The organism is Streptosporangium sp. NPDC000509 (assembly GCF_042898365.1).
Classification (GTDB): Bacteria; Actinomycetota; Actinomycetes; order Streptosporangiales; family Streptosporangiaceae; genus Streptosporangium.
On record NZ_JBIAYX010000003.1, the window covers coordinates 114973 to 172005 of the forward strand.

Sequence of the window (57033 nt, forward strand, 5' to 3'; positions counted from 1 at the left end):
TGGCCAGGCTCCGCGCGGAGGTGGGACGGCGCCAGCAGCTCCTCGCCGAGGCCGGGTACGCCTCGCTCGCCGAGCTGCGCGCCGCAGAGGACGGGCCGCGGCTGCCGTGGCTGGTCCTGATGCTCGACCGGTGGGAGGGGTTCGTCGCCGCGTTCGAGGCGTACGACTACGGGCGGCTGATCGAGTCGCTGATGCAGCTGTTGCGCGAAGGCCCCGCGGTGGGCCTGCGGGCCGTGGTGACCGGCGACAGGTCGGCGCTGATCGGGCAGATCTCCACGGTCTTCGACGACCGGCTGATCCTGCGGCTGGCCGACCCCACCGACTACGGCCTGGCCGGGCTGTCCATCAAGGACCTGCCGGCCACCCTCGCGCCGGGCCGCGCGCTGTCCACCGGCGAGCACGGCACGATCGAGAGCCAGATCGCGCTGCTGTGCGACGACCCCTCGGGACCGGCGCAGGTCGCCACGCTCCAGGCACTGGCCCGCTCGGCGCCGAAGATCACCGCGGAGCCGCCGATGCGGGTGGACGCGTTGCCGATGCGCGTCACCGCCGCGCAGGTCCTGGACCTCGTGCCCTCCTTCCGGCCCCCCTCACCGCTGTGGGCGCTGCTCGGCGCGGGAGGCGACTCGCTGGCACCGCTCGGCGTCGACCTGCTCGCGCACGGCCCGGCGGCGGTCGTCGCGGGTCCGCCCAGGTCGGGCAGGTCGACGGCCCTGCTGACCGCCACCCACTCGCTGCTCTCCCACGGCACCCCCGCCGTCCTCGTCACCCCTCGGCGCAGCCCCCTGTGCACGCTGGTGGACACCCCCGGCGTGCTGGCCGTGCTGGACTCGGGCGGCGACCTGCACGAGGCCGTCGCGGGGCAGGACCGCTACGTCGTGATCGTCGACGACGCCGAGCTGATCTCCCCCGACTCCCCCCTGGGGACCGCGCTGGAACAGGTGTTGCGCAGCGGCAGGGACGGCGAGCACGGCCTGCTCGTCGGCGGCACCACCGGCGATCTGACCACCGCCTACCGGGGGTTCGCGGCCGAGGCCCGCAAGGGCAGGACGGGCCTGCTGCTCGCGGTCCAGAGTCCCGCCGACGGCGACCTGTTCACCGTCCGCCTGCCCCGCGGCGCGGTCGGCGGCCCTCCCGGCCGCGGCCTGCTCGTGACCCTGGGCTCGGTCACCCCTATCCAGGCCGCCGTCACATGAGAGGCCGCCGTCGTACGACGGTTCGTCATCGCACGAGAGGCCCTCGTGTCGGCGCACTCTCCGCTGTCGATGCGTCTAGTACGGAAATGCCCCGTCCCTTGTGGGACGGGGCATTTCGGCGGACCGTTTTCTAGCGCGTGGCGGACTCGATATTGCCGCGGTAGGTGTTGATGACCCGAGAAGCCTCGGACAGCTCCTCGGACATGCGCTGGAAAGCGGCGCGGTAGTTCTGCCAGGCCTCGCTGAAACGCTGGGCACCGGGCCCCGTCCAGGCGGTGCCGACCTTCGCGGCCTCCCGGTCGAGGGCGGCCACGGTGGCCCTCACCTGGTCGGCCTGCTGGGTGAACTGGGTGGCCATCTGCTGCATTTCCGCGGGATTGCCGCCGAGCAAGTTCTGGCTCATGCCAGTCTCCTTAGGATCGGTGTCGGGGAGAGTCGGTCGCCAAACGAAAACACGATAGGCGCAAGGATCACAGAGGTGCCCGGGTTATGCCAAGCGGCTATGGACGTTCCCTCGGTGGCCGAGAGGCTAAACGTTCTCCATTGCTGTGATTTTTCGTAATTCAGAGGGGTTATAGGACTGTTATGCGAGATCGCGGTGAAGGGCGGGACCTCGGGATCGGCCGGGTGGGGCTCCTCCGCGCCCCGGCCGGGGCCGAGACCGGGACGAGGACCGCGACCGCGACCGAGGTCGAAACCGAGACCGGGGTCGGGGCCGGGGCCGGGGCCGGGGCCGGGGCTGAGAGCAGGGGCAGGGGCAATATCGGAAACGAGACCCGGGGCATGACAAGGACTGCGGGACCCACCCACCCCTTGCCGTCAGGCGACGCCTACACTCCGTTGAAGGCCCGCCAGTCCTCTCCTCCGCACGTACTGGCACGTACTGAAGGGAACGACGTCGGTGCACAAGGTCCTGATCGCCAACCGTGGTGAGATCGCCGTACGAATCGCCCGTGCCTGCAAGGACGCCGGGCTGGCCAGCGTCGCCGTCTACTCCGACCAGGATCTGGACGCGCTCCATGTCCGGGTCGCGGACGAGGCCCGCGCGCTCGGCGGCGAGACTCCCGCGGAGACCTACCTCGACGTCGGAAAGCTGCTGGGCGTCGCCGCCGAGGCCGGAGCCGACGCCGTGCACCCCGGCTACGGCTTCCTCGCCGAGAACGCCGCCTTCGCCCAGGCCGTGATCGACGCGGGGCTGACCTGGATCGGCCCGCCGCCGGCCGCGATCACCGCGCTCGGCGACAAGGTGCAGGCCCGGCACATCGCCCAGAAGGTCGGCGCGCCGCTCGTGGCGGGCACCACCGATCCGGTCTCGGGGAGCGAGGAGGTCGTCGCCTTCGCCGCCGAACACGGCCTGCCGATCGCGATCAAAGCCGCGTACGGCGGCGGCGGGCGCGGGCTGAAGGTCGCGCGCACCCTGGAGGAGATCCCCGACCTGTACGACAGCGCGGTCCGCGAGGCCGTCACCGCCTTCGGCAGGGGCGAGTGCTTCGTCGAGCGCTACCTGGACCGGCCCCGGCACGTGGAGACCCAGTGCCTCGCCGACGCCCACGGCACCGTGGTCGTGGTGTCCACCCGCGACTGCTCGCTGCAGCGCCGCCACCAGAAGCTGGTCGAGGAGGCACCGGCCCCGTTCCTGTCGCCCGAGCAGCTCGACCTGCTCTACACCAGCTCCAAGGCGATCCTGCGCGAGGCGGGTTACGTCGGCGCCGGCACGTGCGAGTTCCTGGTGGGCCAGGACGGCACGATCTCCTTCCTGGAGGTCAACACCCGTCTGCAGGTCGAGCACCCGGTGACCGAGGAGGTCGCGGGCATCGATCTCGTACGGGAGATGTTCCGCATCGCCGACGGTGAGGAGCTCGGCTACGGCGACCCTGTGGCGCGCGGCCACTCGATCGAGTTCCGCGTCAACGCCGAGGACGCCGGGCGCGGCTTCCTGCCCGCCCCCGGCACGATCACGAGCATGAGCGCCCCCTCGGGTCCCGGGGTGCGCCTGGACGCCGGCTACGAGGCGGGCATGACCGTTCCGCAGTCCTTCGACTCGCTGGTCGCCAAGCTGATCGTGACCGGTGCGACCCGGCGGCAGGCACTGGAGCGCTCGCGCAGGGCCCTCTCGGAGTTCGAGATCGGCGGCATGCCGACCGTGCTGCCCTTCCACCGGGCCGTGGTGGACGACCCCGCGTTCACGGGCGAGCCGTTCTCGGTGCACACCCGGTGGATCGAGACCGAGTTCGACACCGTGATCCCGCCGTACGAGGGAGAGCCGGGCACGGCCGGGGAGCCGGCCGAGCGGGAGCGGATCACCGTCGAGGTGGGCGGCAAGCGGCTTGAGGTGGTGCTGCCCTCGGGATTCGCCGTCGGCAACGCCGCGGGGGCGGGCCGCGCGGCCTCGAAGGCGCCGCGCCGGAGCGGCGGCGGGGTGGCGGGGAAGGCCGCGAGCGGCGACTCCCTGATCAGCCCGATGCAGGGCACGATCGTCAAGATCGTCGTCGCCGACGGCGACATCGTCGCGGCCGGTGACACGATCGTCGTGCTCGAGGCGATGAAGATGGAGCAGCCGCTCGCCGCCCACAAGGCGGGTACCGTCACGGGACTGGCGGCGTCGGTCGGCCAGACCATCTCCTCCGGCGCCACGATCTGCGAGATCAAGGACACCTGAGCGCGCCCGCGGGCCACGGCCCGGTGAAGCCACGGTTCGGTGGAGCCACGGTTCGGCAGGGCGGGAAAAGGGACCCCGCGAACCCGCGCCGGGCCGGGGACGCGTGCGCGTACCGGGTCGAACCGGGCGAGGACGGGCGCCAGGCCGGGAGGGGCAGGGTGACGATCCCCTACCGAGGTGGGCGGGGGACGCCTGACCCGGCCCTGAAGGGGATACGGTCGATGAGTAGGGAACTCTGTCGTCCACTCATTCGTCTTCAGGACGAAGGAGGCTTTCTGCCGTGACCATCACAAAAGCCGCGCCAGGTCGTTTCGGTGCCATGATCATGGCATTGTTCGTCGGGCTACTGGCCATGTCCATGATCGCCCCGGCGGCCCACGCCGCGGCGCCAGACCCCAGTGCGATCGTCTCTGAGCTGACGGACGGGGACAACTTCTACGCCGATCCCGCTGCGGGTCTGCCCACCAATGCCGTCGACGCCATGCGCAAGGCTGCCGACGAGACTTCCTCCGTCTACGTGGCGCTGCTGCCCAAGGGCTCGATCAGCAGCCAGTCCCAGGCGAGGACTCTGTTGAGTTCGATCCTCAAGGGCGTCGGTTCCAAGTCCGTCGTCCTGGTGATGAGCGGCACCACGCCGTTCGGCGTCACCAACATCAAGGGCGTCGACGTCGACGAGCTGCTCGGGCGGGCGAAGACCGCCTCCAGCCCGACCGACAACGTGATCAACTTCATCAAGCTGGCCGACGCGGCGGCCGTCGGTGGCGGTGCCCCGGCCGGCTCCTCGGACTCCTCCTCCGCTTCCTCCAGCCCTTCCGGCGGCTCCGGCACGGGCGTGCTGGTCGGCATCCTGGTGCTCGCCCTCGCCGGTGGCGCGGGCATCTTCTTCTACTCCCGCAAGAAGAAGAAGCAGCGCGAGGAGCGCGAGGCCGCCGAGCTGGCCGCGGTCAAGCAGACCGTGGACGAGGACGTCACCAAGTTCGGTGAGGAGATCACCGACCTCGACACCGACGTCAAGCTGCTCAACGACGGCGCCGACCACCAGCAGGACTGGCAGCGCGCCCTCGACTCCTACGAGCGGGCCAAGCTGGAGCTCGCGGCGGTCAACCGCCCCGACGAGCTCCGTGGCGTGACCACCGCGCTGGAGGAGGGCCGCTACGCCCTCGCCTGCGTGAAGGCGCGCGTCAACAACCAGCCGCTGCCCGAGCGACGCTCCCCGTGCTTCTTCAACCCGCAGCACGGCCCCTCCGTCCGCGACGTGCGCTGGGCCCCGCCCGGCGGCGCGCTGCGCGACGTGCCCGCCTGCGCGGCCGACGCGGAGGCCGTCGAGCGCGGCTTCGAGCCGCAGGCGCGTGAGGTCATGGTCAACGGTCAGCGCCGCCCGTACTACGACGCGGGCCCGGCCTACCAGCCCTACGCCCAGGGCTACTACGGCGGCTTCGGCGACGTCATGACCGGCATGCTGGTCGGCACGATGATCGGCAGCATGATGAGCGGCGGCTTCGGCGGCTACGGCTATGGCGGCTACGGCGGCGGCGACAGCAGCGGCGCCACCGACTTCGGCGGCGGAGGAGACTTCGGCGGTGGGGGCTGGGGTGACTTCGGCGGCGGAGGCGACTTCGGCGGCGGTGACTTCGGCGGCGGCGACTGGTAGTCGTTCCGCGCGGAACACCCGGCAGAAGCCGAACAGGTAGGACAGTACGCACGCAAGACCGGCGGGCGCGTTTCCCTTGGGGGAGCGCGCCCGTCGCCGTTGAGAGGAAACAGGGGGTTCGCCGGGAAAACCTTGGCGGGAAGCCGCCGGGTCGGGCGCCTCAAGAGCCGTCGAGGACGGTGAGAACCTCGGCGCAGGGCGCCTCGGATGCCGTCGCGGGCGGTGGGGCCTCGGAGTGCGGGGAAACCGTCGGAAGGCAGCGCCTCGGATGCCGTCGTGGATGGCGATGACCTCGGCGAAAGGCACCTCAGGAGCCGTCGGGAGCGACGAGGACCCCGGCGAAAGGCACCTCAGGTGCTGTCTCGGACGGTGAGCCTCGGCTGGAGCAGGGTGCCGTCGGGGACGGCGCGGCCTTCGAGCTTCTCCATGAGCAGCCGGACCGCCTGACGGCCCACCTCCTCGGCCGGGATCAGCACCGAGGTGAGCGGCGGACTGGAGCGTTCCGCGATGTCGTCGGGGCAGATCGCCACCACGGCGACGTCGTCGGGCACCCGCCTGCCGTACTGGCGCAGCGCCCCCAGCACGTGACCGACCGCGGCCTCGTTGTGCACGACCAGCCCGGACAGGCCCGGCCTGCTGTCGAGGAGCTCGGCGATCGTGGTGGAGACCTGGTCGAAGTTCTCCTCGCACGGCAGGGCCACCCCGGTCAGGCCGGTCTCGTCCACGGCCGCGACGAAGCCCTCCCGGGTACGGCGGGCGAAGCCGGTGCCCCGGTCGTAGACGACCGAGGGGGCGCCGAGCAGCGCGACCTCCCGGTGCCCGCGTTCGGCCAGGTGCTCCACGCAGAGCGCGCCCGCCCGCGCGAAGTCGAGGTCGACGCAGGTGAGGCCGGCCGAGTCGGCGGGGAAGCCGATCAGCACGCTGGGTTCGGCGAGATCCCTGAGCAGCGGTACCCGGCTGTCGTGGAGCTCCACGTCCATCACGACCAGCCCGTCGACCAGGGCGCTCGCCGCCGCCCTGCGCAGCCCGTCGGAGCCCTCGTCGGCGGTGAGCAGCAGCACGTCGTGGTCGTACCTGCGCGCGGCGGTGACCACCGAGGTGGCGAACTGCATCAGCACCGGGACGTGCACGCCCGCCCGAAGGGGCAGTACCAGCGCGATGACGTTGGCCCGCTTGCTGGCCAGGGCCCTCGCACCGGCGTTGGGGTGGTATCCGAGGACCCGCACGCTGTCGAGCACCCGGCGCCGGGTGTCGGCCGAGATCGCGCGCTTCCCGCTGAGCACGTACGACACCGTGCTCACGGCCACTCCGGCGTGCCTGGCGACCTCGCTGATCGTCACCGCCCGCCCGCTCACGTGACCGCGCCGAAGCTCAGGGAGGCGAGGGTGATCCCCGCGTTCTCGAACACCACATAAAGATCGTGGACTCCCCCGGCCTCCGCAAGCCCGGCGCGTATCTCGGCGAGGTCGTAACGGCCCGCGCGGGGAACGGGGAGGTCGCCGACGACGGGCCCGTAGAGGGGGTCGTCCAGGCGCAGGGTGAGCACGCCGCCCTCGGCGCTGGTCGCGGTGGCCGAGCAGGACGCGGCCCCCTCCCCCAGGTCGACCGAACGGAACACGATCCACGCGCCCTCGGCGGTGGACCGTACGGCGTCGCCGGAGACCCTGGCCGCGTCCACGAACGCCACCGAGTCGTACTCGTCGTGGTCCACGGCGGCGATCGGGCCCGCGAAGGCGTCGCGCGGCGGAATCCGCTCGCCGTCCACGTGGAAGGGGGCGCACAGCCGGATGTCCCGCGCGGAGCCACCGACCATGACCTTGTGGGGTGCGTCCTCGACGACGAACCGGCCCCTGGTGACGTCCCAGAAGGCCAGTTCCGCGATGTCGAGCCCCCAGTCGACCCGGGTGCTCTCGCCGGGGGCGAGACGCACCTTGACGAAGCCCCGCAGGTGGCGCAGCGCCTGCTTGACCCGGGAGCGCCGCTGGCGGGTGTAGATCTGGACGACCTCCACCCCTTCGCGGGAGCCGGTGTTGGTGACGGTGACCGAGGCGGTGAGCCTGCCGCCCTCCACCGAGACGGCCAGGTCGGCGTACTCGAAGGTGGTGTAGCCGAGACCGTGCCCGAAGGGGTAGAGCGGGGTCCCCCTGAAGTACTGGTAGGTCGCGTCGGTGGCGATGATGTCGTAGTCGAGCAGGTCGGGCAGCTCGCTCGCCGAGCGGTACCAGGTCTGGGTGAGTCTCCCCTCGGGGTCGGCGTCGCCGAACAGCACCTCGGCCAGCGCGTGGCCGTACTCCTGGCCCCCGTGCGAGGACCACAGCACCGCGGGCGGGTCGTCGCCGTCCCAGCTCACCGGGTAGCCGCTGCTGATCACCATCACGGTTCTCGGGTTCGCCTCGCGCACCGCCCGCACCACGGCCTGCTGCGCGGCGGGCAGCGCGAGGTCGAGGCGGTCCTCGGTCTCCCTGCCGTTGACCAGAGGGTGGTCGCCGACGACCACCACGGCCACGTCCGCGGTCGCGGCGAGCGCGGCGGCGGCCTCGGCGCCGCTCACCACCCGCTCCACGGTGAGCCAGGCCGCGGCGTCGGCGTCGTCGGCGAGACGGAAGACCTCACCGTCGAAGGCGAGGTAGCGGCCGGTGGAGATGTGCCGGAGCGCGAGCGCGCCTCGGGGGCGGTCCTCGGTGCGGAAGGTCTGGCGCACCTCCCAGCCGTTGGGACCCGGCTGGTCGTTGACCAGCACCCCCTCCTCGTCGACGGACAGGTGGCGGCCGGTCGTCACGGCCCGCAGGGCGTAGCAGCCGCCGCCCCAGTCGAACAGGTCGAACAGGTCGGGCTCGCCGCCGAGCCCGAGCGGCCCGCCGTCGGGGTCGGCGACGACGAAACGGCCGTTCGTTCCTTCCGCGCCACCGTCCACCGAGATGGTGATCCGGTCCACGGCCTCGCAGAAGACGGTCTCGCACCGCTCGGCGAGCCCTGCACGGGCGGTGACGGCGTACGGGAGGGTCCCCGAGTACCAGTCCTCCATGAGCGTGTCGCCGAGCTGGCCGATGACCGCGATCCTGCGCACCGAGGCGTCGAACGGCAGGAGGCCGTCGTTGCGCAGCAGCACGATCGAGCGCCGGGCGGCCTCGCGGGCGAGGCTCTGGTGCTCGGGGCAGTTGACGACCGCCTCGTCGATGTCGTCGTACGGGGTGGTGGGGTCGAACTCGCCCAGCCGGAAGCGGACGGACAGCGCGTGTCCCACGGCGGCGTCGACGTCCTCCTCGGTGAGCAGGCCGCGCTCCAGCGCGGCGCGGATGTGGCCGAGGGTGGCCTCGGAACGGTCGTCGTCCTGGGTGAAGCTGTCGAGCCCGGCCCTGATCGCGTGGGCGTACGCCTCGGGCAGGTCGTCGTGGTATCCCTGCGCGCCGGTGAGGTTGCCCGGCGCGTACGCGTCGCTGACGACGAGGATGTCGTCGGGCGCCCATGCCCGCAGCACCTCCTCGATCAGCGGGCTGAGGTGGGCGGGGCGGCCGTTGACCAGGTTGTAGGAGGGCATCACGGCGACCGCGGCGCCGCTCTCCAGCGCGGGCCGGTAGGCCGGGAGTTCGTACTCGCGCAGCACCCGGGGCGGCAGTTCGCTGGAGGTGACGCAGCGGTCGGTCTCGTTGTTGTAGCCGAGGAAGTGCTTGAGGGTGGGCGCGGTCTTCAGCACCGCGGGATCGCTCCCCCGAAGGCCGGACGCGTACGCCGTCGCCATGAGGCCGGTCAGCCACGGGTCCTCGGAGTAGCCCTCCTCGTTGCGGCCCCAGCGGGGGTCGCGCAGCGGGTTGACGACCGGAGCCCAGACGTTGAGCCCCGCCCCCGTCGGATCCTTGTGGTGGAAGGCGAGGACCTCGTCGCTCGTGGCCTCGCCGACCCGCCGGACCAGATCGGGGTCCCAGGTGCTGGCCAGCCCGATCGCCTGCGGGAACACCGTCGCCGGACCGAGCCAGGCGAGGCCGTGCAGCGCCTCGGTGCCGGTGCGGAACAGGCCGACCCCCAGGCGGGTCACCGGCTGCTGGTACTGGTGCAGCAGCCCGACCTTCTCCTCCAGGGTGAGCCTGCCCCGCAGGTCCGCGATCCGCCGCGCGAGGGGGAGTTCCGGGTCACGGAACGGTTCGTTCATCGGGGACCATCCCTTTGAGAGCGTCGAAGCGCTTCGACTTTCCGGCGTGGAAGGGCGCTTCAGTCGAAGCGCTTCGATAATCGGTCCGGGAAAACTCCGTCGTCACCCGCGTGCCCCGGTGTTCGTTACGCGCGTGTTTCGAACGGAGCTTCCCTGAAGGGTGCACTCCTGTGCGGCCGAGGTCAAGAGTTGCCCGGCAAACGGCCCGAATCCACCCGGATCCGGATCGGAAGAACGCCTGTCGGCGACCGAAAATCCCCGGATCCGGGTCAGCGGATCTCCTGAAAACAGCATGAATCCAACGGGCCGTCCGCCCGGACGCGGATCACGAGACCCGCGGCAGGTGACCGGCGTCCACGGAGTCGAGCACCCGGGCGGCGCCCCCCAGCGCGGCCGCCCCGTACCCGAGTGTGGAGGCCACCACCCGGCAGCCCCCGGCGTCCGGCGCGATCGTGCGTCCCGCGATCTCCGCCTCCACCGCGGGCAGCAACCACGGCGCGAGCGGCACGTAGTAGCCGCCCAGGATGACCACCTCGGGGTTGAGCAGGTTGGCCAGCAGGGCCACGCCCTTGCCGAGGTTGTGGCCCACGGTGCTCAGCACGGCGAGCGTGCGCTCGTCGCCCACGCGGGCAAGTCGCGCCACCTCTTCGAGCTCGGTCTCGACCTCGGCGGGCGAGATCGCGGCGTGTTCCAGCACGGCGCCGATCCCGGCGACGGCCTCCAGACAGCCCAGGCGTCCGCAGCGGCACTCGGCGCCGAGGGGGTCGATCTGGATGTGGCCGATCTCCCCGCCGTATCCCTGGCCCCCGCGGCGCAGCCGTCCGTCGAGGATGATCCCGGCCCCGACCCCGATCTCGCCGGTGAGGTAGATCAGGTTCGCCGTCCCCGCGTGCGGGCCGAAGCGGTGCTCGGCCAGGGCCGCGAGGTTGGCGTCGTTGTCGACCTGCACGGGGAAGCCCGGGTCACGCAGGGCCTTGGTGAGGTCGCCGCAGAGGTCGGCGTCACGCCAGCCGAGGTTGGGGGCGACGCGCACGGCACCGTCGGTGCCGATCAGTCCGGGCACGCCCACGGTGAGCCCCAGGACCTGGCGCTCCTCCTTCGCCATCCGGCTCACCACCCGGCGGACGATTCCGGCGACGGTGGCCATCGCCTGGCCCGCCGTACCGGCCGCGCCGGGAAAGGACCGGCGCCAGGACAGCAGCTTCTCCCCCGACAGGTCCACCGCGACCGCGGTGACGTAGTCGACGTTCACCTCGATGCCGATCGCCGCGTACGGCGAGCCGTCGAGCACGAGCATCGTGGCGGGGCGGCCGACGCGGTTCTCCGTCAGGCCGGTCTCCCTGACCAGCCGGCGGTCGATCAGATCGGCGACCAGGCTCGACACGGTCGCCTTGTTGAGACCGGTGGACGCCGCGATGTCGGCCCGCGAGCACGGCGCGTGCCCGCGTACGAACCTCAGCACGACGGCGAGGTTGGTGGCCCGCACGTCGGCGAAGTCCGCCGGCCGCGGGTCAGTCGTAGATGTGATCAAGGTGAGTCCCGCTCCCGCTCGGCCAGGCTGGCCCCATCATGCCCCATCGTTCACCAATCCGTGACCGCTCCCCCGTGCCCCGCGATCGGCGGTCTCTTGTGGCGGCGGCCACCCTCGACTAATTTGTTTGGTCGAAAGACGAACTAATTCTACCCCGGAGCCATCCTCCACGACACCCCCCGATCCACCACGAACCAACGAAGGGAGCGCCCCGTGAACGACCTTCCCCAGGGCGCGTTGACCAGCCGCCGCGGATTCCTCGGGCTGGTGGGGCTCACCGCCGCGATGACCGCGGGCGGCGGCCTGCTGAGCGCGTGCTCCGCGCCGAGCGGCCCCCGGCCCGGCAGCGGAGGCGCCACGGCCGCCGCGGCGGACAAGCTCACGTCCCTCACCCCCACCTACACCGCCTTCCCCGGCCTCAAGCCCGACATCCCCGGCACGATCTCCACCCTTCCCGGGGTACCCGACGTCAGCGGCGGCTTCACCTCCTACCCGGCCACGCCCACCCCCGCGCTCACCCAGAAGGCGGGCAAGGGCGGCGCCTACAAGGCGATGACCCCGCTGTGGGGCCCGCCGCCGCCCGGTCTGGCGAGCAACTCCTACTTCCAGGCCGTCAACGCCGACATCGGCTCCACCGTGGAGTTCCAGATCGCCGACGGCAACGTCTACGTGGACAAGGTCATCGCCAGGCTCGCCGCCGGGGACATCCCGGAGATCATGTGCATCCCCAGCTGGGAGATCGACAAGATGGCGGACTTCAACACCGCCGTCGACAAGGCCTTCGAGGACCTCACCCCCTACCTGCAGGGCGACAAGGTCAAGCCCTACCAGCTGCTGGCCAACCTGCCGACCGCCGCGTGGCAGTGGTCGGTCTGGAACGACAAGCTCATGGCGGTGCCGTTCCCGACCGAGCCGTACCCCCTCGCGCTGCTCTACCGCAAGGACCTGTTCGACAAGAACGGCTGGAACACCAACCCCAAGACCGCCGACGAGCTGTTCGAACTCGGCAAGGAGATCACCGACGCCAAGGCCAAGCGCTGGGCGTTCGGCGCCATCCACGAGATGATGTGGCCGACCTTCCGCATCCCGCAGGAGTGGCGGTACGAGGGCGGCAAGCTCGTCCACAAGTACGAGACCCCCGAGTACGAGCCGATGCTGGAGTTCATGCGGAAGGTCTTCAAGGAGGGGCTGGTCCACCCGAGCGTCGTCGGCAGCAAGGGCGCCAACGAGAAGGAGCTGATGGGGAGCGGGCAGATCCTGATCTACCGCGACGGGCTCGGCGGCTGGAAGGAGCTCCTGCAGCAGCACCGCGGCAGGAACCCCGACTTCGCCCTGGGCGTCTTCCCGCTCTTCGCCCACGACGGCGGCACCCCGCTGATGTACCACAACAACGCGGCGAACCTCTTCACCTTCGTCAAGAAGGGCCTGCCGAAGGAACAGGTGGAGGAGATCATCTCCATCCTCAACTGGTGCGCGGCGCCGTACGGGACCAGGGAGTACGAGCTCTCCAACTTCGGCGTGGAGGGCAAGCACTTCAAGCGGGACGCGAACGGCATCCCCGAGGCGACCGACCTCGGCCGCAAGGAGGTCGCCTACACCTACGGCTTCCTCGGCGGGCGCCCGCTGTACGTGGACTGGGCCTTCCCCGACGCCGTCAAGCTCAACATGGAGTGGCAGAACGCGAGCTTCCAGTATCTGGAGAAGGGTCCGTTCGACGGGATCAGGATCCAGAAGCCGTCGAAGTACTCCGGTCTGCAGGTCCCCACCGAGGACAAGTTCACCGACATCATGCGGGGCCGGCGGCCGGTGAGCGACGCCAAGCAGATCGTCACGGAGTGGCGGCGGGACGGCGGGGACGAGGCCCGCGAGTTCTACATGAAGGTCCTGCGGGACAACGGCCGTGCTTAGGACCGCCCCCGAGGACAGCGAAGGGACCGGGCCGGCGGGTGACCTGACCTCACCCGCCGGCGCCGGCACCTCCAAGGATGTCCGCAAAAGGGGTCCGAGGACAAGCCGGGCGCGCCCACAACCCTTCATCGCGCGCCTGAAACGTGACTGGCAGCTACTCCTGATGACCCTTCCCGCCATCGGGCTGCTCATCCTGTTCCACTACGTCCCGCTGCTCGGCAACGTGATCGCGTTCCAGGACTACTCGCCGTACGTGGGCATCGGGGACAGTCCGTGGGTGGGGTTCGCCAACTTCCACTGGCTGATGTTCGACGCGAGCTTCTGGGACGCGACGATCAACACCCTCACGATCACCACGTTTCAGCTGATCTTCTACTTCCCCATACCGATCCTGTTCGCCGTGCTCCTGGACAGCGTGGTGCGGCCCCGGCTGCGGCTGTTCATCCAGAGCATCGTCTACATGCCGCACTTCTTCTCGTGGGTGCTGGTGGTCACGCTGTTCCAGCAGATGTTCGGAGGCGCGGGCCTGCTCGCGCAGACACTGCGGGACCACGGGTACGACGGCATCGATCTCATGACAAATCCGGATACGTTCATCGTGCTGGTCACGGCGGAGACGGTCTGGAAGGACGCCGGCTGGGGAACGATCATCTTCCTCGCCGCGCTCGCCGCCATCAACCAGAACCTCTACGAGGCCGCCGCCGTCGACGGCGCGAGCCGCTGGCGACGGCTGTGGCACATCACCCTGCCCGGCCTGCGCCCGGTCATCGTGCTGCTGCTCATCCTGCGCCTCGGCGAGGCGCTGAACGTCGGCTTCGAGCAGTTCTTCCTGCAGCGCGACGCGGTCGGCAGGGAGGCCGCCGAGGTGCTGGACACGTTCGTGTACTGGCGCACGCTGCTCACCGGCGAGTGGAGCTACGGCGCGGCGGCCGGTCTGGTGAAGGGCCTGGTGGGGCTGGTGCTGATCCTGGTGGCCAACAAGGTCGCCCACCGATTCGGCGAGCAGGGAATCTACAAACGATCATGACGACTCTTCCCCCCTGGGCCGAGCGGCCCAGCCGCGTCGGCGGGCTCCTCAAGGGGTTCGTCCTCACGCTCATCGTCGCGTGCGTGCTCTTCCCGATCTACATGGTCGTGCTGACCAGCCTGTCCACCCAGGAGGCGGTGACGGAGGCCGGCGGCCTGGTCACCGTGCCGAACGGGCTGTCCTTCGCCGCGTACGAGGAACTGTTCGCGGGCGGCGTGGTGACCAGGTCGGTGATGGTGAGCCTCGGCGTCACCCTCGTCGGCACCGCGATCAGCCTCACCGTCACCGTGCTCGCCGCCTACGGCCTGTCACGGCCCGGCTCGCTGCTGCACCGGCCCATGCTGTTCCTGGTCCTGCTCACCTTCCTGTTCGGACCGGGGCTGATCCCCAACTATCTGCTGGTCAGCTCGCTGGGACTGATCGACACCTACTGGTCGCTCATCCTGCCGGGCGCGGTCACCGCGTTCAACCTGGTGGTGATGCGGGCGTTCTTCATGAACATCCCCGAAGAGGTGACCGACAGCGCCCGCATCGACGGCGCGAGCGAGTTCCGCATCCTGCGGACGATCGTGCTGCCCATGTCGAAGGGCGTCACCGCCGTCATCGGCATGTTCTACGCGGTCGGCTACTGGAACTCGTTCTTCAACGCCGTCCTCTACCTCAACGACAACGCCAAGTGGCCGCTGCAGGTGGTGCTGCGGCAGTACGTGCTCCAGGGCCAGTCGCTGATCGTCGGACAGACCGGCGTCGGCACCATCGCCGGGCAGTCACCACCGCCGAGCCTCGCCATCCAGATGGCCATCGTCGTCCTCGCGCTGCTGCCGGTGCTGTTCCTCTACCCGTTCGTCCAGCGGCACTTCACCAAGGGGGTCATCATCGGCGCCATCAAGGGGTAGGCCGCACACCGCCCGCGGCCTGTTCGTCGCCCAGTCGGCTCCAACCCACCCACAAGCGGCTCGGACCACGCTGTCCCCATGGGAAACGGGATCGAGAACGGTGAGAAGGGGGCCGGGTGGGCGCGGATCGGCCCGTGGACGGTGCCCTGGCATTTCGCCTGGTGGTTCACCGCCGCCCTGGTGGCGCTGGCCACGGCGCATTTCGTGCTGGACGGGAAGTCTCCGACGATCTTCAGCTTGCTCGCGCTCGCGGTCTACTTCTGGGCCTACGGTCAGTGGCGCCGCCACTTCGAGCCCGAACTGGAGTCCTCCAGCGCACAGCAATGCCTGGTCCTGCTCTTCGCACTGATCCTGGCGCTTGCCCTGTCGCCGATCGGGAACTGCGGCCCACCCATCGGGACGCTGATCCCCTGGTTCGGTGAGGACCCCACGGAATGCGGAGGTCTGGGACCGAGAACGACCCAGCTCACTCTGCTGGGCCTGCTGGCCATCCCGCTGGCGGTCTCCACCGCCGTCAGCCGCGCCCGCGGCTGACCTCGTCCACGGTTTCCGGTGCGACGTGGACCGAGCGCACCGGAACGCCCCGGCCGCAGGGCGGTCGGAGGCCGAGCGATCCGGCCGGCCGGGTCACCGGTCCTCCCTGCGGACGGCGCGCTCCCTGGCCAACTCCTCCCGCAGGTCGTTCACCTGCTGCTGCAGGACAAAGATCCGGCGTACTGCGGCGAGGGTCATGCCCTCACCGATGAGCTGAATGGCGTCCTGGAGGTCGCCGATCTCGTGGCGGGTGTAGCGTCGCTGGCCGCCGCTGGAACGGGCGGGGCGCACCACGTCGTGCTCGTCGAGCCGGCGCAGGAACGCCTGCTCCACATTGAGCATGTCGGCGACCTGGCCGACCGAGTACAGCGGGGCGTGCTCGTCGTCGAAGGGCAACCTGACCATCATCGCTCCTTTCCTGTGGGGGACGACAGGTGCGCGAAACGCACGGGGTGGGCACCGGAATCCGGCGCCCACCCCATGGAGGTCGAACGATCAGACCCTGCCCTCTCAGGCCTTGATCGACTTCTGGTCCGCGGTGTGCTCGGCCTTCTGGATCGCGACCTTGCGGGGCTTGGCCCGCTCGATGACCGGGATGCGCACCGCCAGGACCCCGTTGGAGTAGGCGGCGTCGACCTTGTCGCTGTCGAGATGCTCGGACAGGTAGACGCGGCGGGTGAAGGTGCCCATCGGGCGCTCGCGGACGAACAGGCGGTCCTCCTCCCCGTGCTCCTCCTCACGGCCGGCGCTCACCGAGAGCACCCCGCGATCGACGGTCACCTCGATGGTGTCGGGGTCGATGCCCGGGAGGTCGAACTTCAGGAGGACGTCATCCTTGCGGCGGACCCCGTCGAGCGGCATGGCCACCCGCGCGGCCCCCTCACCCGACCCCAGGACCTGGCGGGAGAGCCGGTCGAACTGGCGGTCGAACTCCTGGATGAACGGGTCGATCGACGTCAGCAGCATCGGTAACCACCTCCGTATGAACTGGCAGGTATCCTCAAGCCTGCCTTCTCGGAAACCTCTTACTTCAGTTATAGGTTAGCGGCTCTTCGGTTCGCAAGTATCCTCGGGAAAATTCTCGGCACTCCTCAGACGCCCCTGGTCAGAGCGTTGAACTCCTCGTCGGTCAACTGGACGGCAGCGGCGGCGACGTTGTCCTCCAGATGGGCGACCGTCGAGGTGCCGGGGATGGGCAGCATCACCGGGGAACGGCGCAGCAGCCACGCCAGGGCGAGCTGCGAAGGGGTGGCGCCGTGCTCCCTCGCCGCCGCGGCGAGCGGGCCGCCCTCCGCCGCCAGCCTGCCGGTCGCGAGCGGGAACCAGGGGATGAAACCGATGCCGTTCGCCTCCGAGTACTCCAGCAGGGGCTCGGCGTCGCGGTGCGCGAGGTTGTAGAGGTTCTGCACCGAGACGATCGTCGCGGACTTCCCCGCCTCCTCGACGTCCTCGACGCTCACCTCGCTGAGGCCGATGTGGCGGATCTTGCCCTCCCGCTGCATCAGCGCGAGCTCCCCGACCTGGTCGGCGACGGGGACGGCCGGGTCGATGCGGTGCAGCTGCAGCAGGTCGATCCGCTCGACGCCGAGGTGGCGCAGGCTCAGCTCGACCTGCTGGCGCAGGTATTCGGGACGGCCGACCGGCGTCCAGAGCCCGGGACCCTGCCGGGTGAACCCCGCCTTGGTCGCGATCACCAGGTCGTCGGCGTAGGGGTGCAGCGCCTTCTTGATGAGCAGCTCGGCGACGAACGGGCCGTAGGAGTCGGCGGTGTCGATGAGGTTCACGCCGAGCTCGACCGCCCTGCGCAGGACCCGGACGGCCTCGTCGGGGTCGCGCGGGTCTCCCCACACTCCCTCGCCGGTGAGCTGCATCGACCCGTAGCCCAGGCGGTTGACGGTGAGGTCGCCCCCGATGGTGAACTGCCTGGAGGCCTCGGCGGGACGCGTCGTGGTCGTCATGATGTCCTCCTGGAATTCGGTCTGCGTTCATGATTCGCAACAGGACGACGAGGTGACCGATTCCCCTGCGCCTCCTGTCGCCCGTAAACCTTCCGGCACGCACTCGCAAAGCACCTCAGATGAGGATGCGATTTTGCCGGAGAGCTAAGAAACCGCACCCGTTGAGGGGTCGACGTCGCTCCCCTCCCCGTCCTCACCACGGGCGACTGAGCCGAAGACAGCCAACTCGACGACACCGTACTTCTCGCACAATTCAACCAAACCTGTGTAGACGGTTGTGAAGTCAACGCTCATGACACCTCCCGCCCTTCATGCTGTCACCTCAGTCGGGCCACCGCACCGCTTGGAGCTAACCTTCCCCCATCTCGACATCACGAAATCCGCAAAAAAGCGAACATCCCGCACGCCTTATGGCCCGTTCCTCGCGAGGAACGGGCCATAAGGAAAGACAGGCCTTACGGAGAGGTGGTCAGCGGGTGAAGGTCACGTCCTTGATCCGCAGGGCGCCGCGGAAGACCAGGTAGACGTCCTGAGCGCCCCGTACGGCCGAGACGGGGGCGGTGGCCGTGGCCCACGAGTAGGTCCCGCCGGTGGCGGGCACCCGCACGGTCCCGGCGAGCCTGCCGGTCGGGGAGCCGAGGCGGATCTCGACGGAGGAGGCGGCGGTGGCCGCGACCCCGAGCCGCACGCCGGTGACCCCGGCGCGGAGGTCGGCGTCCTCGAAGGAGATCCATTCGCCCGCCGAGGCGCCGACCGCGTCGCCTCGGACCTTGGTCTCGTCGACCAGTTCGACGCCCGAGTAGTCGTCGAAGTCGGCGGCGCGGGTGGTCCGGGTGAGGTCGCGGGCCGGGATGCGCTCGCCGTCCACCCGCATGGTCACGCGCTGCCGGATCGCGTCCGAGGCCGAGCCGACCAGGACGTCGTGAGTCGACGGCTCCACCGCGAAGCGGCCCCTGGTCACGTCCCACAGGGCCAGGTCCGCAGTCCTGAGCGTGAACCTCACGACCTTCGACTCCCCGGGGGCCAGGCGCACCCGCTGGAAGCCGCGCAGCTGCCTGACCGGCTGCTCCACCCGGGAGGTGTGCTGGTGGGTGTAGAGCTGGACGACCTCGTCACCCGCGCGCGAGCCGGTGTTGGTCACCTTGACGCTCACCTCGTGCCCGCCACCCTTCGCAACGGCCTTGAGGCCCTGGTAGCCGAAGGTGGTGTAGCTCAGCCCGTGGCCGAAAGCGTAGAGCGGGCTCCGCTTCGAGTACAGGTAGGTCGAGCCGGTCTTGACGATGTCGTAGTCGAGGATGTCCGGCAAGGGCGTGCCGGCCCGGGGCCAGGTCTGGGTGAGGCGGCCTGCCGGGTTGACGTCGCCGTACAACAGGTCGGCCAGCGCGTTGCCGGTCTCGGCTCCGGCATGGGTGGTCCACAGGATCGCCGGGACCTTCTCCTGCAGCCGGTCGATCGTGGTCGGGTAGCTGTTCTCCAGGATCACGACCGTGTTCGGGTTGGCGGCGCGCACCGCCTCCACAAGCGCCCGCTGCCCCTCGGCGAGACCGAGGTCGGTCCGGTCGTGGTCCTCACGGCCGTTGATGAACGGCATGCTGCCGACGACGACCACCGCCACGTCGGCGCTCCTCGCCGCCGCGACCGCCTCCGCGGTCCCGCTGCGCACGATCTCCTTCTCGAAGCGGGTGGCGTCCTCCGCGACGGTGAGGCCGAGCGTGCCGTCGGCCGCCGCCTTGACGTACTTGTTCTGGCCGAACCAGTCGTAGGCGGTCTCGTAGCCCGCGTAGCGCAGCAGCGTCGTGCCGTCGGCCTGCGCCTCCAGCTTGAACTGCTCCTGCACGAACCAGCCGGTGGGCTGCTCCTGATTGTTGACCAGGGTGGACCAGTTGGCGCGGCTGACGTACTTTCCGTTGGCGACGCTGCGCAGGGTGACGATCCCCTCGCCCCAGTCGAAGACGTCGAACTGCTCGGTCGCGCCCGCCGAGGTCCCCGAGAGCCTCAGGTCCGCGCCCGCCCCTGTGCCCGCGGTGAGGTACCTGCCGCCGGACTTGAGCGCGATCCTGTCGACGCCCTCGGACGTGACCGTGGCGGCCCGCTCCTCGATCCCGTCGAGCGGGGTGACCTGGTACGGAAGCCTGCCCGAGTACCAGTCGGTGTAGAGGGTGTCGGCCAGCGGGCCGACCACCGCGACCTTCTGCGAGGGACGCAGCGGCAGGGTCTTCCCCGAGTTCTTCAGCAGCACCGCCGCCTCGGCCGCGGTTCGCCTGGCCAGCTCGCGGTGCGCGGGACTGTCGACCACGTCCTTGGTGATCTTTCCGTACGGGCCGCCGTCCGGGTCGAACTCGCCGAGCCTGAACCGGAGAACGAGAATGCGGCGGACGGCGGTGTCGAGGTCGGCCTGGGTGAGCAGCCCCTGCGCCAGCGCCTCGTTCACCGCGGCCACCGTCGGGGCGCCGTCGGTGTTGTCCACCGTGAAGCTCTCGACGCCCGCCTTGAGCATGGCTGCGGCGCCTTCGGCCCTGGTGGCGAAGTAGCCCTGGGAGCCGGTGAGGTTGTTGGGCCCCCCTGCGTCGGAGACGTTGAACAGCGGCCGGTCCGACCAGGCCCTGACGGTGGAGTTCAGGTCGGTCACCGTGGCGGGCCGCCCGTTGACCAGGTTGTACGCGGTCATCACGCCGGTGGCCGCGCCCGCCTCCAACGCCGTTTTGAACGCCGGGTACTCGTACTCGTTCAGGACGCGAGGGCGCAGGCTGGAGGAGGTCGTGTCGCGACGGACCTCGTTGTTGTTGCCGAGGAAGTGCTTGAGTACCGGGGCCGCCCGTAAGTGGTCGGGGTCGTCGCCCTGGATACCCGAGCCGTACGCGGTGGAGATCGCGCCGGTGAGCAGCGGGTCCTCGGAGTAGCCCTCCTCGTTGCGGCCCCAGCGTGGGTCACGGAGCGGGTTGACCACCGGCGTCCACAACTGCAGGCCCCACAGACGGGAATTCTCCGCGTGGTAGCCTCTCGCCTCCTCACCGACGGCAGTGCCGACCTTCTTGACCAGGTCGGGGTTCCACGTGCTGGCCAGGCCGACGGCCTGCGGGAACACGGTTCCCTCCGCCGTCACGACGTTCCCGGCGTTGTCGACGTCGGTGGACCAGGCGACGCCGTGCAGCGCCTCGGTGCCGGTCTTGAACAGCCCGATGCCGAGCCGCTCCACCGCGGGCTGGTACTGGTGGAGCCAGGAGACCTTCTCCGCCGTGGTGAGGCGGCCGAGCAGGTCGTCGACGCGCCGGTTCAGCGGGAGTGAGGGATCGCGGAAGGGATGTTCAGCGACCGTACGGGTGGGGGCTCGGCCCGATCGCTCGTGCGCCTCGTGGGCGAGGGTCGCCTCGTGGGGCAGGCCGGCGAGGGCCGCATGGGCGGGGACCGCGCACAACCCCAGGGTGAGGGCCGTCACGGCGACCGCCGCAACGGACGTGGTGGATAACGACATTTCGCCTCCAGGTCAGGGGGAGTCGAAGAAACACCGCTGTCGGGACGCCGTCCGCCCCCGAGCGGCGTACGACGTCGAACGGGAGACACGGTGTGGTCATATGACCGAGCGTGAGATGAGGTGCGGTCATTTGACGGCGCCCACGGTCACGCCGCGGGTGAGGGTCCGCTGGAAGATGAGGAAGAAGGCGACCGCGGGCAGGATGCCGAGCAGCGCCGAGGCGCTGGACATCGTGGCGTCCATCATCTTGTCCCCCTGCAACACCCCGAGCGCGACCGGGACGGTCTGGTTCTCGTTGGAGATGAGGAAGACGAGAGGCAGGAAGAACTCGTTCCAGGTCCAGATGAAGAAGAAGATGAGCAGCACGCTCAGCGTCGGCCTGCTGATCGGCACGACGACCTGCCACAGGGCCCGCCATTTGCCCGCGCCGTCCAGGGCCGCCGCCTCCAGGATCTCGCGCGGGAAGCGGCCGAGCACCGAGGCGAGCAGGTACGTCCCGAAGGCGCTCTGGATCACCGTGAAGATGATGATCACACCGAGCCTGGTGTCGTACAGTCCGACCTGCTTGGCCAGGTAGTACAGCGGGTAGACCAGCGCCTCCTGCGGCAGCGTGTTCGCCACCAGGAAGACGACCAGGATCCACACCCGCCCGCGCACCCTGCCGATGCCGAGCGCGTAGGCGTTGAGCACAGAAAGGACCGTGGCGAGCACCGCGACCGAGCCGCTGATCAGCAGGCTGTTCCACAGCTTGCCGCCGAAGTCGACCCGGTTCCAGAAGTCGACGATCCCGTCGAGATACAGCTCGCTCGGCAGGCCCAGCGGCCCGCCCGAGGAGTAGTCGGCCGGGGACTTCACCGCGTTGAGCGTGACGATGGCGAACGGCACCAGCATCGCGACGGCCAGCACGACCAGCGAGACCAGGACCGAGTATTTCCGGATCATGATTCCCTGTCCTGAACCCGCAGGAAGAACACCGTCACCGCGATGATCACGAGGGTGAGCACGGTGGCGATCGCCGCCCCGTACCCGACGTTGGCCTTCTCGAAGAAGTTCTGGTAGCTGAAGTAGGACGGCACGAGCGTGGCACCGCCGGGACCGCCCCTGGTCAGCACGAAGATCGGCCCGAAGACCTTGAGCGCGGCGATCGTGCAGGTGAGCAGGACCACGTAGATCTCCGGCCGGATCTGCGGGATCGTGATGTGCCAGAACCGCCGCCACCACGAGGCGCCGTCCATCTCGGCGGCCTCGTACAGCGCGGGATCGACCCGCTGCAGCCCCGCCATGAAGATGACGACCGGGTAGCCGATCTGGAACCACACCATGATCGCCATCACGCTCGGCAGCGCCCAGGCCGGGTCGCCGAGCCAGTTCCTCGGCTCCATCCCCAGCAGCCCGAGCAGGTCGTTGAGCGCCCCGAAGCGCGGATGCATGATCCAGCCCCAGACGATCCCGGCCACCGCGACCGGCAGCACCTGCGGCAGGTAGTACGCGGCCCGCAGCACACTGGCCGCGCGGGGACCGACCTTCTTGCCCACGTAGTCGAAGAGCGTGGCGGCCAGGACGAGGCCGATGAGCGTCGGGACGATCGCCATCGCCACGATGAGCGCGACGTTGTTGCGGAAGGAGGACCAGAACCGCTCGTCGGCGAGGAGGCGGGTGTAGTTCTCCAGCCCGATCCACCTCGGGTCGCCGATCCCCTGCCAGCGGGTGAAGCCGATGCCGACGTTCATCAGGAACGGCACGACGATGACCGCGGTGAAGAGCACGGCGCTCGGCAGCAGGAACACCCAGTACCCGCGGTCGCGAGACCTCGGCATCGGAGGTCTCCTTTCTCTGTTCTGCGTGCACGGCTTTCTCTGTTCCGTGCGCGCGCTCTGCTCCGTGCGCGTGTCCCGCGCACGTGTTCTGTGTTCTGCGCGCACGCTCCGCTCCGTGCGCTGCTCCGTGCGCGGGCCGTGTGTTCGGTACGCGCGGGCCGCGCCGTGACACCGTGATCGTCACGGCGCGGGCCGTGGGAGACGTCAGTTGCCGATGTCGGCGAGGTTCTCCTCGTACGGAGCGGCGATCTCGTCCAGGACCGCGTCGGGGGTCTTGGTGCCGTTGATGAGGTTCTGCACGCCCGAGACGAGCACGTCGTAGTAGCCCGGCGCCGGCCAGTCGGGATAGAAGGCCAGCCCGTCGGAGGTCGAGAGCCTGTTGAAGTTCTCGATCAGCTCCTTGCTCTTCTCATCGGTGATCGCGTCCGTGTCGGCGGCGACCGGGATGCCGCCGGAGTTGCCGAGCAGGTTCTGGATGTCCTTCTTCATCGTGATGTCGATGAAGTCGTAGGCGAGATCCTTGTTCTTGGCGTTCTCGGGGACGACCCAGATGTTGCCGCTGGATCCGGCGCTCATCGTGTTACCCGGCCACAGGAACGAGCCCCACTCGAAGTCCTTGACGTCGCTGACGAAGCGGCCGTACCACCAACTGCCGGAGACCAGGATCGGATACTTGCCGCCGATGAAGGAGGTGCCCATGTCCTCGGCCTTGATCGCGGCGGAGTCCTTGTCGACGTAGCCCTTCTTGACCCAGTCGGCGAAGGTGTCGGCCGCGTACGTGAACTCGGGCCCCTTGAAGTCGACCTTGCCCTTGTAGAGCTGGAAGGCGTCCACCCACGGTCGCTGCGCCTTGCTCAGCGCGAGCTGGTAGAAGATCTGCTGCGCGGGATACTCGGCGCCGCCGACCGCGATGGGGGTGGTCCCCGCCTTGACGAACGTGTCGAGCGCGGCGGTGAACTCCTCGAAGGTGGTGGGCACCTCGACGCCCGCCTTCTTGAAGGCGTCCTTGTTGTAGTAGACCATCACGTACTCGGCGTAGTTGGGGACGCCGTACCACTTGCCCCCGCCCATCACACCGCGCTCGTCGTATCTCGCGGTCGTCTGGATCGAAGGGCTGAGCAGCTTGTCCCAGCCGCGCTTGGTCACCTCGGGGGTGAGGTCGGTGAGCAGACCCTGCTTCGACAGCAGACCGGCCGTGGCGTTGCCCTTGTTGTACTCCATCACGTCGGGGGCCTCGTCCGAGTTCAGGATCATCCCCGCCGACTGGCGGATCTGCTCGAACGCCTTCTCCTCGAACTTGACCGTCACGCCGGGGTGCGAGGCCTCGAACTGCTTGACGGCCTCGGCCCACGCCTTGCCCATCGCGCTGTCGGCGCCCTCGTAGTGCCAGAGCTTCAGGACACGGGGGCCCTCCGCGGCGGGGGTGTCCGCCGCGGGTTCGGTGCCGCCGCAGGCGGCGAGCGCCATGAGCGCCGCCACCGCGGCGACACCGACTTTCAGATTGAACATGGTCTTTCTCCTAGATGGTGGTGATGACGAGTGGTATGTCGGCCCCCACCAACTCGACGCCCGCGATCCGCGCGCTCCCCGAGACGGTCACCCGCAGGCCCTCCCCGTCGGGGACCACGGTGATCACGGTGTCCCCGTCGAGGTCGGAGACGACGGTACGGATCTCGCCGCTGTCGGCTCCGACTCCGTACGCGATCAGGGTGATCTCCCCGAACGGCCCGTCCCCGACGGTCCCGCCCGCCTCGGTCCCGCCCTGCTCGGTGAGAACGGGGACGACGGCCCCGCGCCGGACGTACAGCGGAACGCGGTCCAGCGGCGTGGCGGCCGTGACGTACCGGCCGCCGGACAGGATCTCGCCCGTCCAGTGGTCCACCCACTCCCCCTCGGGCAGGTAGACCTTCCTCACCTGCTCGGGCGAGGTCATCGGCGCCACCAGCAGGTCGCGGCCGAGGAGATACTGCAGGTCCGCCTGCCAGGCCACCGGGTCGTCCGGGTAGTCCACGCACAGCGCCCGCATCATCGGGGCCCCGGTCCTGGCCGCCTCGACGGCCGCCGTGTAGATGTACGGCATGAGCCGGTAGCGCAGCCTCAGCGCCTCGACCGCCTCCGCCTCGACCTCGGGAAACTCCCACGGCTCCCTGCTGGTGGTGCCGTGCAGGCGCAGCAGCGGGGAGAGCGCGCCGAACTGGGTCCACCTGACGTACAGGTCGTCGGTGGGGCGGCCGGTGAACCCGCCCGCGTCGTGGCTCCAGAACGGGACGCCGGACAGGCCGTGCGCCAGCCCGCCGCGCAGCGTGCTGCCCATCGCGGCGTAGCTGGTGTAGGTGTCGCCGCTCCACTGCGCCGAATGCCGCTGCCCGCCGAGGAACGACGAGCGCGCCCAGACCATGCCGTGCCCCGCGACCTCCTTGGTCACCTCGGAGACGGCGTCGTTGAACAGCAGCGTGTAGACGTTGTGCAGGTCGGTGCCGGACATGCCGTTGGCCGCGACCGCGTCGTGCGGCACACCCTCGGCGAAGTCGGTCTTGAAGACCTGGACGCCCTGTTCGAGCAGCGGGCGCAGCAGTCCCTTGAACCACTCGGTGGCGGCCGGGTTGGTGAAGTCGACGATGCCGCAGGCCGGGTAGGAGCCGTGCCAGCAGTCGGCGACGTAGACCTCGCCACCAGGCTTTTTCAGGAAATATCCGCTCTCGGCCGCTTCAGCGAAGATCGGGCTGAGGTGGGAGATGTACGGGTTCATCCACAGGCAGACCTTGAACCCCATCTCCTTCAGCTCGGCCAGCATGCCGGTGGGGTCGGGGAAGCCCTCGGCGTCCCAGCGCAGGTCGGACCAGTGACCGTCGGTCTGCCAGTACGTGTCCAGGTGCAGCACGTCACACGGGATGCCGCGCTCGCGGATCCTCCGCGCCCGCGCCATCACCCGCTCCTGGGTGTCCACGAAGAACCCCGAGGAGATCCAGGTGCCGAACGCCCACTTCGGCGGGAGCAGCGGCCGGCAGGTCAGCAGGTCGAACCGCTCCAGCACCTCCGACGGGGTCGGCCCGGCGATCACGTAGTAGTCGATCAGGTCGTCCGGGACCACGATCTGCACGCAACTGTGCGTGGACTGGCACACGTCGAACTCCACCGGAGTCCCGCTGTCCACCAGCACGCCGTAACCCCTGCTGGACAGGTAGAACGGGATGTTCTTGTACGCCCGCTGCGACTCGGCGCCGAACGCGTCGAAGTTCCACATCACCGGCCGCTGGCCGCGCTTGTCGAGCCGGGTGAACGACTCGCCGAACCCGCTGAACGCCTCGTCGGCGGGGGCCACGAAGCTCTCGTGATAGCCGACCACCGCGCCACCCGAGCTGGAACGGCCGAACGGCAGCGTGCGCAACCGGCCGCTGATGTCGGTGTGCCCCCGGTCCTGCTCGAGCAGCGGCGCTCCGCTCGCGTCGGTGAACCTCAGGTGCCAGGGAGCCAGGGTGATCTCCGCGCGCAACGAGCCCGCGTCCAGCAGGATCGTCCCCTCGCGGCTCTCCACCCGAGCCCCGGCGAACTCGCCCGGCGTGACCATCGAGATCGCCGCGGCCGACCGGGTCCGCGCGTCCGCGTCCTGCCCGAGCCGGACCCGGATCACCCCCTCGCCCGCCACGCTCAACTGGACCAAAAGCGTCTCCTCGGCCGATGTCACGGCCTTCAGGATCACCCCTGCCGCATCGGAGGCGACCGGCTCAGCCGAGATCAACGCCGACAGGCCCCCCTCACCGTGCGAGCGTACGGGCAGCTCAGGCGGGTCGGCGACGAAGTACTCGTGCGCGACCAACGGGGGACGGTAAGGCATGGGAACTCCAGCGCTCGGGCCTGCATCTGCCGAGTTAGTTTTACGTCCAAACCAACAAACGTCAATGCCCTCGACCTGCCGAACTCCGCTGACCCACCCCCTCGAACAGGTCGTTCGCGGACGAAGGAAGCCGGAGCCGCCCTCTTGAGCCCGGCCCGCCGCACGTGGATAATTAGTTTAGTTTCCATCCAAACAAAGGGGAGCCGTGGACTGGTCGGAACGGCTCGGCGGGCTGTGTTACGGCGGGGACTACAACCCCGAGCAGTGGCCGGAGGACGTCTGGAAGGAGGACGTCGAGCTGATGCGGCGGGCCGGGGTGAACCTGGTCAGCGTCGGCGTGTTCTCCTGGGCACGCCTGGAGCCCACACCCGGCGTCCACGACCTCGGCTGGCTCGACCGCGTCCTCGACCTGCTGCACGACGGCGGGATCCGGGTCAACCTCGCCACCCCGACCGCCTCGCCACCCCCCTGGTTCGGCCTCGCCCACCCCGACGCCCTCACCGTCACCCACGACGGCACCCGCCTCACCCACGGCAGCCGCGACACCTACTGCGTGCACTCCCCCGCCTACCGCGCCGCCTGCGCCGGAATCGCCCGCACACTCGCCGAGCGCTACCGCGACCACCCGGCGCTCGCCATGTGGCACGTGCACAACGAGTACGGCACCACCTGCCACTGCGACCACGCCGCCGACGCCTTCAGGACCTGGCTGCGGGCCCGGCACGACACCCTGGAGGCGCTGAACGACGCCTGGACCACCTCGTTCTGGAGCCAGCACTACTCCGCCTGGGAGCAGATCACCACCCCCCGCGCCACCCAGTACCTGCCCAACCCCTCCCAGGCCCTGGACTTCCGGCGGTTCGTCTCCGACGCGATGCTCGACCACTTCCGCGAGCAGAAGGCGGTGCTGCGCGAACTCACCCCGGACATCCCGATCACCACGAACTTCGTCCTCGGCGACTGGGTGCCGGTGAACCACCGCCACTGGGCGGCCGAGGTCGACCTGGTGGCGATCGACCACTACCCGTCCACCGACCCGCCCGCCGAAACCGCCTTCGCCGCCGACCTGGCCCGCGGCTGGGCCTCGACTCCCGGGTACGACCCGACGCGAGACTCGGCCGGGCCGACGGACGCCCCGGCCACCGACCCCGCACACGGCTCAACCGGTCCGACGGATGGCTCGTCCGGCGCCCCGGCGCACGACTCACCCGGTCCGACGCATGGCCCGGCCGCCGACCCGGCGCACGACTTGTCCGGCGCCGCGCACGACCCGACCACCGGGAAGCCCTGGCTGCTGATGGAGCAGGCGGTGGTCACCTACACCGGCCCCCGGATGCGCGCCAAGCGCCCCGGTGAGATCACCAGGCTGAGCCTGTCGCACATCGCGCGCGGCTCACGGGGAGCCATGTTCTTCCAGTGGCGGGCCTCCCGGGGCGGCGCCGAACTCTGGCACGGCGGCATGGTCCCGCACGCCGGACCCGACTCGCGGATCTTCCGCGAGATCTGCGACCTGGGCGCCCTGCTGCCCACACTGGAGGACGCCTGCGCGGCTCCCGTCGAGGCCGGGGCCGCGATCCTCTGGGACGCCGAGGCGAACTGGGCGCTCCAGGCCCCCGGGCTACCCTCCACCGAACTGAACTACACCGAGGCCGTACGCCAGGCCCACCGGGTCCTCTACCGGCACGGCGTCACCGCCGACCTCGTCCACCCCTCCGCCGACCTGTCGGCCTACCCGCTCGTCCTCGTCCCCAGTCTCTACCTGATCTCCGACGCCGACGCCGACAACCTGCGCCGCTACGTCTCCGGCGGCGGCACCCTCGTGGTCTCCTACCTCAGCGGCATCGCCGACGAACACGCCCGCGTCCGCCTCGGCGGCTACCCCGGCGCTCTCCGCGACCTGCTCGGCATCCGCGTCGAGGAGTTCCACCCCCTGCCCCCCGACATCGCCCTCACCCTGTCCGCCCCTGACGTCCTCGCCCCCCGGAGCACCTCCCCCCGGGCCGAAATACCCGCACGTCCCCCGACCGACGAGGCGACGTTTTCCGATGAAACGAGGTTCCCCGGTGACCGGCCGGAGACCGGCACCTTCTGGAGCGAACACGTCCACCTGGAGGGCGCCGAGGCGCTGGCCGTCTACACCGGCCCGCACACCCTCGACACCCCCCTCTCCGGCCAACCCGCCATCACCCGCCACCCGTACGGTTCAGGAAAGGCCCTCTACATCTCCACCCGCCTGACCGACGACGCCTACGCCCGCCTGCTCGGCCTCTCCCCCGCCCCCGTGGAACTCGTACGACGCGGCGACTGGCTCTTCGCCATCAACCACGGAGACGAGGAACACGAACTGGGCGACCTGCTCCTGCCCCCGGGCGGTTTCGCCGTACGACCACACGTTGAGCGAGAGTGACAACGGCGGCCACCTCGATGCCGAACCGCCCGACGATCAGCGTCCCGTCAGGCCGCCGACCGCTGTCACAAACCGTCCCTGTCCTCAAGCTTGGTCGTCACCTTGTTCGCGGGCGGCGCCTTGATGGAGACTCTGCTGCCCCAGCCGGTGAAGCGGGTCTCGACGCTGATCGTCTTGCCCTCCCACCCGGTGCTGTCGAAGATGCCGACGACGGGGAAGGACGTGGTCAGGCGCTGTGGCAGGTGGTTTCTGTCCACGGTGAGCTTGAACGTCACCACGGTCTTGTCGCTCGACCGGAGCGGCAGGGTGGCACGGAACCAGGGCGAGACCTTGGCGAGCTTGCCGAAGGTGGTGGTGCCGCTGTAGGTGGTACGTGACTTCTTGGCCCCCTTGAGCAGGCTGGTGAGGGTCGTCGGCTCGGCGACGTTCACCAGCTGGCTGAACCAGCCGCCCGCACCGCCCGTCATGCCGCCCGGGTCCTTGTACCAACTCTTGCCTCGCGGCATTTGGTCGCGATAGGTGCCACCTTGGGAGTAACTCGTGGTGCCGATCCGGATCGTCCGTTCGGGGACGTGCGGATTGAGGCGATCGTCGGCCGGGTGGGCACTCTGCGAGCTGATGTCGGAGGCGACGATCCCGCCTCGGCCGAACTGGAAGGAACCGGTGCGCCGCAGGTAAGGCTGGCCCTGGCCATCTTCGATCATGGTGCTCCGGTCGCTGAACCTCACCCCCTTGCCCGGAACGAACTGGCTCTTCACCGCCTTGACCGGATCGGCGGGGGCGGCCTGAGCCTGGGCGTGGGCCGGTGCCCCGGTCACGAGCGCGACGGCCGTGACCGCGGAGATGCTCGCGATCATTCGCTTCATAGGGGTTCCTCGATAGTCCGGGACAGGAAGGGCAATCTTCCCCGACCTTGATCACGGATGTGTCTCACCCCCCTGCGGTCCGCAACCGGCCGTACTCACGGGCTGCGTTGTCATCGAAGGGCAGTGGACGACGCGGCGACCGGCTCTTCGTCGTCAACCACGGCGACGAGGAACACGAACTGGGCGACCCGCGCCTGCCCCCGGGCGGTTTCACCGTACGACTGACCACATGATGACTCGAACCGCCCCACACAGCCGGGGCGACTTCAACGGCCCCGGCTTCCCTGGTGGGTGAAGCGCCATCTCTCCTTCTTCACAGGACGCGGGTCACGCGGCTGGCATGACGGAACGCGCCCGGCTGCAGCCCGTTGTCCAGGGCACTCGCAACGCTCAGCATCTGCAGCGGCAAGATCTCGGCGATCGGCCGGGCCGCACCGGTGAGGGCGGGGGCCGCGAGGTTCACCCCGGGCCCCTCTCCCGGCCCGACCCAGAGCACCTGCCCGTCGCGGTCGAGAATGTCCTGCGCCATGCGCCGGTTGAGTGACGCCGTCGCCCGGGCCCCCGCCAGCATGACGGCCGTGAAGCGGTCGTCCACCAGGTCGAGCGGGCCGTGACGGAACTCGCTGGTGGCCAGCGCCTCCGCGTGCACCTTGCCCGCCTCCTTCACGAGCAGCGCCCCGGTGCGCGCCGACGCCAGCGACGGGCCGCGGCCCAGCACCACGAATGTGCGACTGGCCAGCTCCAGCGGGCGGGCGATGTCAAGGTGATCGTCGAGGGCTTCGACGTACCGCCGCACCTCGGACACAGCGGGCGCGAAGTCCGCTGAATGATCTTCGCCGAGCGCGGCGTCCACCAGGCGCGCGCCGGCCACGATGGTGTTGATGTACGTCCCCGTGCCGGCGGTGTCCTCGCGCGCGGCCCCTACGTGGAGGGGATAGACGACGTCCGCGGCGCGGGCGAGCGGCGAGCTCAGGTTGTTCACCACCGCCAGGATCGTGGGGCGCTTCGGGCCGAGCGTGTCGAGCAGGGCGAGCACCTCCGCCGACTCGCCCGACTGTGAGACGACCACAAGCAGCTTGTCGGGGGTCAGCAGGCCGGGCGCGTAGTTGATCAGCTCGGCGGTCTCGACGACCCAGGCGGGCACGCCGGCCGATACGAGCCGCAGCCACGCCGGGTAGGACGCGAACGGCCCCGAGCCCATGCCGGTGAACACGATGCCGTTGTAGCGCGACAGCCGGTCGCGCACCAGGTGGCCGACGTCGTCGGGGGGCGGAGCGTCGAGGATGGCGCGGAGGGTGTGGACCTGTTGGGCGATGCCACGCACATAGGGAGGCGTCATGTCGGAGGAGGAGGAGTTCACGCGGTCAACTTATCACCCTCCTGTTACATCCAAAGTTTTTTCTGTTCGCTTCTTGCCATAAATGTTTGAGTGAACATAACCTCTCCGCCATGACATCCTCACTGGCAGAGCCGTTGCTTGAGGCGCGCAACGTCGTGAAGACGTTCGGTCACGTGCAGGCGCTGCGCGGCGCCGACTTCGCGGTCGGTGCGGGCGAAGTGGTCGCACTGATGGGCGACAACGGCGCGGGCAAGAGCACCCTCATCAAGATCCTTTCCGGTGTCCAGCCCCCGACCAGCGGCGAAGTCCTGATGGACGGCGAGCCCGTCGAGCTGCGAAGTCCCGACGCCGCTCGCGCCCTGGGGATCGAGACCGTCTACCAGGACCTCGCGCTCGCCGACTCCCTCGACGCGGCCAGCAACCTGTTCCTCGGAAGGGAACACATGCGCTCCGGACTACTCGGGCGCCTCGGCTTTCTCGACAAGAAGGCCATGCGCAACGAGGCCGCACGGGTCTTCAGCGAGTTGTCGGTGACGGTCACACCGAGCGGGCAGACGGTCCGTGGCATGTCCGGCGGCCAGCGTCAGGGGGTCGCCGTCTGCCGCGCCGTCATGTGGGCCAACCGCGTCGTTTTCATGGACGAGCCCACGGCCGCGCTGGGCGTGGCCCAGACCAGGAACGTCCTCGACCTCATCAAACGGGTGCGTGACCGGGGCATCGCGGTCGTCCTCATCAGCCACAGCGTCCCCGACGTGCTGGAAGTCGCCGACCGGATCGAGGTGCTGCGGCTCGGGCGGCGCGTCGCCCGGCTTGACGCCCGCGTCACAAACACCCAGGAAGTGGTCGCCGCCATCACCGGCGCGCGCCAGGAGGAGATGAGATGAGTCCCCCAAGTGCCGTCACGGCGGCCCCGGCTACCGGGACGGAGTCCCCGCGCGCTCGGCTGACCGGCCTCCTGCTACGTCCGAGCACGGTCACGTTCATCATTCTGTTCGTGATCGTCGCCGTGTTCGCGACCATCGCGCCCGTCTCGTTCACCAGTGCGAGCAACACGCGGGCCATCCTCACCGACGCCTCGATCCTGCTCATCCTCTCCATCGCGATCAACTTTCCGATGATCACGGCAGGCATCGACCTCTCGACCGGCTCGGTGCTGGTGTTCTCCGGAGTGATGTCGGTCAAGGCAATGCAGGCGTTCGGCGGCGACGGCCCCGGGGTGGCCGTCCTTGGTGGCGTCGTCGCGGTCGCCAGCGGCCTGGCCTGGGGTGTGCTGCACGGCGTGCTCGTCGCGTACGGGCGGATCCCGGCCTTCATCGCGACACTGGGCACTCTCGGTGCGGCGCTCGGGCTCTCCTACATCATCACGGGCGGGTTCGACCTGCAGGACGTGCCGTCCTCGGTCACCGCCATCGGGTCGCAGCGCCTGCTCGGAGTGCCGTGGCTCGTGGTGGCGGCCGCGGCCGTCGCCATCGTCTTCGGAGTGTTGCTGCAGGCCACCCGCTTCGGCCGCCACACCTACGCCATCGGCGCCAATGAGGAGGCCGCCCGACGCGCCTCCATCAACGTCAACATCCACCTCGTGAAGGTGTACGTCATCGCGGGCGGGCTCACCGGCCTGGCCGGGTTCCTGTCGCTCGCCCGGTTCGCCACCACCACCCTCGCCGGGCACGCCACCGACAACCTCCAGGCCGTCACCGCCGTCGTCCTCGGCGGCACCAGCCTGTTCGGCGGAACGGGCGCCATCGTCGGCACCGTCGCCGGCGTCTTCATCCCCACGGTGCTGCAGAACGGGTTCGTCGTCACGGGCGTGACGCCCTACTGGCAGCAGGTCGCCGTGGGCATCGTCCTCATCGCCGCCGTCTACCTCGACAAGATCCGCCGCAGCCGCTCCGTCTGAACGGCCATACCTCGAAGGAAACCCATGAAGCCGTCCCTGCGTGCCATCGGACACGCCGCCCTCGTCACGTCGGTGATCGCGGGCCTCACCGCCTGCGGCGCCGCGGAACGCTCCAACGACACGGCCACGGCCACCGCCTCCGCCAGCATGTCCCTCATCGTGGGCAACCTCGGCGACGCCTACTACCAGTCGCTCATGTGCGGGGCCAAAAAGGAGGCCGCGGCCAAGGGCGTCACGCTCGATCTGCTGGGGCCGAAGGCGTTCGACACCTCGCAGCAGGTGCCTATCGTCAACGGCGCCACCGCGAAGAAGCCCGACGCCATCATCATCGCGCCGACCGACTCCAAGGCTCTCTTTCCACCGCTCCAGCAGGCGCACCAGGACGGCTCCAAGATCGTCACAGTGGACACGACGCTCGACGACACCTCGTTCCTGTCCTCTCAGATATCCGCCAACTGGACGCAGATGGGGACGCTCGGTGCTCAGGAGCTCGCCAAGGCCGTCGGTGACAAGGGAACCGTCCTGGCGATCTTCTCGCCGCCCGGCGTCACCACCAACGATCTGGGACGCAAGGCGTTCCTCAAGGAGATGGCGGAACACCCCGACATCGAGCCGGTCATCCAGTACAGCCAGGGCGACGCGGGCAAGTCCGCCTCGATCGTGGCCGCGGCGCTGGCCCGGCACCCCGGGCTGGCAGGTGTGATGACCTTCAACGGCGGCGACGCCGAAGGCGCGGTCACCGGCCTCCGTGAGGCGGGGAAGGCCGGAAAGATCCCCCTGGTGGCCGGAGGCGCCCGCGAGTATCAGGTGGGGTTGCTCAAGGACGGCATCGCCAAGGCACTCCTCGTGCCCGCGCCGTCGAAGATCGGCGCCGCCGCGGTGGACCAGGCGCTGGCGGCGGCGAAGGGCTCGGCCACGCAGCCGACCGTCGACACGGACATCGTCGTCGCCACCCGCGACAACATGGACGATCCCGCCATCGCCCAGTCGTTCTACGTGCCCTGCTGACCCGGCCGATGACGGCGCGGGCGCACCTTCGACGCGCCCGCGCCGTCATCGGACAGCCACCGTGCGCTGCCCCCGCATCCCGCCGACCGGCACTACGCTGAACACGATCACTCACCGGAGGAACGTGATGAAGAAGTCCGACCGGCACCGCCTGATCCTGGACGTGATCCAGCGGACCGGCCGTCTCCGCATCTCCGACATCGCCCGAGAGAGCGGCATGACCGAGATGACCATCCGCCGCGACCTGGAGGCACTGGAGCAGACCGGTGCGCTCAGCCGTGTTCACGGCGGAGCCGTCTCCATCGTCTCGCAGAGCCACTCGCCGCGCTATCAGGCGCGCATCCTCAGTAACGCCGAGAACAAGCAACACATCGGCAAGGCCGCCGCCGAGCAGATCCGCGAGGGCGAGACGATCATCCTCGATGCCGGGTCCACCACCGCGAACGTCGCCCGCGCCCTCCTCGGAAGGCGCAACATCCGCGTCCTCACCGTGGACCTGCGCATCGCCTCCGAACTCGCCGACGACCCCGGCCTCACCGTCCTGCTCGCGGGCGGCGTGGTGAGACCGGTGGAGCACACGCTGTACGGCACCGAGACGCAGCGCGCGTTCGCCGAGTACAACTTCGACACCTACATCATGAGTGCGAGCGGCCTGGACGCGGCCAGCGGCGTCACCGAGTACAACCCCGACGACGCGTTCGTCAAGCGTTCCGCCCTGGCCAGCGCCCGCCGCACCATCCTGGTCGCCGACGGCGGCAAGTTCGGCGTCACGACGTACGCGAAGGTGTGCGGTCTGGACGACGTCGACATCGTCGTCACCGATGAGCAGGGCGCCGCGACCGAGACGGCCCGCGCGGCCGAGAGCGCCGGCACCCGGATCGTGAGCACCTGACATGAGCCGGCCCACAGCCGTCGCCGGCGTCGACGTCGGCGGCACGAAGATCGCCGTCGGCGTTCTGCACGCCGACGGCACCAGCACCCGGATAGGGGTCGAGCCGACCGTCCGCGGCACGGGCGAGGTCAACGCCGCCACCGTGCGCACGCTGCTCCGCCGGGCCTGCGACACCTTCGCCATCGCGGCCGTCGGCCTTTCCGTCACCACTACGGTCGACGGCGACGGCCGCTTTCGCGACCTCACCTCCTGGATCGGCTGGCGCGGCTGGACGCCCGCCGACGTCCTGGGCGACATGCCCCGCGAGCTCCGGGACGGCGGCTCCGTCATCGCCGCGAACGACGCCGCCTGCGGCGCCCTGGCCGAATGGTCGCTCGGTGCCGGGCGCGGCGCGAACGACACCCTCTTCGTCAGTCTCGGCACCGGCCTGTCGCACTCGCTCGTGCACGACGGTCGAGTACTGACCGGCGCACACGGCGGGGCGCTCTTCAGCGGGTACGCGCCTCCGGCACGCTGCCCCTGGTCGACGTGCGAGGCAGGCACCGTGGAAGACATCTGCTCCGGTCCCGCACTGGCGGAGGCGTACCGGGGGCCGGGCGCGAGAGACGCCAGACCCGTCCTGGACGACGCCCGTGACGGAGTTCCCGCCGCCGGAGACGTCGTGGACCACGCGGCCTGGCACCTCGGCGCGTACCTCGCCGGACTGGTCCAGTCGTACGACCCCGAGGTGGTCGTCATCGGCGGAGGGCTTGGCACCGGCGCGCCCGGCTACGTTGAGCCGGCCGTGCGTATCGCCCGTGACCTCATCCGGCTGCCCTTCGCGTCCCGCGTTCCCTTCACGCCCGCGGCACTCGGCGCCGACTCCGGCTGGCTGGGCGCCGCCCTCACCGCTGCTCACGGGTGAGACCCCGCGTAGCGGTGGGTGGCCGAGGTCCGACGGGCCGAAGCTCGCGCTCCGCCACGTACGAAACCCGCCGGGGTCATTGCTGGCGGCTGTAGGCGCGGATGGCGAGGGGGCAGAACACCACGAAGAGGACCGCGCACCAGACGAGCGTGGTGGTGACGGTGCCACCGACCGGGGTGCCGTTGAGGAGGGCGCGGCAGGCGTCCATGGCGTGGGTGACGGGGTTGATCTCGGCCCAGGCTCGCAGCCATCCGGGCAGGGTCTCGACGGAAGCGGCGAGGCTGGTGCCGAGCTGCAACGGCAGGAAACTGATGAAGCTGATCGCGAGGACGGTGTCGGCGCTCTTGACGAGGACACCGAAGAACACGGTGACCCAGCTCAGGCAGAAGCCGAAGGTGATGGCGAGGCCGGCGGCGGCGAGGACCGCGGGGAGACCACCGTGGGCGCGGAAGCCGAGGAGCGTGCCGATGGCGAAGAGGATGGCGACGGCGAGCAGATAGCGGACGATGTCGGCCAGTACGGAGCCGAGCAGGGGCGCGAGGCGGCTGATGGGCAGGCTGCGGAACCGGTCGGTGACACCGTTCTTGAGGTCGAGGTTGATGTTGGTGCCGGTCGAGACCAACCCGGCGAGGCCGGCGCCCATGACGAGGATGCCGGGGAAGAGGTACCGCAGGTAGTCGGCGGTGGAGCCGGCCACGGAGCCGCCGAAGAGATAGAGGAAGAGCACCATGAACAGGGCGGGTGTGACGACCCCGTTGATGATCGGGCCGGGGTTGCGGGTGGTCTTGGCGAGGCTGCGGCCGGCGAGCACGAAGCTGTGCCGTAGCCAGGCGAGGGGCCGGGTGCGCGGTGGTTCGATGCTGGACACGGTGGCGGTCATCGGGCGGCCCTCGTCGGTTCGTCGGCGGCGGTGGTAGGTATTCCGGTACGCGATCGTTCGGTGGCGGTCATCGGGCGACCTTCGTCGGTGTGGCCGGCGGTGGTGGTAGGTATTCCGGTACGCGATCGTTCGGTGGCGGTCATCGGGCGGCTTTCGTCGGTTCTTCGGCGGAGGCGGCGGGGGTGGCGGGTGTTCCGGTCAGGGCGAGGAAGACCTCGTCGAGGCTGGGCAGGCGCAGCGACAGTTCGGAGACGCCGATGCGGCGTTCGCGCAGCCGGGCGGCGATCTCGAAGAAGTCCCCGTCACCGGTGACGGGCACGACCAGCTCGTGGCGGCTGGAGCGCTCCGGGGCCCGGCCCGCGACGTCGGCCAGGATGCGGGCGGCCACGTCGGTGTCGGCGGGGTCGTTCGGCCGCACGGCGATGGTGTGCCCGCCGACTTCTCGTTTCAGCTCGGCGGGGGTGCCGGAGGCGATGACCTGTCCCTGGTCGATGACGGCGATGGCGTCGGCGAGGGCGTCGGCCTCTTCGAGGTACTGGGTGGTGAGCAGGACGGTGACGCCGTCCGCGCTCAGGCCCCGGATCATCTGCCACAGCTCGTCGCGTTTGCCGGGGTCCAGTCCCACCGAGGGCTCGTCGAGGAAGACCACCTCGGGGTGTCCGACCATGCTCGCGGCGAGATCGAGGCGGCGGCGCATGCCACCGGAGTAACCGGCCACCGGTCTTTTCGCCGCGTCCTCCAGGCCGAAACGGGCGAGCAGGTCGGTGGCGCGCAGGAGAGCCTGCGGTCGGGACAGGTCGAGGAGCCGGCCGATCATGACCAGGTTCGCCAGGCCGGTCAGCTCCTCGTCCACGCTGGTGTGCTGGCCCGACAGCGCGATCCGGCGGCGCACCTCCGCCGGTCGGCGTGCCACGTCGAACCCGGCCACGGACGCGCGCCCGCTGTCGGGGCGCAGCAGGGTCGCGAGGACGCGGATCACGGTGGTCTTTCCCGCGCCGTTGGGGCCCAGCAGGCCGAGCACCTGCCCGCGCGGGGCGGCCAGATCGACACCGTTCAGCGCGGTGACCTTGCCGAATGCCTTGGTCAGCCCTTCGGTCTCGAATCCATGATCGCTCACCGTCACCATCCCTCATCTCGATCGTCCCGTGATTCAGATGTTTATAACATCTGAATTTTGAGAGTATCCTAATGCCGATGGTTCGCAGAAAGGAAAGGTGATGGTTCGACTGACGCGGGTGCAGCAGCAGGAGCGCACCCGGAGGTTCGTGCTGACGGCGGCGAGGGAGGAGTTCACCGAGCACGGCTACGCGGCGGCCAAGGTCGACCGGATCGCCGATCGGGCCGACCTGACCCGCGGGGCGGTCTACTCGAACTTCCCGAGCAAACGTGCGCTGTATCTGGCGGTGCTGATCGACATGGTCGAGAACCCCACCGCGGACGAGCCACCGACGCAGCCACCGCCACCCCCATCGACGACGGCCGATGCGCTGGGCGCGTTCGCCAGGACCTGGCTCGAACGGCTGCCTCTGGTCGGCGACACGGCCTCCGGAGGGCGCCTGCACCTGCGCTCGCTCGGCGGCGTCCTCGACGACGAGCGGGGGCGTACGGTGCTGGCGCAGGTCGTCAGGGTGGAGGCGTTGCTGCTCGCCCTCGCCCTGGAGTCGTGCGAACCGGCCCGCGCGACGCCGGTGCGGCGGGTACGGCTCGCCGAGCTGGCGCTGACGCTGCTGGACGGTTCGGGTCACCTGGCCGAGAGCGCACCGGGATTCGGCGACCCCTTCGACCTGGCACGCGCGTGTGAGCATCTGGCCGGGATCGAGCTCACCGACACCTGGGAGCCGCCGTATCTTCCCTATGTCACTCCGGCGCGACCGTGCGAGGACGCGTGGGATCCGCCCACCGAACTCACGGATCGGATCAGCGGGGGTCGGGTCGACCTCGGTGCCGACGGTCTGATCACGGTGCTGGGGGCCGGCCGTCTCGCCGCCGTCGAGGAGGCCGTCCGTTCCGCCCGGCCCGGCGAGCAGGTGACGGTGGTCGCCGTCACGGACGACGCCGCCGAGACGGGCCGCCTCGTACGGCTCAGGATCACCGATCTCGTCGGCTGCCTGCGGCGGGTCTTCGCTCCCGACGCCTGGCGGCGTGTCCGGCTCGTCCTCGACGACGACGCCCTGGTGGCGTCGGCGATCGGCCTGACGGACCTCGACGACGAGACGGAGTCCGCCGTACGCGTCCGGAACGGCGCGATCGTCGCCCGAGCCCACGGACGAGGCGCCGCGTACGCGGCCTCGACCTCCGACCTCTCGACCTCCGGCGCCTCGAACGCCGACACCTCCACCGCCGACGCCTCGAACGACACCCGGCCGAAGGGGCCCACGTCATGACCCGATCCGAGTCTTTCGCGACCGACACCGGCCTGTCGGTGCTCCACGCCCTGCGCTGCAGCGGCGCCTCCGGCCTCACCCGCCTCGCCGGCACCACGGGGCTCGGTGAATCCGACGTCGAGTCCGAGCTGATCGATCTCGCGGTCGCTGGTCTCGTCACGTATGCGGGCGGCGACTTCGGCGGATGGAGTCTCACCGACGCCGGCCGTGCCGTGAACGCCGAACGCCTCAACGCCGAGTTGGAGTCGGCCGGAGCCCGTGCCGCCGTGAAGGCGGCGTTCGACGACTTTCTCGTACTCAACCCGGAACTGCTCGAACTGTGCACGGCGTGGCAGATCCGGTCCGTCGACGGTGTCATGGCCGCCAACGACCACCGCGACGCCTCCTACGACGCCCGCGTCCTCGCCCGGTTCGTCGACTTCGACCGGCGTGCCGCCGTCGTCGGCGCCCGGCTGTCCGCGGCGTTGCCCCGCTTCGGCCGCTACCGGGTTCGTCTCACCGAGGCACTCGAGCGTGCCGCCGCCGGCGAGTTGGAGTACGTGGCCGACGACTTCTCGTCGTACCACATCGTGTGGGCGGAGCTTCACGAGGACCTGCACGCCACACTCGGGATCCCCCGATGGGTATGAGATGGGTTCGCCCGCTCTCTCCGCGTGTCGAGGAGACGGCGGAGACGCTGGGCGGCAAGGCACACGGTCTCCTGGTCCTGAGGCGTCTCGGGTTGCCGGTGCCCCCCGGGTTCGTCGTCACCACCCACGCGTGTCGCGCGTTCCTGCGCGACGGGCGTCTTCCCGACGGACTCGACGACGAACTCGCGGCGGCCGTCGCCGACCTCGAAGCCTCCACCGGGCGCCGCTTCGGGGGATCACGGACGCCGTTGGCGGTCTCCGTTCGCTCCGGGGCCGAGGTGTCGATGCCCGGCATGATGAACACGATCCTCAACCTCGGCCTCACGACCGAGGCCACGGCCGCTCTGGCGGCCGAGACGGGCGACGCGCGGTTCGCGCTGAACTCACGGTTGCGGTTCCTGTCCGGCTTCGCCGCCGCGATCGTCAACGTGGACGACGGAGCCCTCGCACGAGGGGCAGGTGACGAGCAGGCACGGATCGAGGCGGTCGAGGATCTCATCCGGCGACGGTGGGGCCGGCCGATCCCGGACGACGCGGCGCGGCAACTGGAGTCGGCGGTCGAGGCCGTGTTCTCGTCGTGGGACACGCCGCGCGCCAGAACCTACCGCGAGCTGCACGACATCCCGCACGACCTCGGTACGGCCGTGATCGTGCAGACGATGGTCTTCGGGAACCGCGATGAGCACAGCGGCACCGGGGTCGCGTTCAGCCGCGACCCCAACACCGGGGAGAACGTCCCGTTCGGCGAGGTCCTGTTCGGGCACCAGGGTGAGGACGTCGTCTCCGGCAGCTCACTCACCCGGCCCCTGCGCGAACTCGCCGACCGGGAACCGGCGGTGTGGACCGGCCTCCTGGACGCGCTGCGCCGGGTCGAGGGGCACTACCGCGACGCGTGCTATGTCGAGTTCACCTTCCAGGCCGGGGAGCTGTGGATTCTGCAGGTCCGGCCGGGAAGGTTCGTCGGGGGTGCCGCCGTCCGCGTCGCGACCGACCTCGCCGACGAGCGGGTGATCGGGCGGCACGAAGCGCTGCTCAGAATCTCACCGCGGCATCTCCCGCACGTCCGCACACCCCGGATCGCGGGAACCGCCGACATCCTGGCCAGGGGAATCGGCGCCTGCCCCGGTGTCGCGGCCGGCAGGGTGGCGACCACCTCGGACGGAGCGGTACGCATGGCCGCGGACGGCCCGGTCATCCTGGTACGGCCGGAGACCTCCCCGCACGACATGCACGGTCTGGCGGCCGCCGCCGGGATCGTCACCGCCCGCGGCGGACCGGCCAGCCACGCCGCGGTCGTCGCGCGCTCGATGGGAAAGCCCGCTGTGGTGGGGATCGGCGACCTCGTCGTCGACGTCACCGGCGCCTCGGTGCGGGCCGGTGGACGCACCGTCGGTGAGGGCACCCTCGTCACCATCGACGGGACCGGCGGCGAGGTCGCCCTCGGCAGTCCCGGTGTCGTCACGACCGGGGCCGACGTCCACCTGCGCCGGCTCCTCGAATGGGCCGACGAGGTGTCGGGCGACCACTCGGAACGCGACGAGGCCCTGCGCCTCGGCGCCGCCCACGCCGTACTCCGTCACGACTAGGACTTCGGGTCTTCGGGTGGGCGAGAGTCCGACGAAGTCCCGTCACCGGGGCATGAGGTCAATCGCGGTTGGGAGGCGGTGGCTCTTCCGGGTGACCACCTGCCGTGCAGGCGTTAGGCCTCATCTTCCCGTATCCATACGAACCGGCCGTGGAAGTTCGGTCCCGTCCGGGCTTCTCACATGGATCAACAGTCATCCAGGTGAGAAGCACCGAGGAGCGCCCGGGACGATCCGGGGCGATCGGGTGGCTTTCCGCCACACTGCCGCTCAGGGCCGCGCGCTCGGCCCGAACCCCGTCCAGCGCAGGTCGGGCGGGAGGTGGCCCATGTCGTTGTACGACAGCACCGTCGGCGCCACGGCGTCGCGATACTCGATCGCCGTCAGCGCCGTGTTTCCGCAGTTCAGCCCCAGCCATCGCACCGGTGGCGCGTCGAGGGCGTGCCGCAGCAGCCAGGCCACCGGATAGGCGTGGGTGACCAGGACCTCGTGGGTCTCGGTCTCCGCCGGGCGCGCGAACCTGTCGGTCAACGCGTCCGCGAGGGCCGCGCCCGCGGCGGCCTCCTCCGCGTCGTACCCGTCGAAGAACCCCGCCCACGCGGGGGGCATCTCGTCCGGCACGTACGGCACATGGTCGATCAGCTCGGCCGCTTCGCGCACCGCGACGCCCGGCAGGTGCTCTCCGACGATCTGGGCGGAGCGCACCGCCCGGGGAAGGGGCGAATGCCACACGACGTCGACGGGCAGGGCGGCCAGGCGCTTCCCGACCAGCTCGGACTGCCGCTGCCCGACGTCGGTCAACGTGCCGAACGCGTCCGCCGCGCCGTGCCGCATCACGTACAGGTGCCGGGTCGCCATCGTCAGCTCCCAGGTCTCGGAGTGCGGGGACCGGATCCTCGTACGGCTCCGAGGCGCCGTACGGCGAGAGCCGACGCTCCTCCTCGCCGCCCGGTGCGGGCCTGCTCGGAGAGGTCCGAGCACACCGCACCCCGAATCAGCCGAACCATCGCCACTCCCTTTCCCGGAACAATGAAAATCAGGATACTAACAAAATCCAAATGTCTTCAACATCTGAATAGCGAGAAACGCGAGCCCTGCCGTCACGCGACGGAGGTAGCCCCGCCGGGAGGTTGTCCATGAACTTCGGCGCGAAAGGTGCAAGTGGGTGTCTAGCGTGATGCAATGGTCCGCTGCCACGATCGGGGCTGCTTTGAAGGAGGCTCCCGTGCGTCGTCCCATCCCCCTGGCTCTCATCGTCGCGATCTTCGCGCTCTCGGGGACAGTCATCTCTCCCGCCCAGGCCTCGGCCGGGCCGTGCAAGCCCGGTCAGGGCGTCAACCTGCGCGGCAAGGACTTCACCAGGGGCGCCCAGCTTCCCGTCACCCTGCGCTGCGCCGACCTGACCGGGGCGAAGCTGAACGGTGTGGAACTCATCCAGAAGGACCTCACCGGAGCGATCCTGCGCGGCGCCTCGCTCAGGCAGGCCAACCTCACCCAGGCCACGCTGAAGTACGCCGACCTGCGGGGCGCCAACCTCACCGAGGCCGACCTGGGGCAGATGCACGCCGACCACGCCGACCTGCGCAAGGCGATCCTGGTCGACGCCGAGGCCGGACAGGCGGAGTTCCCGCACGCGGACCTGACCGGGGCGAAGCTGACCAGGGCCGAGCTGACCCAGGTCAACTTCACCAACGCCAAGCTGGTCGACGCCGACCTGGAGGAGAGCACCCCCGGCCAGCTCAAGGCCCGCAAAGCCGATTTCACCAGGGCCAAGCTCCGCGAGGCCAAGATGAGCCAGGCGAACCTGCGCAACGCGACGTTCAAGGACGCCGACGTGCGCGAGGTCGAGTTCACCCAGGCCGAGCTGGACGGCGCCGACTTCACCGGCGCGCTGGTCGAGGCCGCGTCCTTCATCCAGGCCGACGACGTCGACCTCACCGGCGCCAAGGGCACCCCCACCGGTCTCACCGTCCCGCTGCCGACCTCGCTGCCCGACCTCGACATCTTCGGAGCCAGGGAAACGAACGCCCCGCAGGACGAACCCATCCAGAGCGGCGGCCCGTCCGTGGGGCTCGTCATGGTTGTGCTCAGCGCGGTGGGCCTGGCGCTGACCGTGGTGGCCTGGGGTGTCAGCGCGCAGCGGCGGAGCCGGCGCAACGCCCGGTTCGTGCTGATGCGGAACGGCGCGGAAGAGAACATCACCCGGCTGGGCGAGGAGATCGACCAGCTCGACTACGAGTTCCAGGTGAGCGGGCGAGGCGGCATGACCGCCGACCGCGACTGGCGTCTCGCCCTCGACGCCTACGAGGCGGCCAAGCAGGCCCTTCTCGTCGCCCGCCGCGAAGAGGAGCTGCACTTCGTGGCCCGCGCCGTCCAGGACGGCAGAGCCGCCCTCGCCCGCCTCCGCCCCCGCGTCCACTGACACCGCCCGGCGGGACAAACGGAGCGGGATCCGAAGTGCATGATCAGATGCCGCTGGGGGTCATGGGCTGCATGAGACGGCGGGCGGCCTCGGTGACGGAGCCGGACAGGGAGGGGTAGACCGCGAAGGTGTGGGCGATCTGGTCGACGGTCAGCCGCTGCTGCACGGCGACCGAGACCCCGAGGATCAGCTCGGAGGCGCGGGGGGCGACCACGACGCCACCGAGGATGATGCCGGTGTTGGGGCGGCAGAAGAGCTTCACGAAGCCGTCGTTGAAACCCTGCATCTTGGCGCGGGCGTTGGTGGCGAGCGGCAGCTTGACGATGTTGGCCTCGATCTCACCGTTCTCGATCGCCCGCTCGGCGATGCCCACGGCGGCGATCTCGGGGTCGGTGAAGATGGCGGAGGCCACGGTCGCGAGGCGGAGCGGGTGCACGGCCTCGCCGAGGGCGTGCCAGACGGCGATCCGGCCCTGCATGGCGGCGACCGAGGCGAGCATCAGGACACCGGTGCAGTCTCCGGCCGCGTAGACGCCGGGCGCGGAGGTGCGGGAGACCTTGTCGACCTGGATGAAGCCGCCCCGGTCAAGGGTGACCCCGGCCTCCTCGAGGCCGATCCCCGCGGTGTTGGGGACCATGCCGACCGTCATCAGGCAGTGGCTGCCCTCGGCGGTCCGGCCGTCCTCCAGGGTGACGACCACACCGTCCGGGGTGCGCTTGACGGACTCGGCGCGGGAGCGGCCCATGACGTTCATGCCACGGCGCCGGTATACCTCTTCGAGGACCTCGGCGGCGTCGGCGTCCTCGTTGGGCATCATGCGGTCGCGGGAGGAGACGAGCGTGACCTCCGAGCCCAGCGAGCGGTAGGCCCCGGCGAACTCCGCGCCGGTGACGCCGGAGCCGACCACGATGAGGTGTTCGGGCAGTTCCTCCAGGTCGTACAGCTGGCGCCAGGTGAGGATGCGCTCGCCGTCGGGCTCGGCGCCGGTGAGGATGCGCGGGGTCGCGCCGGTCGCCACGATGACGACGTCCGCGCGGATCGTCCGGTCTCCCGCCCTGACCACCTGCGGGTCGACCAGCCGCCCGGGGGCCTTGATCACCTCGACGCCCTCCGCCGCCAGCCGGGCGGCGATGTCCGCGGACTGGGCACGGGCGAGCTCCTTGACGCGCCGGTTCACCAGTGGCATGTCGGCGATGACGCCGCCGACGTCGCCGTCGGGGCCACCGGTGTAGTGGACTCCCAGCATGCTGGCGTCCAGGAGCGCCTGCTTGCGCACCGAGGTGGCGATCAGCGTCTTGGACGGCACGCAGTCGGTGAGGACGCAGGCCCCGCCGGGGCCGTCCTGTTCGACCACGGTGACCTGCGCTCCCAGCTGGGCGGCGACCAGCGCCGCCTCGTATCCGCCGGGACCGCCACCGATGATCACTATCCTCGTCACATGGCCCATTCTCCCGCATGACGGGACCGGGCATCGCTGGGCACCCCTCCCAAACCACGAAACCACCACAAAACCATCGAGATTCCACCAGTCATCGGCGTGGCCTCGAAGCCGGGTGAGCGTCTCGCGGATCTTGGATTAGTGTTTGTCTCCGTGCCTGTCTACGCCGCTTACGGCAGCAACATGGACCCGAAGCAGATGGCCCAGCGGGCCCCTCACTCCCCGATCAGGGGGACGGGCTGGCTCCTGGGCTGGCGTCTGACCTTCGGCGGGAACGATCTCGGCTGGGAGGGCGCGCTCGCCTCCATCGTCGAGGACCCTGACGACCAGGTCTTCGTCGTCCTCTACGACGTGCCCGAGTGGGACGAGAGCTCCCTCGACCAGTGGGAGGGCGCGGCGCGCGGCCTCTATCACAAGGTCAAGCTCCGGGTGCAGACCATGGAGGGTGAGGTCGTGGCGTGGTTCTACGTGCTCGACGGGTACGAGGGCGGGCTGCCCTCGGCCCGCTACCTCGGCATCCTGGCCGAGGCCGCCGAGCGCGCGGGTGCCCCCGACGACTACGTCAGGGAGCTGCGTGGGCGTCCCTGCACCTCGCTGGGAAGCTGACCTCCCCGTGGAGACCGCCGGGCTCCCTGCGAGCCGAGGCACTCCCGGCGCGCACATGACGATCTCCCGGGGGAACTCCCCCGGGAGCCTGAGGGCATCGCTCGTCATCTCCCGCACACGGACACGCGGATCGCCGTCACGTGGAAGGCCGGTGTGGACGGGCCGAACGCGGACACGCGCGAGAGGTGGGCCTGACCCACTCGAACGAGTTCGCCGCACGCGGGCACGCCTGGGGGTGGAGTTAACCCGGAGGCCACCCTGCCTTCACCTGGAAGAATGTCATGATTCCCTGGTGAATGACGTACCTCCCGAAAATGGCGAAACCGGACGCGGTTCATCCCTGCGCGAGGTGACCTGGCTGTTCCTGCGGCTGGGCGTCATCGCCTTCGGAGGACCCGCGGCGCACATCGCGATGATGCACGACGAGGTGGTACGGCGGCGCGGCTGGCTGACCGAGCAGCGTTTCCTCGATCTGATCGGCGCGACCAACCTCATCCCCGGCCCCAACTCCACCGAGCTGGCCATCCACATCGGCCACGACCGCGCCGGGTGGCGCGGCCTGGTGTCGGCCGGGGTCTGTTTCATCCTGCCCGCCGCGCTCATGGTCGGCACGCTCGCGGCCCTGTACGTCCACTACGGCCACACCCCGGCGGTGAGCGGGATCCTGTACGGCATCAGGCCCGTCGTCATCGCGATCATCGTCTGGGCCCTGCTCTCCCTGGTCCGTACCGCGCTGGGGACCACCTATCTGTGGATCCTGGCCGTGGGTGTCCTGACGGCCTACCTGCTCGGCGTGAACGAGCTGCTCCTGCTCGCCGCCGGAGCCCTGTTGACCGTGGCGGTGCGGACGGCCTCCGCCCGGCGCTCCCGCCCGCGCGGGCCGGATGAGGAACCTCCCGGGAACGGCGCGCGGGCGCTGCTGGCCGCACCGCTGGTCCTTACCGGTGGCCAGGACCCCGACCAGTTGCTCCGGCTCTTCCTCACCATGCTCAAGATCGGGGCCGTCCTGTACGGGAGCGGCTACGTCCTGCTCGCCTTCCTGGAGGGCGACTTCGTCCATCGGCTCGGCTGGCTCACCAGCACCCAGCTCACCGACGCCGTCTCGATCGGCCAGTTCACCCCCGGTCCGGTGTTCACCACGGCCACCTTCGTCGGCTACCTGATCGCCGGGGTCCCCGGCGCGATCGTCGCCACGGTCGCGATCTTCCTGCCGAGCTTCCTGCTGGTCGGGCTGCTCACCAAGATCACCGACCGGATCAGGGCGAGGACCTGGTCGAGCGCGCTGCTCGACGGGGTGAACGCCGCCGCGCTGGCGCTGATGGCCGGAGTCGCGTTCCAGCTCGGCCGCATCTCCCTGGTCGATCCGCTCACCTGGGCGCTCACCGCGGGAACACTGCTCGTGCTGTGGAGGACGAAGCTGAACTCGGCGTGGCTGATCGCGGCCGGAGCGGCGGTCGGCCTGGTCTCGGTGGCCGTCACCGGGCTCGGCTGAACGTCCCGGGCGCGTCACCCCTCCGCCGAGCGGGGACGGGCCCGAGCGAGGACGGGCCTCAGCGGGAAGCGGATCCGAGGAGGAGACGGACCTGAGCAGGGGACGGACCTGCCCTCCCCCTGAGCAGGGGACACGACGCTGTGTGAAGGCAGCCGACCGGTACGCTCACTGACGTGACCAATGACCCGTATGCACTCGCCGCCGACGCCGCGAACGCGCTGAGAAGCGCCGTCGGCGTGGACTCCTTCGATGTCGCGCTGGTGATGGGCTCCGGCTGGGTCCCTGCCGCCGACGTGATCGGCGAGACGGTCGCCGAGATCCCGGTGACCGATCTGCCCGGCTTCGCGCCACCCGCCGTGCAGGGCCACGCGGGCCGGATCCGCGCCGTACGAACCGAGTCGGGCAAGAACGCACTGATCTTCCTGGGCCGTACCCACCTCTACGAGGGCCGCGGCGTGGACCCGGTCGTGCACGGCGTACGGACCGCGATCAAGGCCGGGGTGGGCACGGTCGTGCTGACCAACGCCGCCGGGGGCCTGCGCCCCGAGACCCAGGAGGTCGGCGAGGCGGTGCTGATCAGTGACCACATCAACCTGACCGGCGCCAGCCCGATCACCGGCGCCACCTTCGTCGACCTCACCGACGTCTACACCCCGCGCCTGCGCGAGCTGGCCCGCGAGGCCGACCCTTCGCTGAAAGAGGGCGTCTACGTGGCCTTCCGCGGCCCGACGTACGAGACTCCGGCCGAGGTTCGCATGTGCCGCATCCTCGGCGGCGACATGGTCGGCATGTCCACCGTGCTCGAGGCGATCGCGGCCCGCGAAGCCGGTGCCGAGGTGCTGGGCATCTCCCTGGTCACGAACCCGGGCGCCGGACTGGTGGGCGAGCCGCTCAACCACGAGGAGGTGCTGGAGGTCGGTCGCGCCACCGCCGCGCGCATGGGCGGCCTGCTGGCCGGCGTCGTCGGCAAGCTGTGACCCGGGAGGTGACGATGAGCAGCGATCTCGCGGGGCTCGCCCGTTCCTGGCTCGCCCAGGACCCCGACCCCGACACGCGCGCGGAGCTGAAGAAGCTGCTGGAGAGCGGTGACGGCGACGCGCTGCGCGAGCGGTTCGGTTCCCGGCTGGAGTTCGGCACCGCGGGGCTCAGGGGTGAGCTGGGCGCCGGCCCCAACCGGATGAACCGGGTGACGGTCATGCGCGCCGCGGCCGGGCTCGCCCGCGTACTCGGCCCCGGCAAACACGTCGTGATCGGCTACGACGCCCGGCACAAGTCGGACGCCTTCGCCCACGACACCGCGGCCGTACTCACCGGGGCCGGGCTGCGCGCCTCGGTCCTCCCCCGGCCGCTGCCCACCCCCGTGCTCGCCTTCGCCGTCCGCCACCTCGGCGCCGACGCGGGCGTGACCGTCACCGCCAGCCACAACCCGCCCCGCGACAACGGCTACAAGGTCTACTGGGGCGACGGCTCCCAGATCGTGCCGCCGGTCGACGCCGAGATCTCCGCCGCCATCGACGCGACGGAGCCCGTCTCCGAGCTGCCCCTCGGCTCCCCCGGCGACCCGGCGTGGAACGAGCTGGACGACGGCGTCGTGGACGCCTATCTGGAGGCGGTGACCGCGCTCCCGATCGGCGACGCCCGCGAGCTGCGGGTGGCGTACACCCCGCTGCACGGTGTGGGCGGCGACACCCTGGCCCGGGCCTTCGCCGCCGCGGGGTTCGACGCGCCCGCGACCGTCGAGGCGCAGGCCGCGCCCGACCCCGACTTCCCCACCGTCGCCTTCCCCAACCCGGAGGAGCCGGGCGCGATGGACCTCGCCCTGGAGCTCGCCGAACGCGTCGGCGCGGACCTGGTACTGGCCAACGATCCCGACGCGGACCGCTGCGCGGTGGGCGTGCCGCTGCCCGGCGGCGGCTACCGGATGCTGACCGGCGACGAGGTGGGTGCCCTGCTGGGCGAGCACGTGATCCGGCGGACCTCGGGTGACGGCCGCCTGGTGGCGACCACCGTCGTGTCGTCGTCCCTGCTCGGCAAGATCGCCGGCGAGTACGGGGTGCGCTGCGCCGAGACCCTCACCGGCTTCAAGTGGATCATGAAGGCGGGCGATGGCCTGCGGTTCGGGTACGAGGAGGCGCTGGGATACAGCGTCGGCTCCGACCTCGGACTGCCCGTGCACGACAAGGACGGCATCGGCGCGGCGCTGACCGTGGCCGGGATCGCCGCGCAGGCGAAGCTGGAGGGGCGCGGCCTGCTCGATCTCCTGGACGACCTGGCCCGCCGGCACGGCCTGCACGCCACCTCCCAACTGTCCTTCCGGGTGGCCGACCTGTCGCTGATCACCGGGGCCATGTCCCGCCTGCGGGACGCGCCGCCCGCGCGGCTCGGCGGTCGCGAGGTCGAGGCCGCCGACGACCTGAGCCTCGGCGCGGGCGGGCTGCCGCCCACCGACGGCCTTCGCTACCACCTGGCGGGAGGAGCCCGGGTCGTCGTCCGCCCTTCGGGGACCGAGCCCAAGCTCAAGTGCTACCTGGAGGTCGTGGTCCCGGTGACCGGCGAGGTCTCCGAGGCCCGCGCGCGGGCCGTAGGGGATCTCGACGCGCTGAAGGCCGACCTCACCGAGGCCCTCGGCCTCTGACCCGGTCAGGACTCCCGGCCTCCGACCCCGTCAGGCGAGGAAGGCCGCGACCACCAGCAGGGCGGCGGCGGCCAGCGCGGCCAGCGCGCCCGGCGACCATGTGATCGTGAGCGCGCCGGTTCCAGGCGCGGCACCCGCTTCAGAGGCGGCTCCGGCTTCGCCGGTGCCCCCGGCCTCCGCCCCCGGCCCGGTCGCGTCGTTCTTCGCGGTCTCGGCGAGCGAGGCCGCGCGCCTGGCGGATTCCGCGCGTTCGGTGATCTGCTCGGCCACCCAGTCGGCGTGGGTCCTGCCCGCCAGCGCCTCGGCGGCGGCCTGCTCGGCCTTCGATCGGACCGGCTCGGTCCTGAAACGCCCCCGGGCGGGCGTGGCCGCGGCCCTCCCCCTGCGCGCGGCCGCCGCCCGCTCGCGGGCGGAGGTCTGCGGCACCCAGCAGCGGATGCTCTCATCGCCGGAGGTGATCGTGATCGAGTGGGAGACCGTGACCTCGTCCACGCCCAGCCAGGGCACGAAGGCGTTTCTCAGCGGGTTGCGGACGTGGACGCCCTCCTCGGAGAGGAGGATCGCCGGGCGCAGGCAGCCGACGAAGACCAGCGCGGTCAGCACCGCCAGCACCGCCGCGGCGATCATCGACATCCGCCCGCTGTAGCGGACGACCAGATCGACCGCGTTGACCGCCGCGAAGGCCATCCAGACCCAGCCGACGATCATCGCGAGGTTGGAGCGGAACACCTGCTTCATCGGAAAAGCTCACTTCACTCGGGCGAGCCCGTTCACACCTGCCACTTGAGGCGGGCGAACCCGGGCTTGATGACGCCGTTGATGAGCGACAGGCGCTCGTCGAACGGCAGGAACGCGGACTTCATGGCGTTGACGGTGAACCACTGCATGTCGTCCCAGCCGTAGCCGAACGCCTCCGACAGCTTGGCGAACTCCTCGGAGACGGACGTACCGCTCATCAGCCGGTTGTCGGTGTTGACGGTGACCCGGAAGTTCAGGCGGCGCAGCAGGCCGATCGGGTGCTCGGCGATGGAGGCCGCCGCACCGGTCTGCAGATTGGACGTCGGACACATCTCCAGGGGGATGCGCTTGTCACGGACGTAGGCCGCCAGGCGGCCCAGCTTGGGCTCGGCGTCGTCCTGGACGGAGATGTCGTCGATGATCCGGACACCGTGACCGAGCCGGTCGGCGCCGCACCACTGGATCGCCTGCCAGATCGACGGCAGGCCGAACGCCTCGCCCGCGTGGATGGTGAAGTGGGCGTTCTCCCGCTGGAGGTATTCGAAGGCGTCGAGGTGGCGGGTGGGAGGGTAGCCCGCCTCCGCTCCGGCGATGTCGAACCCCGCCACCCCGGCGTCGCGGTAGCGGACCGCGAGTTCGGCGATCTCCATGGACCTGGCCTGGTGGCGCATCGCGGTGAGCAGCGTGCCCACCCGGATGCCACGGCCCGCCGAACCGGTGTCGAAGCCCTCCTGTACGGCCTCGATGACCTCTTCGAGGCTCAGGCCCGCGGAGGTGTGCTGCTCGGGCGCGTAACGCACCTCGGCGTAGACGACGCCGTCGTTCGCCAGGTCCTCGGCGCACTCGGCGGCGACCCTCACCAGCGCCTCGCGCGTCTGCATGACGCCGACCGTGTGGTCGAAGGTCTCCAGGTAGCGCTCCAGCGAGCCGGAGTCGGCGGACTCCCTGAACCAGGCGCGCAGGCTCTCCGTCTCGGTCGCGGGCAACCTGTCGTAGCCCGACTCGCGGGCCAGCTCGATGATGGTCTCCGGCCGAAGGCCACCGTCGAGGTGATCGTGGAGCAACACCTTCGGAGCCAGGCGGATCTGCTCGAAAGTGGGTAGCTGACTCATTCGGCAACCTTACCGTCAGGGGCCTGACCGGTTGGCCTGCGCGAAGAGGCCGTCACGGCCCGGCCTGGGAATGTTCGTACGGGTGTCCCGCGCGAGGGGGACCACGAGGGGACGCGGCGTCGATCCCGGTACGGAGACACCGGGATCGACGCGCGACGAACCGTCACCGGCTCACTCGCCCTCGCGGTTGACGGTCTCCGGGGAGAAGGCCGGCAGGCAGACGGCGACGTACTCGGCGCCGTCGGGACCTGAGCTGTAGCGGATCCGCTCCCCCGGCTCGCACAGGAACACCTGCCCGACGCCGACCTCGGTCGTGCCCTCGTCGTGCTCCACGATGACGGTGCCCTTGAGCACCAGCGTGTATTCGGCGAACTCCGGCGTCTGGGCGGGCTCATCCCACCCGGCCGGGGCCTTCATGTACGCGATCGAGATCCGAGGGTCGCCGCTGTTGGCCAGACCGACGTATTCGTCGATCGTCTTGCCACCGGGGACGGGAATCCGTGTCGCGCTGTCGATTTTGCGTACCATCAGGCCAGTCTGTCACCCGGTCTCGGGGCCCGGCGCCACCCGGTTCCCCGACGCTCTCAGTGCGAGATGTCGACGACCAGCCGGTTCGGGCTCTTCTGCTCCAGGACCCGGAACGGCGCCTTGCGGTCGAGGACGACGCCCACGCTCACCACGCCCTCGAAATCGCCGACCTTGACCACGTTCTGGACGTTGCCCAACTGGGCCTGGAAGATCGGGCCGCCCTTCCAGGTGGACTGGCCCGCCTCGGTGTGCGCGACGGCCGGGGTGATCGTCAGTTGCAGGTAGGCGCCGCCCTTGACGTCGAGCTTGTCTCCCGAGCCGTCCTGGACGAGTTCGGAGACCCACCGTGCCCGGTAGCCCGGCAGCTCGCCCTTGAGGTCGATCACCACCCGGTCGAACCCCTGGTGCTCGGCGAACCGGGCCCCGGTGACGATCGGCTGGGTGGAGACGGCGCGGTCGACCTCGATCTCCTTGGTGCTCGTCGGAGGAAGGAGGGCCGCCGTGGCGGCGGAGGGCGTGGGGGTCGGCGTGGAGGACGGCTCCGCCGGATCCGCCGTCTCCGTGATCACTGTGGCCTCCGGGGACGGGGTCGCGGTCTGCGTGGCCGAGCCGCAGCCGGCCGCGAACAGGAGCACGGGGACGAGCGCGAGAGGAACGAGGGTGCGGTTCATGATGAGCCTCCTGCCCCGTTAGATGCTCAGATCCCCGGAGAGGTTCACCCTCCGGCCGACCACATGCGCCCTGGCCGGATCGTGACACCTTGTCGAAGGAGGAGTCAAGCACCTTGGTCGCGACGAGGACGGTGGCGGCCCGGCCCACCGGCGACCTGCCGTCGAGGACTCGTCACCCCCTTACACCGGATCGCGCCGAGGCAGTAACACCGCGGGGACGAGCGCGACCAGGGACAGTACGAGGGTGCAGCAGAAAGCGACCCCGTACGCCTGGACAAGAGGGGTGTCGGCGGCGAGTCGGCGGGCCACGACGGCGAGGAGGAAGGCCGTACCGAAGGAGCCCCCGACGCGCTGGACGACGCTGAGCAGGCTGGTCGCCCCGGGAATGTCCCCGGCCCCCAACCGGAGGTACGCGGCGGTGGTGATGGGAACGGTGGCCAGTCCGAGGCCGACACCCCGCAGGAACAGGGCGACGCTCAGGGCCGGGTCATCCGCGCCGGGCGTCAGCACATACGGCAGGGTGCCGACGGCGGCGAGGACGGTGCCGACGATGAGCGGCGGGCGGGGGCCGAAACGGTCGTTGAGCCACCCGGCCGCGGGGAGCGCGGCCATGACGCCCAGCGCCAGGGGAGCCAGCAACAGGCCGGTCTCGACTCCGGTGGACCCGCGCACCTGCTGGTAGAACAACGGCAACAACACCATCGGGCCGAAGATCGACGCACCGGCCAGTGCCGTCAACGCCGAGGACAGGGCGAACGAACGGTCGCCGAACAACCTGAGGTCCACCAGGGGATGGCGGCGCCGGATGGCGTGGAGAACGTAACCGCCCAGAAGCACGACACCGAGCATGATCGGCACCCAGGCGCCGAGGGTGTTGGCGGAGGCCGTCAGCCGGGTGCAGCCGTACAGCAGTACCGCCAGCCCGGGGCACAGAAGGAGGAGTCCGCGCACGTCGAGCGGCCGGGGGTCGGCGGGCACGCTGTCGGGGAGTCCGTACCAGGACAGGAGCAGGGCGGCCACGGTCAGTGGAACACTGACCCAGAACACCCATCGCCATCCGGGACCGTCGACCAGCATGCCGCCCAGGACGGGCCCGAGGAGCGGCGCGAGCTGACCGGGCACCGCGACGAGCGCCATCACCCGGCCCAGCCTCCGTGGACCCGCCGCGGTCGCCAGGATCGCCTGCAACAGGGGCAGAATCAGTCCGCCGCCGATCCCCTGCAGGACACGGAAGACGATGAGGCTGGTGGTGGACCAGGCCGCCCCGCACAGCAGCGAGGCCACGGCGAAGACCAGCAGGCCGGCGCGCCACAGCACGTGGACGCCGATGCGGCCGATCATCCAAGGCATCGTCGGGACGACCACGGCCAGCGTGAGGAGGTAGGCGGTCGCGACCCACTGGATCTGCTCGGCGCCGACGCCCAGAGCGGTCCGGGTGTCGTCCAGGGCGACTCCCACGATGGTGGTGTTGAGCAGGGACGCCATCCCGCCGACCATCAGAATCGCGGCGAGACGGAGCAGGGCCGGGTCCAGTCGATCGGGGTCGTCGATTTTTGTTGGCATGCCAGCAGTATGCGGTTAATATATTGGCATGCCAACAAAAGACGGTCCGGGAAAAACGCGACACTCCCACCCGGGAGTCCAGATCGCCGAGGCCCCGCTGGGCTCGCTGCTCCTGCAGGCGGTGCGGTTCCACGCCGCCCTGGCCGCCTCGCTTCTGGCCGAACTGGGTCTGGTCGCCCCCCAGGAGGTCGTTTTGCTGTACCTCCAGGACCACGGACGGGTGCCGCAGTCCGAGCTCGTCCGGTTCATGGGCCGCGACCGCTCCACGGTGACCGCGACCCTGCAGGCGATGGAGCGTGCGGAACTCGTCGTACGCACGCCCTCGCGGACCGATCAGCGGGCGATGGACGTCGACCTCACCGAAGCGGGACGGGCGCTCTGTCCCCGGATCCGTGCGGCCTGGGCCGAGTTGGAACACCTCACCTTCGGCCGGCTGTCCGCGTCCCAGTGTGAGGAGCTGAGGGCCGGTCTCGTCGCCGTCCGCGACACCGCACGAGCCCGCAACGAGGAAAGGGCGTCCTCCCGTGAGTGACCGTGCCTCACGACCCGTACCGATCGTCGCCCGCACGTACGAAAGCCGCTTCGGCGGAGCCATCGGCCCCTGGAGGACCTTCCATGCCCACAGTCATCGCGCTGACCCGCTTCGGCCCGCCGGACGTCCTGCGGCCCTTCCAGGTCGAAACACCGCGACCTGGCCCCGGCCAGGCACTCGTGCGGATCCGCGCGGCCGGAGTCAACCCGGTCGACTACAAGATCCGCCGCGGTGACTTCGTCGGAACCGAACCCGCGTGTTTTCCACAGCGCCTGGGCAACGAGTTCGCCGGAACCGTCATCGCCCTCGGCCCCGCCGCCCCGGCCGACGGCTCCATCGCCGTCGGCACCGACGTGATGGGCTCGGCGGCAGCGCAGGCCTACGCGGAAGTCCTGGTGGCCGACATCGACGGCCTGGTCGTCAAGCCGCCGTCGATCCCGTGGGAGACGGCCGGTGGGCTGCCCGCTGTCGGGCAGACCGCGCACGTCGCCCTGTCCCAACTGGGTGTGGGAGCCGGCGACGTCGTTCTCGTCCACGCGGCGGCGGGCGGTGTCGGCACCGTCGCCGTCCAGCTCGCACGCGATCTCGGCGCGCGGGTCATCGGCACCGCCGGTGAGCACAACCACGACTACCTGCGCGATCTCGGCGCCATCCCGACCACCTACGGTCCCGGCCTATTCGACCGCGTCCGCGCCCTGGCCCCGGACGGAATCGACGTGGCCCTGGACCTGGTCGGCGGTGAGGCCCTCACCACCAGCCTCGCCCTGGTCGACGACCGCCGCCGCATCGGAACGACAGTCGACCAGAACGCGGTCCGGGAGCACGGCGTCCAACGGGTGGGTGGCCGATCCCTCGCCGCCCTGCGCGAGGTCGTCGACAGGGCGGCCACCGGCCGTCTCATCCTGCCCGTCCGGACGTTCCCCCTACAAGACGCCGTGGCCGCGCACCGCGTCGTCGAGAGCGGCCACGTGCGCGGCAAGGTGGTCCTCACCGTCTGAGCGGGCTCGACCGCCGATCACCCGTTCCTGGGAGATCACCGGCCCCTGACGGCCCGACCTGGCGGGCCGTCAGGCCGTGACCATCGGGTTCCCGGCCGCTCTGACCACCCGACCGCGACGGCGGAAGAGGCGGTGAGGGCCGTCAGGCGGTGATGCGGTCGATGACCAGCGGCAGCAGGCCGGGGCCGGTGGTCTCGCCGACGGTGTAGGCGCCTTCGAGGGCGGCGAGCGCCCGCTCGAAGCGCGAGGTCTCGTCGGCGTGCAACGTCATCAGCGGCTGCCCCTCGCGGACCGGGTCCCCGGGCTTGGCGTGCAGCACGATGCCCGCGCCGAACGACACCGGGTCCTCCTTGCGCTCCCGGCCCGCGCCGAGCCGCCAGGCCGCCAGGCCCACGCCGTACGCGTCGAGCCGGGACAGCACGCCCGAGGAGGGAGCGGTTATCTCCATGGTCTCGGCGGCCCTGGGCAGCGGGGCGTCGGGGTCGCCGCCCTGCGCGACGATCATCCGGCGCCAGACGTCCATCGCCGAACCGTCCGCGAGGGCGGTCTCGGGGTCCTTGCCGCCGGAGATGCCCGCGGCCTGGAGCATCTCCCGCGCCAGCCGTACGGTCAGCTCGACCACGTCGGCGGGCCCGCCTCCGGCGAGCACCTCCACCGACTCGGCGACCTCCAGGGCGTTGCCCACCGCCAGGCCCAGCGGCCGGTCCATCGCGGTCAGCAGCGCGACCGTCTCGACCCCGGCGTCGGTGCCGAGCTCGACCATGGTCGTGGCCAGCTCGCGGGCCTGCTCCACGTTCTTCATGAAGGCCCCCGAGCCGACCTTCACGTCCAGTACGAGCGCGCCGGTGCCCTCCGCGATCTTCTTCGACATGATCGAG

Annotated in this window: 49 protein-coding genes (2 of these 49 cut by a window edge); 24 read left to right on the forward strand and 25 right to left on the reverse strand. The window is 70.3% G+C overall.

Annotated elements, in window-relative coordinates; translation table 11 throughout:
- Nucleotides 1-1196, forward strand: partial view of an FtsK/SpoIIIE domain-containing protein gene (locus ACFY3D_RS06770; protein ID WP_389975824.1) — the final stretch only. The gene continues 3409 nt to the left of window position 1, outside the view; 1196 of the gene's 4605 nt are visible here — the last part of the coding sequence; its start codon lies off the left edge, out of view; its stop codon occupies nucleotides 1194-1196.
- Between the two features lie 130 nt (nucleotides 1197-1326).
- Here the strand turns inward: ACFY3D_RS06770 and ACFY3D_RS06775 are convergent, their stop codons facing one another.
- A complete protein-coding gene (locus ACFY3D_RS06775) occupies nucleotides 1327-1599 on the reverse strand; it encodes a WXG100 family type VII secretion target (protein WP_350946392.1) in 273 nt (90 codons plus the stop codon).
- 498 nt (nucleotides 1600-2097) lie between these two features.
- Here ACFY3D_RS06775 and ACFY3D_RS06780 point away from each other — a divergent pair, with 498 nt between their 5' ends.
- Both ACFY3D_RS06780 and ACFY3D_RS06785 read left to right on the forward strand, forming a co-directional pair.
- Entirely contained in the window at nucleotides 2098-3855 is a 1758-nt protein-coding gene (locus ACFY3D_RS06780) for an acetyl/propionyl/methylcrotonyl-CoA carboxylase subunit alpha (RefSeq protein WP_389975827.1), read from the forward strand.
- Between the two features lie 280 nt (nucleotides 3856-4135).
- Complete coding sequence (locus ACFY3D_RS06785; RefSeq protein WP_389975830.1) at nucleotides 4136-5506, forward strand: hypothetical protein; 1371 nt, start codon at nucleotides 4136-4138, stop codon at nucleotides 5504-5506.
- 350 nt (nucleotides 5507-5856) lie between these two features.
- Here the strand turns inward: ACFY3D_RS06785 and ACFY3D_RS06790 are convergent, their stop codons facing one another.
- From ACFY3D_RS06790 to ACFY3D_RS06800, 3 genes are all read right to left on the reverse strand, one after another.
- Nucleotides 5857-6846, reverse strand: a complete 990-nt coding sequence (locus ACFY3D_RS06790) for a LacI family DNA-binding transcriptional regulator (protein ID WP_389975833.1) — start codon at nucleotides 6844-6846, stop codon at nucleotides 5857-5859.
- A gap of 11 nt (nucleotides 6847-6857) precedes the next feature.
- Complete coding sequence (locus tag ACFY3D_RS06795; RefSeq protein WP_389975836.1) at nucleotides 6858-9653, reverse strand: glycoside hydrolase family 3 C-terminal domain-containing protein; 2796 nt, start codon at nucleotides 9651-9653, stop codon at nucleotides 6858-6860.
- A 325-nt stretch (nucleotides 9654-9978) separates the two neighbouring features.
- Nucleotides 9979-11184 (reverse strand): ROK family transcriptional regulator, encoded by a 1206-nt coding sequence (locus tag ACFY3D_RS06800; RefSeq protein WP_362896279.1) that lies wholly within the window; start codon nucleotides 11182-11184, stop codon nucleotides 9979-9981.
- Between the two features lie 213 nt (nucleotides 11185-11397).
- On the opposite strand from ACFY3D_RS06800, the gene ACFY3D_RS06805 reads away from it, so the two are divergent.
- The 4 genes from ACFY3D_RS06805 (at nucleotide 11398) to ACFY3D_RS06820 (ending at nucleotide 15549) form a co-directional block, all read left to right on the forward strand.
- On the forward strand, nucleotides 11398-13092 hold the full coding sequence (locus tag ACFY3D_RS06805) for an extracellular solute-binding protein (RefSeq protein ID WP_389975839.1): 1695 nt from the start codon (nucleotides 11398-11400) through the stop codon (nucleotides 13090-13092).
- The gene (locus tag ACFY3D_RS06810) at nucleotides 13085-14119 is read left to right on the forward strand and encodes an ABC transporter permease (RefSeq protein ID WP_389975841.1); all 1035 of its coding nucleotides are present in this window, start codon (nucleotides 13085-13087) and stop codon (nucleotides 14117-14119) included. The genes ACFY3D_RS06805 and ACFY3D_RS06810 overlap by 8 nt, the downstream gene beginning before the upstream one ends.
- Nucleotides 14116-15015, forward strand: coding sequence for a carbohydrate ABC transporter permease (locus ACFY3D_RS06815; protein ID WP_389975845.1), 900 nt, complete (start codon nucleotides 14116-14118; stop codon nucleotides 15013-15015). Before ACFY3D_RS06810 ends, ACFY3D_RS06815 begins: the two co-directional genes overlap by 4 nt.
- A gap of 78 nt (nucleotides 15016-15093) precedes the next feature.
- Nucleotides 15094-15549, forward strand: coding sequence for a hypothetical protein (locus ACFY3D_RS06820; RefSeq protein ID WP_389975848.1), 456 nt, complete (start codon nucleotides 15094-15096; stop codon nucleotides 15547-15549).
- A 93-nt stretch (nucleotides 15550-15642) separates the two neighbouring features.
- Here the strand turns inward: ACFY3D_RS06820 and ACFY3D_RS06825 are convergent, their stop codons facing one another.
- The 9 genes from ACFY3D_RS06825 to ACFY3D_RS06865 all read right to left on the reverse strand — a co-directional run bounded on the left by ACFY3D_RS06825 (nucleotide 15643) and on the right by ACFY3D_RS06865 (nucleotide 26631).
- Nucleotides 15643-15954 carry a MerR family transcriptional regulator gene (locus tag ACFY3D_RS06825; RefSeq protein ID WP_389975850.1) on the reverse strand — a complete coding sequence of 104 codons (312 nt, stop codon included), beginning with the start codon at nucleotides 15952-15954 and terminating at the stop codon, nucleotides 15643-15645.
- A 105-nt stretch (nucleotides 15955-16059) separates the two neighbouring features.
- Nucleotides 16060-16515 (reverse strand): Hsp20/alpha crystallin family protein, encoded by a 456-nt coding sequence (locus ACFY3D_RS06830; protein WP_389975852.1) that lies wholly within the window; start codon nucleotides 16513-16515, stop codon nucleotides 16060-16062.
- Nucleotides 16516-16640: 125 nt separating this feature from the next.
- Complete coding sequence (locus tag ACFY3D_RS06835; RefSeq protein WP_389975855.1) at nucleotides 16641-17507, reverse strand: aldo/keto reductase; 867 nt, start codon at nucleotides 17505-17507, stop codon at nucleotides 16641-16643.
- Nucleotides 17508-17651: 144 nt separating this feature from the next.
- Complete coding sequence (locus ACFY3D_RS06840) at nucleotides 17652-17801, reverse strand: nucleotidyltransferase family protein (protein ID WP_389975859.1); 150 nt, start codon at nucleotides 17799-17801, stop codon at nucleotides 17652-17654.
- Between the two features lie 175 nt (nucleotides 17802-17976).
- A complete protein-coding gene (locus tag ACFY3D_RS06845) occupies nucleotides 17977-20979 on the reverse strand; it encodes a glycoside hydrolase family 3 C-terminal domain-containing protein (protein ID WP_389975862.1) in 3003 nt (1000 codons plus the stop codon).
- Nucleotides 20980-21105: 126 nt separating this feature from the next.
- Nucleotides 21106-21921, reverse strand: a complete 816-nt coding sequence (locus ACFY3D_RS06850; protein WP_350943505.1) for a carbohydrate ABC transporter permease — start codon at nucleotides 21919-21921, stop codon at nucleotides 21106-21108.
- The gene (locus ACFY3D_RS06855; RefSeq protein ID WP_362896263.1) at nucleotides 21918-22796 is read right to left on the reverse strand and encodes a sugar ABC transporter permease; all 879 of its coding nucleotides are present in this window, start codon (nucleotides 22794-22796) and stop codon (nucleotides 21918-21920) included. Before ACFY3D_RS06855 ends, ACFY3D_RS06850 begins: the two co-directional genes overlap by 4 nt.
- A 204-nt stretch (nucleotides 22797-23000) precedes the next feature.
- On the reverse strand, nucleotides 23001-24305 hold the full coding sequence (locus ACFY3D_RS06860) for an extracellular solute-binding protein (RefSeq protein WP_389975866.1): 1305 nt from the start codon (nucleotides 24303-24305) through the stop codon (nucleotides 23001-23003).
- Nucleotides 24306-24315: 10 nt separating this feature from the next.
- Nucleotides 24316-26631, reverse strand: a complete 2316-nt coding sequence (locus ACFY3D_RS06865; RefSeq protein WP_389975869.1) for a TIM-barrel domain-containing protein — start codon at nucleotides 26629-26631, stop codon at nucleotides 24316-24318.
- Between the two features lie 205 nt (nucleotides 26632-26836).
- Between ACFY3D_RS06865 and ACFY3D_RS06870 the strand changes: the two genes are divergently transcribed.
- Nucleotides 26837-29038 carry a beta-galactosidase gene (locus ACFY3D_RS06870; RefSeq protein ID WP_389975871.1) on the forward strand — a complete coding sequence of 734 codons (2202 nt, stop codon included), beginning with the start codon at nucleotides 26837-26839 and terminating at the stop codon, nucleotides 29036-29038.
- Between the two features lie 65 nt (nucleotides 29039-29103).
- Here the strand turns inward: ACFY3D_RS06870 and ACFY3D_RS06875 are convergent, their stop codons facing one another.
- Nucleotides 29104-29904: a hypothetical protein gene (locus tag ACFY3D_RS06875; RefSeq protein WP_389975873.1), complete on the reverse strand. Its 801-nt coding sequence runs from the start codon at nucleotides 29902-29904 to the stop codon at nucleotides 29104-29106.
- A 59-nt stretch (nucleotides 29905-29963) separates the two neighbouring features.
- Here ACFY3D_RS06875 and ACFY3D_RS06880 point away from each other — a divergent pair, with 59 nt between their 5' ends.
- Nucleotides 29964-30137 (forward strand): hypothetical protein, encoded by a 174-nt coding sequence (locus ACFY3D_RS06880; RefSeq protein ID WP_389975876.1) that lies wholly within the window; start codon nucleotides 29964-29966, stop codon nucleotides 30135-30137.
- A gap of 80 nt (nucleotides 30138-30217) precedes the next feature.
- Here the strand turns inward: ACFY3D_RS06880 and ACFY3D_RS06885 are convergent, their stop codons facing one another.
- Nucleotides 30218-31264: an SIS domain-containing protein gene (locus ACFY3D_RS06885; RefSeq protein ID WP_389975879.1), complete on the reverse strand. Its 1047-nt coding sequence runs from the start codon at nucleotides 31262-31264 to the stop codon at nucleotides 30218-30220.
- Nucleotides 31265-31365: 101 nt separating this feature from the next.
- Between ACFY3D_RS06885 and ACFY3D_RS06890 the strand changes: the two genes are divergently transcribed.
- The 5 genes from ACFY3D_RS06890 (at nucleotide 31366) to ACFY3D_RS06910 (ending at nucleotide 35944) form a co-directional block, all read left to right on the forward strand.
- Nucleotides 31366-32127, forward strand: coding sequence for an ATP-binding cassette domain-containing protein (locus ACFY3D_RS06890; protein WP_389976593.1), 762 nt, complete (start codon nucleotides 31366-31368; stop codon nucleotides 32125-32127).
- Nucleotides 32124-33140, forward strand: coding sequence for an ABC transporter permease (locus ACFY3D_RS06895; RefSeq protein ID WP_362896239.1), 1017 nt, complete (start codon nucleotides 32124-32126; stop codon nucleotides 33138-33140). Before ACFY3D_RS06890 ends, ACFY3D_RS06895 begins: the two co-directional genes overlap by 4 nt.
- Nucleotides 33141-33164: 24 nt before the next feature.
- Nucleotides 33165-34148 carry an ABC transporter substrate-binding protein gene (locus ACFY3D_RS06900; protein WP_389975883.1) on the forward strand — a complete coding sequence of 328 codons (984 nt, stop codon included), beginning with the start codon at nucleotides 33165-33167 and terminating at the stop codon, nucleotides 34146-34148.
- A 127-nt stretch (nucleotides 34149-34275) separates the two neighbouring features.
- Nucleotides 34276-35040, forward strand: a complete 765-nt coding sequence (locus ACFY3D_RS06905) for a DeoR/GlpR family DNA-binding transcription regulator (protein WP_389975886.1) — start codon at nucleotides 34276-34278, stop codon at nucleotides 35038-35040.
- Nucleotide 35041: 1 nt separating this feature from the next.
- Nucleotides 35042-35944 carry an ROK family protein gene (locus ACFY3D_RS06910; protein ID WP_389975889.1) on the forward strand — a complete coding sequence of 301 codons (903 nt, stop codon included), beginning with the start codon at nucleotides 35042-35044 and terminating at the stop codon, nucleotides 35942-35944.
- 76 nt (nucleotides 35945-36020) lie between these two features.
- On the opposite strand, the gene ACFY3D_RS06915 is transcribed toward ACFY3D_RS06910, so the two are convergent.
- Nucleotides 36021-36824: an ABC transporter permease gene (locus ACFY3D_RS06915; RefSeq protein WP_389975892.1), complete on the reverse strand. Its 804-nt coding sequence runs from the start codon at nucleotides 36822-36824 to the stop codon at nucleotides 36021-36023.
- 139 nt (nucleotides 36825-36963) lie between these two features.
- Nucleotides 36964-37941, reverse strand: a complete 978-nt coding sequence (locus ACFY3D_RS06920; RefSeq protein ID WP_389975894.1) for an ATP-binding cassette domain-containing protein — start codon at nucleotides 37939-37941, stop codon at nucleotides 36964-36966.
- Between the two features lie 100 nt (nucleotides 37942-38041).
- On the opposite strand from ACFY3D_RS06920, the gene ACFY3D_RS06925 reads away from it, so the two are divergent.
- Genes ACFY3D_RS06925 through ACFY3D_RS06935 form a run of 3 tightly spaced genes read left to right on the forward strand, consistent with a single transcriptional unit; the run spans nucleotide 38042 to nucleotide 41423 of the window.
- Nucleotides 38042-39208, forward strand: a complete 1167-nt coding sequence (locus ACFY3D_RS06925; RefSeq protein ID WP_389975896.1) for a TetR/AcrR family transcriptional regulator — start codon at nucleotides 38042-38044, stop codon at nucleotides 39206-39208.
- Entirely contained in the window at nucleotides 39205-39837 is a 633-nt protein-coding gene (locus ACFY3D_RS06930; RefSeq protein WP_389975899.1) for a transcriptional regulator, read from the forward strand. The genes ACFY3D_RS06925 and ACFY3D_RS06930 overlap by 4 nt, the downstream gene beginning before the upstream one ends.
- Nucleotides 39828-41423: a pyruvate, phosphate dikinase gene (locus tag ACFY3D_RS06935; RefSeq protein ID WP_389975902.1), complete on the forward strand. Its 1596-nt coding sequence runs from the start codon at nucleotides 39828-39830 to the stop codon at nucleotides 41421-41423. The genes ACFY3D_RS06930 and ACFY3D_RS06935 overlap by 10 nt, the downstream gene beginning before the upstream one ends.
- 267 nt (nucleotides 41424-41690) lie before the next feature.
- Here the strand turns inward: ACFY3D_RS06935 and ACFY3D_RS06940 are convergent, their stop codons facing one another.
- The gene (locus ACFY3D_RS06940) at nucleotides 41691-42278 is read right to left on the reverse strand and encodes a histidine phosphatase family protein (RefSeq protein ID WP_389975905.1); all 588 of its coding nucleotides are present in this window, start codon (nucleotides 42276-42278) and stop codon (nucleotides 41691-41693) included.
- A gap of 367 nt (nucleotides 42279-42645) precedes the next feature.
- Here ACFY3D_RS06940 and ACFY3D_RS06945 point away from each other — a divergent pair, with 367 nt between their 5' ends.
- Complete coding sequence (locus tag ACFY3D_RS06945) at nucleotides 42646-43842, forward strand: pentapeptide repeat-containing protein (RefSeq protein ID WP_389975908.1); 1197 nt, start codon at nucleotides 42646-42648, stop codon at nucleotides 43840-43842.
- A gap of 43 nt (nucleotides 43843-43885) precedes the next feature.
- Here ACFY3D_RS06945 and ACFY3D_RS06950 read toward each other — a convergent pair whose 3' ends face one another.
- Entirely contained in the window at nucleotides 43886-45280 is a 1395-nt protein-coding gene (locus ACFY3D_RS06950; RefSeq protein WP_350943476.1) for an NAD(P)H-quinone dehydrogenase, read from the reverse strand.
- Nucleotides 45281-45433: 153 nt separating this feature from the next.
- Here ACFY3D_RS06950 and ACFY3D_RS06955 point away from each other — a divergent pair, with 153 nt between their 5' ends.
- From ACFY3D_RS06955 to ACFY3D_RS06970, 4 genes are all read left to right on the forward strand, one after another.
- The gene (locus ACFY3D_RS06955) at nucleotides 45434-45886 is read left to right on the forward strand and encodes a gamma-glutamylcyclotransferase (RefSeq protein WP_389975913.1); all 453 of its coding nucleotides are present in this window, start codon (nucleotides 45434-45436) and stop codon (nucleotides 45884-45886) included.
- A 349-nt stretch (nucleotides 45887-46235) separates the two neighbouring features.
- A complete protein-coding gene (gene chrA / locus ACFY3D_RS06960) occupies nucleotides 46236-47378 on the forward strand; it encodes a chromate efflux transporter (RefSeq protein WP_389975916.1) in 1143 nt (380 codons plus the stop codon).
- Nucleotides 47379-47551: 173 nt separating this feature from the next.
- Nucleotides 47552-48355: a purine-nucleoside phosphorylase gene (locus tag ACFY3D_RS06965; protein WP_389975919.1), complete on the forward strand. Its 804-nt coding sequence runs from the start codon at nucleotides 47552-47554 to the stop codon at nucleotides 48353-48355.
- Nucleotides 48356-48369: 14 nt separating this feature from the next.
- Nucleotides 48370-50013, forward strand: coding sequence for a phospho-sugar mutase (locus ACFY3D_RS06970; RefSeq protein ID WP_389975922.1), 1644 nt, complete (start codon nucleotides 48370-48372; stop codon nucleotides 50011-50013).
- 30 nt (nucleotides 50014-50043) lie between these two features.
- Here the strand turns inward: ACFY3D_RS06970 and ACFY3D_RS06975 are convergent, their stop codons facing one another.
- The 5 genes from ACFY3D_RS06975 to ACFY3D_RS06995 form a co-directional block, all read right to left on the reverse strand.
- Nucleotides 50044-50751, reverse strand: coding sequence for a hypothetical protein (locus tag ACFY3D_RS06975; RefSeq protein WP_389975924.1), 708 nt, complete (start codon nucleotides 50749-50751; stop codon nucleotides 50044-50046).
- Nucleotides 50752-50783: 32 nt separating this feature from the next.
- Nucleotides 50784-51863 (reverse strand): adenosine deaminase, encoded by a 1080-nt coding sequence (locus ACFY3D_RS06980; RefSeq protein WP_389975927.1) that lies wholly within the window; start codon nucleotides 51861-51863, stop codon nucleotides 50784-50786.
- Nucleotides 51864-52034: 171 nt separating this feature from the next.
- Complete coding sequence (locus tag ACFY3D_RS06985; RefSeq protein WP_350943465.1) at nucleotides 52035-52391, reverse strand: AraC family ligand binding domain-containing protein; 357 nt, start codon at nucleotides 52389-52391, stop codon at nucleotides 52035-52037.
- Nucleotides 52392-52447: 56 nt separating this feature from the next.
- A complete protein-coding gene (locus tag ACFY3D_RS06990; RefSeq protein WP_389975931.1) occupies nucleotides 52448-53062 on the reverse strand; it encodes a hypothetical protein in 615 nt (204 codons plus the stop codon).
- 180 nt (nucleotides 53063-53242) lie between these two features.
- Nucleotides 53243-54625, reverse strand: a complete 1383-nt coding sequence (locus tag ACFY3D_RS06995) for a DHA2 family efflux MFS transporter permease subunit (RefSeq protein ID WP_389975934.1) — start codon at nucleotides 54623-54625, stop codon at nucleotides 53243-53245.
- Between the two features lie 28 nt (nucleotides 54626-54653).
- Between ACFY3D_RS06995 and ACFY3D_RS07000 the strand changes: the two genes are divergently transcribed.
- Together ACFY3D_RS07000 and ACFY3D_RS07005 are read left to right on the forward strand one after the other, a co-directional pair.
- The gene (locus ACFY3D_RS07000; RefSeq protein WP_389975937.1) at nucleotides 54654-55157 is read left to right on the forward strand and encodes a MarR family winged helix-turn-helix transcriptional regulator; all 504 of its coding nucleotides are present in this window, start codon (nucleotides 54654-54656) and stop codon (nucleotides 55155-55157) included.
- An 83-nt stretch (nucleotides 55158-55240) separates the two neighbouring features.
- The gene (locus ACFY3D_RS07005) at nucleotides 55241-56155 is read left to right on the forward strand and encodes an NADP-dependent oxidoreductase (protein ID WP_389975940.1); all 915 of its coding nucleotides are present in this window, start codon (nucleotides 55241-55243) and stop codon (nucleotides 56153-56155) included.
- A gap of 142 nt (nucleotides 56156-56297) precedes the next feature.
- On the opposite strand, the gene ACFY3D_RS07010 is transcribed toward ACFY3D_RS07005, so the two are convergent.
- On the reverse strand, nucleotides 56298-57033 hold the 3' portion of the coding sequence (locus ACFY3D_RS07010) for a thymidine phosphorylase (protein WP_350943462.1). Its footprint extends 545 nt past the window's final position; 736 of the gene's 1281 nt are visible here — the last part of the coding sequence; its start codon lies off the right edge, out of view; the stop codon is at nucleotides 56298-56300.

What these genes read in the sequence shown, in the direction of transcription:
- ACFY3D_RS06775 (WP_350946392.1), bottom strand. Translation starts at nt 1,599, where the DNA reads ATGAGCCAGAACTTGCTCGGCGGCAATCCCGCGGAAATGCAGCAGATG.
- ACFY3D_RS06795 (WP_389975836.1), bottom strand. Translation starts at nt 9,653, where the DNA reads ATGAACGAACCGTTCCGTGACCCGGAACTCCCCCTCGCGCGGCGGATC.
- ACFY3D_RS06815 (WP_389975845.1), top strand. Translation starts at nt 14,116, where the DNA reads ATGACGACTCTTCCCCCCTGGGCCGAGCGGCCCAGCCGCGTCGGCGGG.
- ACFY3D_RS06820 (WP_389975848.1), top strand. Translation starts at nt 15,094, where the DNA reads ATGGGAAACGGGATCGAGAACGGTGAGAAGGGGGCCGGGTGGGCGCGG.
- ACFY3D_RS06825 (WP_389975850.1), bottom strand. Translation starts at nt 15,954, where the DNA reads ATGGTCAGGTTGCCCTTCGACGACGAGCACGCCCCGCTGTACTCGGTC.
- ACFY3D_RS06830 (WP_389975852.1), bottom strand. Translation starts at nt 16,515, where the DNA reads ATGCTGCTGACGTCGATCGACCCGTTCATCCAGGAGTTCGACCGCCAG.
- ACFY3D_RS06835 (WP_389975855.1), bottom strand. Translation starts at nt 17,507, where the DNA reads ATGACGACCACGACGCGTCCCGCCGAGGCCTCCAGGCAGTTCACCATC.
- ACFY3D_RS06840 (WP_389975859.1), bottom strand. Translation starts at nt 17,801, where the DNA reads ATGAGCGTTGACTTCACAACCGTCTACACAGGTTTGGTTGAATTGTGC.
- ACFY3D_RS06845 (WP_389975862.1), bottom strand. Translation starts at nt 20,979, where the DNA reads ATGTCGTTATCCACCACGTCCGTTGCGGCGGTCGCCGTGACGGCCCTC.
- ACFY3D_RS06850 (WP_350943505.1), bottom strand. Translation starts at nt 21,921, where the DNA reads ATGATCCGGAAATACTCGGTCCTGGTCTCGCTGGTCGTGCTGGCCGTC.
- ACFY3D_RS06855 (WP_362896263.1), bottom strand. Translation starts at nt 22,796, where the DNA reads ATGCCGAGGTCTCGCGACCGCGGGTACTGGGTGTTCCTGCTGCCGAGC.
- ACFY3D_RS06860 (WP_389975866.1), bottom strand. Translation starts at nt 24,305, where the DNA reads ATGTTCAATCTGAAAGTCGGTGTCGCCGCGGTGGCGGCGCTCATGGCG.
- ACFY3D_RS06865 (WP_389975869.1), bottom strand. Translation starts at nt 26,631, where the DNA reads ATGCCTTACCGTCCCCCGTTGGTCGCGCACGAGTACTTCGTCGCCGAC.
- ACFY3D_RS06875 (WP_389975873.1), bottom strand. Translation starts at nt 29,904, where the DNA reads ATGAAGCGAATGATCGCGAGCATCTCCGCGGTCACGGCCGTCGCGCTC.
- ACFY3D_RS06895 (WP_362896239.1), top strand. Translation starts at nt 32,124, where the DNA reads ATGAGTCCCCCAAGTGCCGTCACGGCGGCCCCGGCTACCGGGACGGAG.
- ACFY3D_RS06900 (WP_389975883.1), top strand. Translation starts at nt 33,165, where the DNA reads ATGAAGCCGTCCCTGCGTGCCATCGGACACGCCGCCCTCGTCACGTCG.
- ACFY3D_RS06905 (WP_389975886.1), top strand. Translation starts at nt 34,276, where the DNA reads ATGAAGAAGTCCGACCGGCACCGCCTGATCCTGGACGTGATCCAGCGG.
- ACFY3D_RS06910 (WP_389975889.1), top strand. Translation starts at nt 35,042, where the DNA reads ATGAGCCGGCCCACAGCCGTCGCCGGCGTCGACGTCGGCGGCACGAAG.
- ACFY3D_RS06915 (WP_389975892.1), bottom strand. Translation starts at nt 36,824, where the DNA reads ATGACCGCCACCGTGTCCAGCATCGAACCACCGCGCACCCGGCCCCTC.
- ACFY3D_RS06925 (WP_389975896.1), top strand. Translation starts at nt 38,042, where the DNA reads ATGGTTCGACTGACGCGGGTGCAGCAGCAGGAGCGCACCCGGAGGTTC.
- ACFY3D_RS06930 (WP_389975899.1), top strand. Translation starts at nt 39,205, where the DNA reads ATGACCCGATCCGAGTCTTTCGCGACCGACACCGGCCTGTCGGTGCTC.
- ACFY3D_RS06935 (WP_389975902.1), top strand. Translation starts at nt 39,828, where the DNA reads ATGGGTATGAGATGGGTTCGCCCGCTCTCTCCGCGTGTCGAGGAGACG.
- ACFY3D_RS06940 (WP_389975905.1), bottom strand. Translation starts at nt 42,278, where the DNA reads ATGGCGACCCGGCACCTGTACGTGATGCGGCACGGCGCGGCGGACGCG.
- ACFY3D_RS06970 (WP_389975922.1), top strand. Translation starts at nt 48,370, where the DNA reads ATGAGCAGCGATCTCGCGGGGCTCGCCCGTTCCTGGCTCGCCCAGGAC.
- ACFY3D_RS06975 (WP_389975924.1), bottom strand. Translation starts at nt 50,751, where the DNA reads ATGAAGCAGGTGTTCCGCTCCAACCTCGCGATGATCGTCGGCTGGGTC.
- ACFY3D_RS06980 (WP_389975927.1), bottom strand. Translation starts at nt 51,863, where the DNA reads ATGAGTCAGCTACCCACTTTCGAGCAGATCCGCCTGGCTCCGAAGGTG.
- ACFY3D_RS06985 (WP_350943465.1), bottom strand. Translation starts at nt 52,391, where the DNA reads ATGGTACGCAAAATCGACAGCGCGACACGGATTCCCGTCCCCGGTGGC.
- ACFY3D_RS06990 (WP_389975931.1), bottom strand. Translation starts at nt 53,062, where the DNA reads ATGAACCGCACCCTCGTTCCTCTCGCGCTCGTCCCCGTGCTCCTGTTC.
- ACFY3D_RS06995 (WP_389975934.1), bottom strand. Translation starts at nt 54,625, where the DNA reads ATGCCAACAAAAATCGACGACCCCGATCGACTGGACCCGGCCCTGCTC.
- ACFY3D_RS07000 (WP_389975937.1), top strand. Translation starts at nt 54,654, where the DNA reads ATGCCAACAAAAGACGGTCCGGGAAAAACGCGACACTCCCACCCGGGA.
- ACFY3D_RS07005 (WP_389975940.1), top strand. Translation starts at nt 55,241, where the DNA reads ATGCCCACAGTCATCGCGCTGACCCGCTTCGGCCCGCCGGACGTCCTG.